Source organism: Candidatus Ozemobacteraceae bacterium, from assembly GCA_035373905.1.
In the GTDB taxonomy this organism is placed as follows: Bacteria; Muiribacteriota; Ozemobacteria; order Ozemobacterales; family Ozemobacteraceae; genus MWAR01.
The window spans coordinates 57,672-115,342 of record DAOSOK010000004.1 but is presented as its reverse complement, the minus strand read 5'-3'; the positions used below and the strand labels follow the sequence as shown (position 1 = coordinate 115,342).

Genomic DNA, 57,671 nt, shown 5'->3' with positions numbered 1-57,671 from the left:
GTCCACACGATGACGGCCACCGCCGGCGTCGTCACGATCGCCACAGCCCACACCCCCCTTGAACAGCCGGGCGCGGTCGGCTGCGGCGTGAAGTTCGGCCAGACCGCCCTTCGCTTTTTCCTGGTGGTGGAGGTGCTGGTCATCCTCATCGTCATCTTCATGAATCTCTCGAAATAAAGCCCATGACGACTCCGCCGGCCCCGCCCCGCAAGCCCGCACGGGCTCGGCATCCGACATGATCGGCCGGTTCGCGAAAGGAACCACGGCCGCGGAGCTGTGGCAGCTTGCCTGGCCGCTCGCCCTGCAGGCGATGGCGTTCTCGATGCTCGCCCTGCTCGACCGGGCGATGGTCGGCCAGCTGTCGGAAGCGGCGATCGCGGCCGTCGGGGTCGGCGGCCAGGTCCTGTTCTTCGCGCAGACGCTCGCCGGCGCCGTCGCATCGGCCGCGGCGATTCTCGCGGCTCAGCTCAGAGGCGCGAAAGATCCCGACGGGCTGACGGAGCTCACAGGCTCTGCGTTCACCCTGATGGGCCTGATCGGAGTCGCCGGAAGCGCGGCCATGATGCTCGTTGCCGGGCCGGCCTGCCTCTGGCTGACGAACGGAAGCGCCGCCATCGCGGTTCCGGCGGCGAGTTTCCTGCGCATCATCGCCTGGACCTTTCCGTTCGTTCTCGTGATGTTCGCCGTGACGGGCATCATGCGGGCGCTCGGCGACACGCGAACCCCGGTCGTGACCTCGGTCGCGGCGGTCGTGGTGAACACCCTGCTGAACATCCTGCTGATCAACGGCTACGCCGGCCTGCCCATGCTCGGCATCACGGGGGCGGCGATCGCGACCGCCGCGGCTCACGTCGCCGGCGCCTGGCTCGCCCTGCGGGCGTTCGGCCGCCTGGAGTTCGAGGGTCGCAGGTTCGACCTTCGCGATATCCGTTCGGCCGGCATCGGCATGGCCGGCCGGCTCGCGCGCCTGGCGGGCCCCATCGCCCTTGACGGCCTCTTCTGGCAGGCCGCATCGCTCATGTACACCCGCATCGTCGGGATGGTCGGCGCGGACGCGATGGCCGCCTACTTCATGTATCACGGCGTGCGGGGCCTGGGATATATCCCGCTCGGGGCCCTGGGAACCGCCGCTTCGATCGTCGTCGGCCGCCATCTCGGCGCCGGACACCCCGGCAGGGCGAGGATGGCGGTCGGCCGCTCGACGGCCCTGTCGCTGTTTTCGGCGCTGTGCATGGGGGTCCTCGGCCTCGTCGCGGCCGGCCCCTACCTGGCGCTGTTCGCCGTCAAGCCGCTGGTCGCGGCCGAGTCGTTGCGGCTGATCCGGTGGTTCACCCTGGTCCTGCCGTTCGAGGCCGTGATCGTCGTCTATTCCGGAACGCTACGGGCCGGCGGGGACGCGCTGTGCGTCAGCCTCATCACGCTCTCCACCTTCTGGTTCGCGGGCATCCCACTCGCCTGGCTCCTTGGCGTGAAACTCGGCATGGGCCTCATCGGCTGTTTCATCGGCATGGCGGCCGAATCTATCGTAAAAGCGATTTTATTTCACGTCCGGTACCGTTCGGGCACCTGGGCGAGAAAACTCCTGTAACCATCGTCCTGCCGCGACAGCAGCATCGCTCTTGCCGCTTGTGCTGAGCCTGTCGAAGCACGAACGCCTCGCACCCTTCGACAGGCTCCGGGTGACCGGTGATTCTGCCTTCTGCAGGACTCAGTCGAAGCCCACGGCAGCCGCGAGACCGAGTTTCTGCATCGCGGTCTTCATCTGGAGCAACTTCTTGGAGGCATACCAGTCGCCCTTCTGAAGGAGCTTGAAGGCGAGCATTTCGCGGATTTGGCTCAGCAGGGAAACGAAGGCGGGCAGGTCGGCCGTATCGAATGTCGACACGCGGGCGATCAGTTTGTCGAGGGTTTCGTAGCGGTTCTCGTCGAACTCGCGCTTCACCCGGCCAAGGATGAACTTCTCGCGGCTGGCGATCCGGCCGGCGGCAATCTGGTCGTCGGACCGTTCCTTCAGCCGCCGCCACTCCTTCCGGATCTGCCGCAGGCACACTTCCATGGGGCCTTCGACCGTGAGCTTGTAGGATATCGTATGCGCTATAGAAACCGTGATGCGACGCCCGATGAAGGCGCCGATCACGCTGCCGGCCCCGGGAGCGACGGCCGAGCCGGCCATGGCGCCGAGCGTCGCGCCGGCGAGACCGCCGGTCTGGTCGATACCGGCCCGGATGATGGCGACGCAGCAGAAGTCGGCGAAGCTCCCGTTCGTGACCGCCTCCCGGACGAGGTCTCTGATCCGGTGGGAGTCGTGCTGAACGGCGTTGGCGACGAACTCCGCCCCCATCGTCGACAACGACTCCTTGGAGAACGAGGCGAACGTTTTCGTCACGGCCTGGGCGACGAGCCGCGCATTGAACTCGGTCGCGAAGCCGCACAGCGTTTCGGCGGCCTTCATGAACGCAACGCCCCCGGCAATGTCGATGAACTCCTTGGCGAGGTCGTAGACGAGCCGGTCGAGAAACACCACGACGTCGCCCTGGAAACGGAAGCCGATCTTCCCGCCGCTGCGCTTCATCGAGAACAGGGTGAGGTCCCATGCGATATCGGAATCGCTGGTGAAGTACCGGTCCGAGAGGTCGTCGGGGAACGGCAGCTTCCCGGTGAAGGTGGCAGCCCCGTCGAACATGATGAACAGTCGCCGCAGGTTGCGGTCGTAAAACCCGTGGCTGATGTTGAGCCGCACGTGGGTTCCCGCGTTGAGGTGTTCGGCGAAGACCTTTGCGCGGTTCTGGATCACGACGGCCGCCTTCACGAGCAGCGCGTCGGCTTTTTCGGGCAGCTTCTGCAGAACGCCGCCCGCGCCCGCCCGGTCCGCCTGCGCAGCCGCAAGCGGGATGGCCCCGCTCGCGAACGCGACCAGAAGAACCAGCACCAGCAATGTCGTTCGCCGCAACGGATTCATCTGCCTTCCCCTCGTTGAAGTATCTTCATGGTAACACAGGAAAAGCCTTCAGGAAGGTTTTCGCACACCCCGGAAGACGAGAGCGGCCAGCCAGAGACAAAGCAGGGCCAGAACCATCGCCGGGCCGACGGGAAGATCCGTTTTCAGGGCGAGGCAGACGCCGCTGATCGCGCCGACCGCCCCGATCGTCATCGAAGCCAGGAACAGCGTTCCCACCCGCCGGCAGAGGGTCAGTGCGATCAGGGGCGGAAGCAGGAGAAAGCCGAAGCAAGCCATGGCGCCGGCTTCCGTCAGCGTCAGCATGATCGCCATTCCGAGAGCTGCGAATAATACTATTTCATATATTTCAACTCGTATGCCCATGGTGCCGGCCGTCTCGGGATCGAGCGAAACCAGGTAAAACCGGCGTCGGAAAAGATACAACAGCAGGACCAGCGGCACGCCGAACCACGACAGTATCTGCGTATCCCGGCAGGTGGCGGCAAGCATGCTTCCCTTGAGAAGCAACTCTGCGGCATGGCCCTCCGCCTTCGTCAGCGAGAGCAGCAGGACGATTCCCCCCATCGCCGCCGTATATCCGAGACCGATCATCGCCTCCAGCGTCATCCCGTCGAATTTCCGCAGGGGCTTGAACGCCGCGGCCACTGCAAAAAAGACAATCGTTACCGAAGATGCGATCCATTCCGGAATCGCAAGCACCGATGCGACGACGAAACCGAAACCGGCGAACTGCGGCAGCGCCGCACCGAGAAACAGGCTCCCGCGCAGGTGCAGGAACAGTCCGACGGGACCGAGAATGGCTCCGGTCAGGAGGGAAACGACGAGAGCGTCGTGAAAGAAACCGATGAGCTCGAAGAATCCCGGCTGATCAACCATGGATCACCTCCGGCGTTCCGCCCTGCAGGCGAATCTCCATTCCATAGATCCGAGAAAGGAGGTCATCCGACAGGGCCTTCGCCGGCCCGGAATAGGCAAGCCGGCCCTGGTGGAGAAGCAGAAGATACTCGCAATGCATCACGAGTTCGTGCAGGTTGTGCGAAACGATGATCAGGGAGAGACTCCGTTCCTTCCGAAACGACGCCAGAAGCTCGAAAAAGCCTTGGGTCTGCGCGAGATCCAGGCCGTAGGTCGGCTCGTCGAGAACCAGGATGCCCGGTTCGGAAACAAGCGCTCGAGCAAGCAGCGCACGCTGTTTCTGGCCGCCCGACAGGTCACGGAAGTGCTTGTCGGCGAACGCCGCCAAACCGAGGCGCTCGAGCGTCGCACGGACCATCTCGGCATGCGCTCCGTTCGGAACCGCCCAGGGCCGCATCTTTCCATACAACCCCATCTCGACGATCTCCTCGAGGGTAAAGGGGAACACCTCCGTTATCGTTCCGCGCTGGGGGACATACCCCGTCGCCCGGCGATAGGCCGGGTCTCTGGCGATACGGCCGCTCCTGACCGGCAGAAGACCCAGCATCGCTTTCAGGACCGTTGTCTTGCCGGCACCGTTCGGCCCGGCGAGGCCGACCGAAGAGCCGACGGGAAGGGCGAAACTCACCTCCTCGACAACGCTCTGGTGGCCGTAGCCGAGGTTGACCCGATCGAATTCCACCCAATTCATTGCAGTTCCTTCAATCCTTCGGCAACCCGACGGACGACGGCGTCGATCAGATCGGCGTATGTCCGGATCCCGGACTCGGCGCCGACAGAAGCCGGCAACACGAGGACCTTCCCGTCAGCCTTCCCGGCCGCCATGTTGGCGAAGCGGTCGGAATGATACTGCTCGCGGAGAATCAACCTGGCGCCGGAGGCTTTCATCGAGGAAACCAACATCGCGAGTTCGCGTCCAGTCGGCGGCACGCCCGGGCGGGGCTCGACATACCCGACGATCTTCAGGCCGAACGCATCGGTGAAATAGACCCAGGAGCTGTGGAAACATGCAACGGCGCGGTTCGCGAGACCGGCAAACGCCGCCCTCCATCCGGGAATACGCGTTTCGAGATCCGTCTTGAACGCCTCGAAGTTCTTCCTGTATTCATCCGCGCCGGCAGGGTCCGTCTCGGACAGTTTCTGGGCCACCAGAGCGCCGATCCTGACGCCGTTCTCCGGATCAAGCCAGTAATGGGGGTTGCCCAGGGGATGCACGTCTCCCATCGACGGATCGACGCGGACCTGCGGGATTTCCTTCACATCGACGGCTTGCGAACAGTCGACGTAGCCGGGATTTCCCGGCTGGATCGCCAGGTTGCGGGCCCCCTCGATGAGCGTCTTCAGCCAGATTTCGAGTTCCAGTCCGATGCAGAACAGCAGGCGAGCCCGGCTCAGCGTCATCAGAAAACTGGGCCGCGGTTCGACAAAATGCGGGTCTTCGTTTCCCTTCCCGATCGACACGACCCTGACGCGGTCGCCGCCGACGGCCTTGACGATCGCCTGAAGGTCCGTCGTCGTGGTGACGACCTCGACGGCGGCGCCGCCGGCCACTGCGGGCATGACGAAAAGACACAGCAGGGTAATAATCTTCATCGATATATTTATATTCATATTTCTATTCCTCCATCAGTGCTCTTCTTCCTGCGAAGAAGCGGATTCGACGGGTCGCGCCGGGCGTCAAAAGTTAGCCAGGTGGGGCTTGTGCGGCCCCATTCCCCAGATGACTTCGAACAGCAGCTCGTTCGCGACGGTCTGCTCAAACGGGTCGCGCACGTTGCGGAACTGGAGTTGAAGCCGGTCATTCTCCGTCAGCCAGTAGCCGAGAAAGGCCGACCGGGCGATTGCGTTGAACCGCGAGTCCCCGGGTTTCTCGGAGCAGTCATACTCGATGCCGACATGCCAGTTGTGGTCCTTCTTGAAGGTGTACATCGCGCCGAGGTAGTAGCCGGCGGCAGTGAGATCCCCGCGGCCAAGCTGCTCGCGACGGTTCCACATCCACTCGCCCCAGAGCAGGAACCGATCGTGCTGATTGAATCGACGGCGCAGCATGACGTCCGCCCCGACCAGCCGGGAATCGAGATCGCCCGCCGTGTTCCACGCGCCTTGGTGGAGGTTCAGCCCGAGGTTCATGTCGTCGCGGTCGTTCAGAGGCGTATTGCTCATGATTCGGCCGCCGACCACCCGTGTCTGGCCGTCGTTGAACAGCCCTTCGTTCGAACCATTCAGCACGTCGGCGGACGCCTTCACATACGTCTTGCTTCGGAGGTCTATCGGCATGCTGAGAGAGAGGCCGTTTTCCGCGAAGCCTTCGTCGCCGGTGAAATACCTCATCGAGAGCGGCCTTGCGACCATCGGCCAGTCGTGGGAATGGACGGTGTTCAGGAATCCGGCCGGCACAAGGAACTTTCCGATGCGAGCCTCGATCTTTTCCGGGAGCAGATGGACAACATCGATGTACCCTTCCTCCACCTCGCTGTGATCGCCGTGGAAACCCACGGTCAGATTCGCGCGGGAATAGGGCGAGACGCTTTTCGTCAGCACCAACTCCGATTCGTGAAGCCCGATCGTGTTCCGGTCCGGGTCGCGCTTGTCCGTCGACGCCTTCCCGATCGCAACCCCGGCAACGCTGATATCCGGATTCATGTTCTGAAAGCCGCCCGAACTCTGAACGGCGGGGCGGGTCTGCACGGGTTGGGATGTCGGCGCGGCAGCGGCGATTTCTCGTTCAAACGACGTCGCGTTCTCGAGCTGTTCGATCCGCGCGGAAAGCTTTTTTACCAGTTCCGTCAGACTTGCGACGTCGGCTTCCAGTCTCGCCGTTCTGTCTTCCTGCCCGCCGAAAGCGGCGGACGACAGGGTTATCAATATAATGAAAAATACTATTTTATGCTTGATCGGCATGCGCCGTTCCTCCAGTTTCCGTTCATCGCCGTGAAATGGCATACGACCAGCTTGACGCCGGCCGCAGCGAAAAAACAGGTGAATGAATCAGAAGACCGGAGGAGGCCTCGGGAACCCCGGAAAATAAACACATTCGGTTGAAACGAGTTCCGTTACCGGGGGCGTTCGCTGAGCGAGGTGGAACTCGCATTGGAGAATAATCTGGTCGGCTCCTGCGCTCCCAGGGATCTCCTGAAAGAGGCATTGCGGACAATCGCCGTCGCTGTCGGAAGCAACGGGCTCGACGATTCTCCCGTGACCGATGCAGGAGTGCTCATGGATGCAGGGGTAATATGCGATGAAAAGAAGAAGGGCAAACGCGGCGAACAATGCCTTCCGTGCCAGAAGATATCCCTTTTGCATCGTTTCACCGAAATAACACAAAGGCTCGTCCTTTTCAATCTTGCACCCGGATTTCCCGCTTCCCGGTTGCCTCTTGGCCCCAAATTCATCATACTTGCATGACGATGATCTAGAGACCGCATCCCTCAGAAACGTGTGGAGAGAAACAAGAGGCTCAAATGGCCGATTCCTGCGGACGTTTTCCACAACCTGCACGGAGAATCCTGTTGTTCATGCTGCTCCTGGCTGTCTCGAACAACTTCCTGGCCGCAGATGACACTGTCGGCGAGAGAACCGCACCGATGTCGCTGTCTCCTGCTGCTGGCTCGCACACAGAAAGCATCTCTGAAGACGCAAAGAGGAACGATCCGATGCCTCACCATATCATCAGACTGATATTCCTGTCGCACTGCAAGCGCGGTCCGGAAAACTGCCAGAAATGCCGCGCCATGGGCGGGCCCCGCATCTGCCTGCTCGACATCGCCCCGCCCGACCAGGGCATGGTTCAGCGCCGGGTGATCGAGCTGCAGATCGACGGCGAACGCGCCTGGCGCGAGTTCGACGTCATTCGCGTCTTCGCCGACGAGGCCGAGGCCCGCGCGTATGCAGCTGCGAACGGCATCGATGACATCGACATGGGCAGGCCGGCTGAATAACCGGCCGCCCGCGGGTTGCGTTTTTTCATTTTTTCAGTATATAAAACGCAGAGAGAAAATTCGGCGGGCAACAGAGACATCCCCCGCCCATTGGGAGATCTTGATGATTGACTTGGGAAAAGTGTATCCCAAATTCCGCTCCGACCTTCTGACACGCACGTCGCACGATGCCGAAAAGCAGGAATCCGCCTGCGAAGCTTCGGTGGTCGCCAGAGAAGTTCCGGCGCCCCGCTCCGACGGCATCAAACAGCAGGAATAATCCTCTGCCCCTGAAACAGCGAACCCGCCTTTCGGCGGGTTTGCGTGGCGTGCATCGTCAGGATTTCAGCCGGTAGACGTGGAAGCTCTCGTAGATGAATGAGCGGTCGATGGCGAAGAGGCGGCCGGCCAGGTCGGGCTCGGCGATGAGGCGGTCCGAGTTGGCGGCGTCGAGCTGGCGGGGGCGGGCCAGGGTGTAGCGCCAGCACAGGCGGGCGCCGGGGCGGCTCAGGTCGATGAGCTCACGGATGACGCCGTTGAAGAAATCGTGCTCCATCCACTCGAAGATGTTCGACATCTGGAGGGCGTCGAAGCTTGCGGGGCCGTATTTCTTCAGCACGTCGCCGCAGGTGCCCTGGAAGACCTCGAGGCGGCCGATGTTCGCCTTCATCTTCGGCCAGTTTGCTTCGAGAAGATACGGCGACATCGCCTGGCGCGACCAGTGGCCGCCCAGCAGCATCAGCGCCATAAAATAGTTATCGGGATTGAAAAAGTCGGTCATCCCCTTGTCGATCTTCCGGCTCAGGTTGCTCGCCAGGTCCGGGTCCTCGACCATCGCGAACGAGTGGGCGCCCTTGACGAGACTCAGCACGAACTTGTTCAGCAGCAGGCTGTTCAGGAACCGCCATTTCCGGCGTTTCATGCCGCGATACAGCTTCCGCTGCGCCGCGAGGTCGGAACATCGGAACAGGGCCTCCATGTCGGAAAAGTCGTAGAGCCAGCCCAGGATTTTCCGGTAGAGATCGAAGAACGCCTCGACCTTCCCGCACCAGAAGGCGCCTTTTTCGATGATCTGCGGGTTCTCGTCCCAGAACTCCGCCGCCGAGGCGGGAAGGTGCTTCCGAACCTTCCGGTACAGTTCGAGCCGCTGCGGCCCCGACAGACGCGGCGGCTTGCCGTAGAATGGGACGCCGATCGCCTCGAGAAAGTCCTCGTAGTCGAGTTCGATGATCGCCGCTCGCTTCAGTTCGAGCATCGCAAGCTGGGCCGGGTTCAGATCGATCGACACGACCCGCGACGGGTCCTCGAGCAGCAGGCACAACGAGTTGCACCCGCCCGACGTGATCGAAAGAACCGACTGCCCCGGCTTCACCTGCAACGCCTGCCGGTTCAATTCGGGATCTTCCCATACGTTACTATATACAACCGCCGGCTTGTTTCCCATATCGTTGATTTCCTTTCTTATCGTGTTCTGGCAGATAGGGGTTGGCGTCAGGGCGGGTTTCAAACCCGGCCCTACAAAAGCCTGACAAACGTCTGATCAACATCCATTCTACAGGGTTCGCGATCACTCATGTATTCCATGGCAGGGCGTCTTCTGCAACAACATCTTTCCTGCGCATGTTCTGACGATTTTCCTCATCCACATCCCATCGTTTGGGGTTCTTCATGATGTATGTCCTGATGGGATCGATGGATTCATCGTTTCGAATGATTGGACGATCCGCCCTTCATCGGAGGTCTTCAGCATTCCGTCGACGATCTCCCCGAATATATGCCTCTGGTCATAGGCGCGTATTGTGATGAAATACGCGCCCGGCCAGGAATAATCGTATTCATGGAGTCGAACAGATCGTCGCCGATGTGTCATCGCGAATTCCAGCCTGCATCAGTCATCTTCGTTCTCCATCTGCGTCATCTGCGGATTCGTTCTTTTATTCTTTTTGGCGGCCGCGGTCGAGGTGGGTGCGGAACATGCAGATGAGGGCGGGCATGATGGTGATTTCGCAGAGCATGCCGAAGACAATCGTCAGGGCCAGCAGGCCGCCGAACAGGATGACGGACTTGATGCTGGCGAAGATGAGGGCGGAAAAGCCGAGGGCGTATATGATAGAAGTCGCTATAACGGCAGGACCCGCCTCGATGAGAGATTCGCTGATCGACTCGACCGGGTCGAGGTTGCGCCGCGCCGGCTCGTAGAACAGGAACAACTCGTGGATCGTGTCGTCGACGGCGATGCCGAGCGCGATCGAGGCGATCGTGACGCTCGCGATGTCGAGACGGATGCCAAGCCACCCCATCATACCCATCGTCATGATGATGGGGAATACGTTGGGAATGATGCCGAGCCAGATCGCATCGAGCCGTTTCAGCAGGAGGGCCATCGCGAGGAAGATGAAGAACAGCGCGGTCCCGAAGCTCGTGATCTGGCTGGTCGTAATATAGTTGATGATACGGGCATACAGAGGAACGTAACCGCCGAACCGGATCGTCACGCCCGTGCCGTCGAAGATCCGCCCCAGAAGCTCCGCGGCCTTTCCCTCGAACTCGCGAAGGCCGGCCGCGCTCACCATCGGCAGGCGCACGGTGAGCCGCGCCTCGCTGTAGTTCGGCATGTCAGTCATGTGTTCGAGATCGTTGTCGGGATCGGACTCATACAGCATCAGCAACTGGCTCGCCGCGTTGAACGAGTCGGGCGGCCGGTAGGAAGCGGTCGCGCCGTCGCTCATCACCTGATTGAGCTTGCACAGCACGTCGAGAATCGACGCGGCTCGCTGAACCCGGGGAACGGCTTCAAGCTCGACATGCGCCTTTTGAAGCCTTGCGAGAAATTCCGGTTCCTTGATGCCGTCCGGTTTTCCCGTCATCAGCCGGATTTCGAGCGGCAGGTAGTTGCCGTAATCGCGTTCGACGGCATCGCTGTCGACGCGAACCGGATTCGTCGGATGGAGGAACCCCATCGAATACGTGTCCACTTCCAGGTGGGCGATACCCGCGAAGCCGAACACCGTCGCCACAGCGAGCAGGCCCATGATGAGCTTGTAGTGTTTCGGCATCAGCCTGACCCACGAGTCGACGACGCCCGAGAAAGGACGCCGCAGTTCCAGTTCCGTCCCGGGTTTCAACAGGCCGAGCACGAACGCGGCCGCGACCATCGACAGCACGTATTCAGCCATGCAGGCCATTCCGGCGAAGAAGCCGAAGCCCTTCAGCACGGCCATGGGGCTGGTCATGATCGACCAGAAGCCGAACGCATTGGTGATCGACGTGAACAGGCACGGGGAAAGGCACTCGCCGAACACCTGTTCGAGGCCCTTTTCCCGGTTCTCCTCGACCTTTGCCCTGTTGAACACGTAGTTGTTGTAGACGTAGGCAACGTCCGAGATCGACAGAATCATCATCAGGGTCGGCAGCACGATCGTGACCATGTTGAAATTCTGCCGGAAGATGCCGTAGAAGCCGATGAACCACCCGCCGCCGAGCATCATGACCAGAACGACGATGCCCAGGAACGGTTTCGACCGGTACAGAAGGAAGATGACGAAGGCGATGACGAAATTCGATATCAGCGAGAATACGATACCGTCCCTGATGCTGAGCCGGTTCAACTCGTCGTACATCACGCCCATTCCCGCCAGCCTGTAGGAGAATCCCTGCAGTTTTTCGCGCACCGCCGCGATCATCAGGGGGCGACGCACGTCCATTTCCTTCGTCGCCACCGGTTCGATCAGCAGCACGGCGTATCGCTGCGACATGTCGGTCAGCAGCTTCTTTTTCAGAGGGTCGCTCAGGAACTTCTCACGGATCGCCTCGGCATCGGCCGCCGAGGTGACATCGGCGGTGATCAGGTCCTCGACGATCAGCGTATCGCTGCCCTGGAGACCGATATACGGCGCCACCCCGATGCTGAGCACGCGCCGGAAGTTCGTCTCATCGGCTTCGATCGCTTTTGAGACCTTCCACAGTTCCTGGAGCCGTTGCGGTTCGAAGATTCTGCCTGGCCCGCCGCAATCCACGAGCGCCAGGATGACCTCGTCGTTCCCGTATTTTTCCTTGAATTCGCGGTATTCGACGAGGGTCCGATCGTCCTCGAGGAACCACATTTCGAGACTGTTGTCGATGCGAATCTGCGTCGCGAACGGCAACCCGGCGAGCACGCTGAGGACGGTCAGGACGAACAGGACGGTGCGATGCCGCACCAGCAGTCTGGCGCAGGCCGCGAAGAACGGGGAAGCTCTCTGCGCGTCCTCTTCGCTCATACTCCAGCCTCGTCAGCACGCTCGATGATTCGCACGATGCCGGTCGTTCCGTCCATCTCGACCAGATCGCCCGTCTTCACGCGTTTCGTGATGCCCGTTATACCCACGATCGCCGGCAGGCCGAGCTCGCGGGCGACGATGACCGAATGGGAAAGCATGCTTCCCCGCTCGATCAGCAGACCGGCCGCCGTGGCGAACAGGGGCACCCAGCCCGGGTCGGTGCGGGCGGCGACGAGAATCTCCCCATTCAGGTTCATGTCGTCGCTGGGGTTGAGGATGACCTTCACCCGCTTCCGCACGACGCCGGAACAGCCCCCGATGCCCTGCAGCACGTTCGGGTCGTCGCTCTGCTGCACCTTCAGCACGCTCCTGGTCAGATCGTTCGTGTAGACGATGCCCTTCGTTTCGATGCGGTCGGGCAACTCGTCCATCTGCCGGTAGACGTCGAACTCGGCTTTGCGGATCGCGGCGAGCTCGCGCAGTTTCTGGCTGGCCGCCGTTCCGACGACGAAGGACATGATTTCGTCCTTATGCAGATAGAACACGTCTTCATGATGGTCGATCACGCCGCGCTCGGCGAGACGCCGGCCGATGCCGATGTAGATGCGCCGGGCCAAGCCGTACATCTTGGTGCGGGCGAACCGCTGATATTCGCGCACCGCGACCGCCTTTTTGGCATACTCCGTGACGAATTTCATGATCGACAGCTTGGGAATGAAACCCCAGATCGTCTGATCGCGCAGAGCCTCCTCGACACGCTTCTCGGCGGCCTCACGTTTCTTCGCCTCCTGCATGCCCGTGTCCTCCTCGGGCGGAAGTGCGCCGGCCGAGTAATTCTTCAGCATGCTGAACAGGAACTCGGGCTTCTCGTTCAGCGAGGGCTCCTCGAGCTTCAGCTCGTTCATGGTGCGGAAGCCGAACTCGTCGAGATACGCCTTGATCTGCGCCGCAAGTTCGCGTTCCTCTGCGGACGCGCCCGGTTCCGAAGCAGGCCCGGCAATGAACCTGTTCTTCAGGGTCGCCGCATCGAGCGTCTGGAACAGACCCGCGAGGTGCGCGTGCGCCTTGATGAACCGGGCCATCTTCTGCATGGCCCGCATCGGCAGGGTGCTTTCGACGTTGCCCTGGCCCGCCACGAGGTCGTTCTGCAGCGAGTGCTCGGCGTTCGGGAGCCAGGCCCCGATCAGCGATTTGAGGACGCCATAGAAGATCATCGCCATGAAATCGTTGATGATCGGGGCTTTCCAGTTTCCCAGCACGGTGGTGACGAGCTCGTTGTAGATGTCGACGAGCCGGTGCGCAGGCTGATCGTCGAAGTCGAAATCCTTGTATTTGTTATACATTTTTGTGTATATATCCATGAATTTTTTGACTTCGGCGTCGATCGTCCAGAACTTCCAGGCCAGGTTCACCCCGACCCATCCCATGCGGGGGAGCTCGATGAACCAGCGGCGGAAGAAGCCCGCCTGCTTCCGTTCTTCGTGCGTCTCGGTCGAAAAGTCGAACGTCGCCTTGACCCCCATCATGCCTTCCATGAACCGGGAGTTGAACGAGTATCCCGGCAGCACGGAGACGAGGCGGTACCAGTTCTTCAGGTTGTAGTAGATCCTGCCGTTCAGCAGGCCGAGCATGTTCCCGAAGTTGAAATCGTATTTCCTGATGATCTCCTCGGGCACCCCGAGGACCTGGCAGAACTGGACGTAGACGTTATGATACGCATTGAGGGCGAACGAGAATGTCAGCGGCGTCGTGACGCCCGAATAGCTCTCGACGATGTTCGAGTTATCCCACAGCGTCACGTAGGGCCGTTCCGAGGGCCACGGTTTGTCGATGGTCGTGATCGGCCGGGCCTGGAGAATCTTGACGCGGCCGTCGCGGCCGACGGTCCACTCGATGTCCTGCGGCACGCCGCCGTATTCGCGTTCGATCCGCGCGCAGACGGCGGCTACGGACTTGATCTGCTGCTCCGTGAGGCAGGGTTTCGAGGCCTCTTCGGAGGGAATCTTTTCCTCGATCGTGCCGTAGCCCTGCTCCCGGTCGAAAACGACCCGTTCTTCCTTGTGCGCGATTTCGGACTGGTCGATCGGAAACTCATCCTTCTTGAGCACCACGAAGCGGTCGGCGTCGACGCCGCCCGACACCAGCCCCTCGCCCAGGCCCCAGACGGCGTTGATGAGGATCTCGTCTGCGTATTTCGTCTGCGGGTTGACGGTGAACGTCACACCCGATGCGACGCCGTCGACCATCTCCTGGACGATGACGGCCATCGAGATGCCGCTTTGGGAAATGCCGCGCATGAACCGGTAGGATACGGCCCGGTCGGAGTACATCGACGCCCAGCAGTTGACGACCGCGAGGGCGATCTCGCTCTCGGTGCGGCAGAACAGGTAGGTGTCGAGCATTCCCGCGTAGGAGAACTCTTTGGAATCTTCCCCCAGGGCGCTGGACCTGACGGCCACGAACGGGTCGGTTCCGATCTGGGCTCGGAGGGCCGAGTACATCTCATCGGCGATGTACTGCGGAAGAGGATGGGAGACGATACAGTCGCGAACGGCTTTCGAGGTTTCGGCGACCGTCATCGGGCTCGAGCCGTTGAGCCCCCGGACGACCTCATCGAACTCGGCGCGGAACTCCCGGATGAACGCATCGAAGCAGTTGCTCGAGACGATGACGAAGGGCGGCACCTCGGCCCCCGCCGCGACGAGGCGCAGGAGGTTCGCGCCTTTTCCGCCCGTGATGGGGGCGGCTTCGGCCGGCGTCATCGAGTTCGGGGTGATGATACGGTGTGTCATCGCAGAGTCTCCTTATCTGTTGAGCAGGTAGAAACCGGTGTTGAGGTAGGTCGCGAAGGTCACCCAGAGGAGGTAGGGAATCAGCAGGAGCGCCGAGACCGGGTGTTTTCGGCGGAAATGGGCGATCAAGGCTACCAGCGTGGCGACGAGGACAAGTATATCGACCAGGGCCGCCGCGGGATTCTGCCTCCCGAAAAACAGCGGCGTCCAGGCGAGATTCGTTGCAATATGGGTGCCTATCAATACGTTGATCCGCATCGGCACAGGTTCCTTCGCGTTGCGATAGAACAGAAACAGCGACGCGGCGATCATCAGATACAGGACGGTCCAGACGGGGCCGAACACCCAGTTCGGCGGGGTGAGCGGAGGCCGATTCAGCGTCGCATACCAGGCATTCATGCGGATTGGCCTCTCATCTTCACATGCCGCAGGGGCCGGGGGGCGCCCAGGCGCGGATGACGCCCGCGAGGATGGCGATGTGGTAGCCGAGCAGATAGAGGGTCACGATGCCGCGGTACAGCTTCGCCCCGGTCGCCGTCGGCGACGCCGCGTATCGGATGCCGGCGAGGATGACGAGGAGGACGAGCGCCCCCGCGCCGCCGAGCAGCATCTTCGGCCAGGCCGGGAAGATGAATGACGAGGCCGCGGCCAGCAGGCCGTACCCGATCAGCATGTTCACGACGAGCAGGACGACGGCCCCGGCCGGTTTCAGGCGCAGGGAGTAGGAGTCGACGCCGTCGCGCTCCTCTTCACGACCGAACGTCTTGCGTCCGAACTCGAACACGTTGAAGACGAACCAGTTGCCGAGGGCGAAGAGGGCGAAGCCCTCGCCGCATGCCACGAGCGGGCGGCCGGTCGCCATCGAGAACGAGAGAAAGCCGAGCATGGTCGCCGAGAACGTGTGCGTGATCGCGTAGATCTCGAGCTTCGGCCGCATCCAGTCGCCGACGAAGAATTCCATGCGCATCATCAGGGTGAAGCACAAGGTCATGACCATCGTCGTGAACGAAGACCAGCCCATATTTGCCGCTATAGAAAGTTCGACGAGAATCACCAGAAGGGTCACCGTGCCGAACTCGCCGAGCTCAATCAGGCCTCGCGCGAGGGGGCGTTCGGGGTTGTGTTCGCGATCGACGGCGTAATCCTTCACCTCGTCGAACAACCGCATGTGGAGAAACACCAGCCAGACGACCGCAAATCCCGCGGCGAGCCGAGCCGGGTTCCAGGCGAAGCCGGGATCCGATGGACGGCCCATCATCACGTTCGCGCCGTAGAAGGCCGCGACGGTGAGCGTGATGCCGAACGGGTCGTGCCGCTCCCGAAGGAACTGCCACCAGCGCCGGATGAACGCCGTCATTGCGCCACCGGGCCTTTCATCAGCGCCCCGCGAAGGACGTTGTCGCGAACGCCACCGCCGTCGAAGAACCCGATCGATGTGTCGTGCCGCTTTGCGTATTCCGTCAAGGTGCCTCTCTCCCTCCGGTGTTGCTGGCTGAGATCAGGTACAGTACCAGTTCAGGCTATCATGCCGGCCCCACGGAAACAACGTTCGTCCGTTTCCCGAAGCGGATGAGAATGACGAAGGGCTGGCAGGGTGTGATATGATCGTCTGAGAAGGACCGAAACCGCGAGAGGAGCAGGACATGATCCGGACAGCCCATTTCATTCTCTATGTCGCCGACCAGAAGAGGGCCGCCGCGTTCTATCGCACCGCCCTGGGCTTCGAGCCGCGTCTGGACGTCCCGGGCATGACCGAGTTCGGGCTTCCCGGCGGCGCCGTGCTTGGCCTGATGCCCGAACGCGGGATAAAGAAACTGCTCGGTCCCGCCCTCGCCGATCCCTCCTGGGCAGCTGGCGCCCCGCGGGCCGAGCTGTATCTGCTGGTCGACGATCCGGCCGGCGCCCATCAGCGCGCCATCGGCGCGGGAGCCGTCGAACTCAGTCCTCCCGAGCCGCGCGACTGGGGGCATACGGCCGCCTACAGCCTCGACCCGGACGGCCACGTCCTGGCCTTCGCGCGCCCGACCGGCCGGACGTAGACCCGGCGCCCCCGTTCACCCACGGCTACCGGCGCTCCCGAGAGCGCATTATTTCACGAACACAGGAATCGAATGATGAGTGAGAGCTCGCACAAAGAACCCCATCCCATTTTCCCGGCCCTGCAGGCCCCGACGGGCACGAGCGTTCCGCGCAGCAAGATCGTGTCGGCGGCCGAAGCCGTCTCGATCATCCGCGACGGCGACACGCTCGTCACCGGCGGTTTCGTGGGCATCGGCTTTCCCGAGGAACTGGCCATCGCGCTCGAGGCGCGGTTCCGCGACACGGCGGCGCCCCGCGGTCTCACCCTGATGTATGCCGCCGGCCAGGGCGACGGCGCCGAGCGCGGCCTGAACCATCTCGGCCATGAGGGCCTGGTGAAGCGCGTCGTCGGAGGCCACTGGGGCCTCGTGCCGAAACTCCAGAAGCTGGCGCTCGAGAACAAGATCGAGGCGTACAACCTCCCCCAGGGCGTCATTTCCCACATGTATCGAGACATCGCGGCCCACAAGCCGCGCACCATCACCTCCGTCGGGCTCGGCACCTTCGTCGACCCGCGGCTCGGCGGCGGCCGGATCAACGCCTGCACGAAGGAAGAGCTGGTCGAGGTGATGACGTTCGACGACCGCGAGTATCTCGCGTATCGCACGTTTCCGGTCAACGTCGCCCTGCTGCGCGGCACAACGGCCGACCCCGAAGGCAACGTCACGATGGAGCGGGAAGCCCTGACGCTCGAGGCGCTTTCCATCGCAATGGCGGCGAAGAATTCGGGCGGCTTCGTCATCGTGCAAGTCGAGCGGATCGCCGACAGCGGCACGCTCAACCCTCGCCAGGTCAAGATTCCCGGCATCCTCGTCGACTGCATCGTGATCGGCCGGCCGGAGAACCACGCCCAGACGTTCGCCACGCCGTACAACCCGGCCTACTCCGGGGAACTGCGCGTCCCGATGGGTTCGCTGCCGCCGATGCCGCTCTGCGACCGCAAGATCATCGCCCGGCGCGCCGCGTTCGAGCTCGAGCCCAACAGCGTCGTCAACCTCGGCATCGGCATGCCGGAAGGCGTGGCCGCGGTCGCGAACGAGGAGAAGATCGTCGAGTTCCTGACCATGACGGCCGAACCCGGCGTCGTCGGCGGCGTTCCCGCATCTGGCCTCGATTTCGGCGCCGGCACGAACACGCAGGCGATCATCGACCAGCCGTATCAGTTCGACTTCTACGACGGGGGCGGCCTCGACGTGGCGTTCCTGGGCCTCGCCCAGACCGACCGAGAGGGCAACCTGAACGTCAGCAAGTTCGGCCCGCGCCTCGCCGGCGCCGGCGGCTTCATCAATATCAGTCAGAATGCAAAGAAGGTCGTCTTCGTCGGAACGTTCACCGCGGGCAAGCTCGAGCTCGGAATCGTCGACGGCAAGCTGACCGTGAAGAGCGAAGGCAAGGCGAAGAAGTTCATCCAGCACGTCGAGCACGTCACGTTCAGCGGAAAACACGCCGTGCTGCGCCAGCAGCCGGTGTTGTACATCACCGAGCGCGCCGTGTTCCGCCTCACCCCCGAAGGCATGGAGCTGGTCGAGATCGCACCGGGCATCGATCTCGAGCGCGACATCCTCGCCCAGATGGAGTTCCAGCCCGTCATCAAGAGCCCGCCGAAGCTGATGGATCCGCGCATCTTCCAGGACGGCCCGATGGGCCTTCGCGACGCGCTGCTCACCGTGCCGCTCTCGGCCCGCCTGACGCTGAACGCGCAGCAGGGCGTGCTGTTCGTGAACTTCGAGGGCTACAACATCAAGTCCGAAACGCAGATCACCCAGATCGAGGAGGCTGTGGCCGCGCTCATCAAGCCGCTCGGCAAAAAGGTCGGCGCGATCGTCAACTACGACCATTTCACGATCTCGCCCGATCTCGTGGACAGCTACACGTCCATGGTCGAGCGGCTCGTCAAGACGTATTACAGCGGCGTCACGCGATACACGACCAGCGCCTTCCTGCGGGTGAAACTCGGCGAGGCGCTGAGCGAGCGGGGCGTTTCGCCCTACATCTACGAGAGCCGCGAGGAGGCCGAACGGGCCCTCACGCACATCAAGGGCTCCTGACGGAATCCGGATGACACGACCGGCCCCGAAAGCATCTCCCGGGGCCGGTCATCGTATATATACATTCTCCTCCTTGTCTCAAAAGGAACACGACAACCACATGCACTTTCGGTACCGTTCGCGCTGAGCCTGTCGAAGCACGAATGCTCTCGCCCTTCGACAAGCTCAGGGCGAACGGATGTATCATGTCGGTCCGGACGCACTCATTTCACTCATGATACCCGTCGTCTAACATATGAGACGAGCAGTAATACGTTCTGGGCGTTCAGTCCCCGATCCCGTTCGTGGTGAGCCCGTCGAACCACGAACGGAATCTCGCCCCCTTCGGCAGGCTCAGGGCGAACGGAAGTGCCCGGCCCGTTACGGCATGCTGGCGACGGGGAAAAAGCCTTCGGCGGTCTCGGCGTTTCCCGTCTTCGTCGTCGAAGGATGGATGGGCAGGGACCGTTCGATCACGATGGGAGGCGACCCCGGCATGCTGATGCCCATTTTGACGGACTTGTTCTTCTTCGCGCCGCTGTTCAGTTCGAGCGTCTCGCATTTCATCGGCGCGCCGGTCCAGAACCGGAATACCTCGGTCCCGGCTTTCGACCCGCGCTCGACCTCGCTTCGGGACGGATATGTATCATACGTTATCGTTCCCTCGGGCCGGACGACGATCAGCGACATTTCGCCGCCGAGGTGAAAGTCTGTGCGCCAGTCGAGACAACCGGCGAGGTCTTTCTCGAGCCGGTTTCCGAGCGCCAGGAAGACGGTCTGGACGTGCGCTTGCTGCGATCCCGTATGGCTCTGGCGGCCGAGTTTCGAGAAGATTCCCATGACGAGGGTCAGCAGGATCGCCGCTCCGAAGATGTAGGCCAGGAGTTCGGTCATGGTGAAGCCGCCCCTGGAACGGGGTTCAGTTCGGCGGCGCATAGGCGAACCCCTTGATGCTCATCTTGCGTTTCGGCGCATTGGCGGGAGCCCCGGGCATGCGAAACTGCGTCTCGACGTCGATGAGCCTGTAACGCGGGTCGGCCCCGGCGCTCACGTTGACCGACATGTGATACGTCACGCTGCCGACCGTCCGGTCGCCGTCCCAGCGCTGGAACACCCTCGTGAACGTCGCGTTCGTGGCGTTCGCAATCTCATCGAACCTCATCGCCTGGAAGTCGGCGAGGCAGGAGAGGAGCTGCGAGTTCGCCACGACGGCGTCGCGCGCCGCGATCGAGACGCGTCGCGTGCTGACGAAGTGCCTGACGAGGGGCAGCAGCAGCACCGCCAGCACGATCATCGCGACGACGAGCTCCACGAGCGTGAAGCCGCGGCCGCGGATGCCCCGGCCGTTTCGTCCCCTTCGGCAATAGCTGTCTTCGAATATTATATATTTCACGTTATACACACTACAGTTTAACGATGTCGACGCGTCTGTTCAGGGCCTGCTGGGCCTCGGAGTCGCCGGCCTCGCCGCGCTGTCCCTTTCCCACGTAATCGATCCGGGTCGATTCGATGCCTCGCTCGACGAGCCACCGCTTGACGGCATACGCCCGCTGCACGGACAGTTCGAAATTGTAATCGACCGGACCCCGGTAGTCCGTATACCCTTCAACCCGGATTCTCTGCTCCGGGTTGTTTTTCAGCATGCAGCGAATCGCGTTGAGCGCCGGAACGGATTCGGCCTTGATCGTCGCCTGATCGAAATCGAACAGGATGTCGACGGACACCTTTCCCGCCGCGTCGAGCTTCTGCGCGAACGCTTCTCCGGAGACCCCGTCGATGCTGACGTCGAACCCGTCCTCCTTGTATTCCGACACCGACTGGGATTTGAGGGGAACCGGCATTTCAGCGGGTTTCGGAGGGAGGGCGCCGGTCGGTCGTTTCACGGGGGCGCCGACGATCGCCGTCACGGCAGTGTCCCCCGGATACGGCATGGGGCTCGTGGCGATCCCGGAGCGGGCCGGCACCACCTGCATCTCGACCTCGTTTCCCTGCTGGCCGAACACAACCCCATATCGGTGGGGCTGGGCGCCGGCAGAGGCGGCAACGATCATGAACACGGCCGTGCCGAGCGAGACGAACGCCGTCCGGCACCACACGTCATCAGCCATCTTCCGCATCCTTTCCCTCCCGTATGCCACCCGGCGACGGATCCGCCGTTCCGCGCCTGAGGACTCATTCGGACAGTTTCACGATATCGACGCGCCGGTTCAGCTTCTGCTGCGCCTCGGAATCGCCCTCTGCGCCTCGCATCCCTTTTCCGACGCAGGATATTCTGAGCGAGGAGATTCCGTTGTCGACAAGCCATTTTTTCACGGCATAGGCACGGGCTTCCGATGTGGCCTGGCCAAAGTCGGGCGCCTTGCCCAGCGCATGCCATTCCATGGTGCCCGTATAATCGACATATCCCTCGATGAGAATCTTGAGGGTCGCCCGGCATTTCATCATCTTCAGGATGCTGTTGAGGGTTTTCATCGTCTTCGCATCCGACAGGTCGACCTCATGGGAATCGTTGTTGAACAGGATCGCGAGTGAAAGTTTGCCGGAGGCGTCCAGGTCATTCGCGACGGCCTCGCCCGCCACATCATCGACGCTGACGTCGAATCCGTCCTCCTTGTAGTCCGCAACCGACTCGGATTTCAATTCGACGGGAGTTGCCGGAGCGCTCGTGGAAAGGGGCGCCGTCGGCCGTTTCGAAGGGGCAGCGACGATGCCCTGCACCGACGGGTCGGCCGGGGCCGGCATCGCGTTCGAGGCGACCCCCAGGCGGGCGGGAACGACCTGCATCTCGACTTCGTTCCCTTCCTGTCCGAAGGTGACGCCATACCGCGGCTTCGGCTCTGCGGCGACCGCCAGCGCGGCGCCAGCCAGCCAGAACGCCAGGGCAAGGGCACACGCGCCTCGGAACACGACATTGTCGAAAGACCGATTCACGGCAACGACCTCCTTGTTGGATGGTTCACGGGCCAATCTCGCTTTCACGCACGGTCAGGGAGCCAATTCCCGGACACGGAAGAGCACCTTCGCATTTTCGCGCAACGGCTTCCCGAACGTGTACACTTTCGTCTTGCCGCTCATGAGTCGCTCGATGCCGTTGTCTCGCAGGGTGTACGTCACCTGCTGGAGGCCGCCGGACGTCATGACTTCCATGATGCAGCCGTCCGTTGTCGGCTCGATCCTGCGGGCCATTCTGGTGTCGCTGTAGAACACGTCCATGAACGATGCCGCCGCCATGTAATACGCGGCGACATCCTGGTCGCTCGCCGAGAGACGCCCCTGCTGGCGCCAGACGTAGAAATACGCCCCGGCGACCAACGTCAGAACCAGCACCACGACCACGAGTTCGATCATCGTGAAACCACGCCCCCCCTTCGGGATCGGCGTGCGGATGTCTGGAATGCGGTTACTTGCCGGGTTCGACGACATATTCCTCCTCTTCGGACACCCTGTACCGATAGGGGGAGCCGACCGACATGGCCGAGGAAACGGCGTACGGATCGAACCTGGAGTCCCAGTTGATCTGCTTCTTCTGAGAGTTGACCATATTGGTCAGATCGATCTCTCCCGCCGCGACGCCGCCTCTGATCGTGAAGGCGTTACGGGGCGTGAATTTTCCGCGCAGGCAGATCAACTGCGCTTCGACCGGCTCGGATGTATCTATCGTTATATTTTCAGTGCTGACCAGCGTCAGGGGCTCTGCGGACCGGATGCCGGCCCGAATGTCGATGTTTCCGCCGACGACGAGCACGCCGCCTGCCGTCACGTTCCACTTCCTGTCGATGAGCAGGTCTTCAGGCCCGAGATACACGACCCCGGCCACCGCAATGTTGCCGGACTGGTCGAGATGCCTGTCGAGATACGCCTTCGGCGCGGCATACATGGCGGTGATCTTCGGTCCGAATTCCCGTATCCCCTCGATCTCGCCCAGCCCCCCTTCGAACAGGGGTTTTCCGGAAGCGCCGAAGATGCCTTCCGCCTTTCGAAGCCCTTCCGACCCTCCCGCCCAGAGGTCGAGGCCGGTGACGACGTCGGGTGGCGGGTCGGTGTATGCCTTCGACACGGGGTTTTGCACCGTCCCGGTTTCCCGTTCGGCGACAGCCAGATAGTTCAGCCCCTCGATGAACGGCTCCGACACCAGCGTCGTCTGGGAACTCCGCCACTTGTTCCAGCCGGCGGCGAGACCCGGCGCGTCGGCGATCATGTTCCATAATTGTGCGTATAGAACAAAATCGTCGGCGTAGTCCCGCGGCGAGGTCGGGGGGTGAAGGAAGGCCTGCTTGAAGCTCGACTCGTCGGGGAAACCGGGAACGCCGACTTCCTTGAACGTCTTGTCCACTCCGGAAATGTTGATCTTGCAATCCACCGACCGCACCCGAAGATACCGCCTGAGAACGGGCCCGAACAGCAGGGTCGGCGACAGGTCGCCGTTCGTACCGAACGGCCGGATGATGCTGGCCTTGGGCAGGGACGGGAACAGATGCCGAACGCTCAGGAAGTCGGATGCGACGACGACGGAGCCGCCCTTGCTGATCGTGTAATCGCGTTTCAGGCCCTGGAACTTCTCGTTGACCTGCGTCACCGTCGTCCCGCCGGCCTGCGGGGGGGTGTTGACCGCCGTCAGCAGAGCATCGTTGCTGTAGGCCCCGAACCGGAGCATCGACCGGTCGTCGTAATCGGTGTCATTGGCGGAACCTGCGAGGTTCAGCGTCCAAGGAGCGGTGTCGGAATTGAGGAACACCCACCCGGATGATTTGGACAGTTCGTTGAGGTCCGGAAGAGCACCAAGGTCGAGAGCCGGAGTCACCACGTTGAATCCGTTGCCGGCGCCGCGATTGTTCAGCACCAGCGGGGTGCCGTTCGTGAAGCCGGCGCCGTTCGTCGTGCGTTCGAGGGCGTTCACCAGATCGTCGGAAGCGGGCTTCTTCCGGATGAAGCAGGTGAACTTCCCGATCACCGGATGCACCGCGAGATACACCTTGACCCCGCGGCTCATGCGGACCTTCCGGCGGGCGTTTCCCACCTCGGCGACGGCCTCCACGTCGATGCGGCCCATCTTCTCGACCGGATCGTTCTTGAAGCCCGGCGCTCCCGCGACGAGCGGCTGCCACCGGGAAAGCCGCACCCGAAGCGACAGATCGCCGCCCAGTTTGTTGATATACTGCTTCAACTCGTCGCACGGCTCGACGTCGCCCTCGTAGTCGGTTCCGCCATCGCTGAACATGGCGTCGTAGAAAGCGCGACGGACGAACGGCGGCGACTCGGTGTACGATCCGCTGGCAAGGGCGGCGATCGCCCACCCCGCCCCCGCTTCGGCAAGCCCGAGCGCCCGACTGGCGTCGATAAAATATGCGGCACTATGCACCTGGCCTCTCGTCATGTAGCTGAGGGCGCCGAACATCAGGGCTAGTACGAGCGCGATGAGAACGATGGCCGGCAGGAGAAAGCCGCGACGCGCGGCGAGGGCCGCCGGTCGCTGCGTATTCCACGTGGGGCCGGTCATCGGTTCTGGCATCGAATCTCCGTCAAATTTGCGAGGGACCGGCAGAAGAAGAGCCGGTCCCCCCTCATGATACCACGGCGATACCGGGAATGTATCACGCCTGCGCCGCAGTGATTCATCCGCGGAGGCGCAGAAACGCAGAGACAACCCAAAGACGAGACAGAATCAAGAAAAGATATCTCGGCGTTCCCGCGACGAAGTCTTCTTTTGTCAGTTGCCGCCGAAGCCGTCGCCGCCGTCGCCGGTCATCGTGTCGGGCTGCTGGAAGACGGATTCGGGCTTGTTTTCGAAGGGGCTCTTCGGCTCCGTCGTCTGCTTGCCGGTTTCGGGCTTCGGCTTGTCGGCAGGCTTATCGGCAGGCTTGTCAGGCTGAGGCTGTGTGTCGGGTTCGACGACAGGCGTTGCTTCTTCCTTCGCGGGAATGACCTTGTCGATCTTTCCGGCGGCCAGGGCGAGCGTCTGGCCCACCCGCCACTCGAACTCGGCCATGCCCTGCTGCTCGGGCTGGACGGCGACCTGGCCTTCGACCAGGGTGACGGAGCCGATGCCGTCATTCAGGTTGAAACCGATCGTCGTTCCCCGGACGCCGAGCACCGCGCCCGGAACGCGCACCGAGAAGCCTTTCCTGCCGCGTTTGAAAGCGGCGGTGAACGCGGCATTCTTCGTCTCGAACCCGTCGGAACGGCTCTGGATGACGCCTTTGCCCGTCACGTCGATCGTGCCGCCGCCGTCGTAGGCAAGCCGAACGGCGGACGAAGCGTCGGTGAGTTCGACGATGCCGCCGGAGGGAACGATCGTCGCCTCGGCGGTGATCTGCCGTTTCGAACCGTCGGGCAGACCGATCGCCCCGCCCTGGCCGGAAACGGCTGCCCAAGCCACGGCGACCGGAGCCGGCACGGGCGCGGAAGCGAGAGCCTGCGACGCGGCAGGGGCGGCGACGCCCGCCTGCGGGGTTGAAGCCGGCGGAGCCTCCTTGCCACATCCCGGCATGAATACCACGGACAGGGTCAACGCAAGACAAACGATCGCAGTCGAGAGTTGAAACTTCCGCCACGACCGTATTCCCGACATCCCTCTCAATTCGATCATGTTTTCATCCATCCTTTCATCGTTTTCAAGGCCCATGAATTTCCAGACGCTGCCCGGTATTGGTTCCTGCATACCAGTACAATAGCCAATGTGTCGTTCCCGTTCGTGCCGAGCCTGTCGAAGCACGAGAGGCTCTCGCCCTTCGACAGGCTCAGGGCGAACGGAGGGTTTCCCCTTTGCGGGATTCACAAAGACCTGCTTCTGGCGATCTTCCCAGATATTACCTCGAGAGTTTCATAAAGTTTTCACAATCGCACGAATCGTTGAGCGCCAGCCATCACGCCGATCGTCCGGAGATGCGGTCGGCGACGAGCGACGCGTGGGTCCAGGGGAGGGCGTGGCCACCGCCGTCGACGACCGTGGAAAGAACGCCCGGAATCGCCTTTCTGATCGCTTCGGCGCTGGCGGTTCCCGAAACGGCATCTTCCGCGCCGGTGATCATCAGCACGGGGCAGGTGAGCGTCGCCGTGCCTTCCAGAACCTTTTTGTATGTATCGAGAAACAGATTTTTATCCCTGAGCGTCGCCTCGAGCGAAGCGAACGTGGAGAATCTGCCGGCAAGCTCGTCCACGAGAGCCGGATCGGCGGCAGCCGGTTTGAACGTCGTTTCGAGGTGCCGGCGGATTTTCCCTCCGCCAAGCATGGGAAGGAGCAACCCGAGGACCGCTCTCAGCAGAGGGATGTCAAGCAGTCCCGGGAGGCCGGACGGCTGCTCGTTCTCGTCGCGCGGCATCAGATAGGGTGCGACAAGACAAACCCCGGAAACGAGGTCCCGATGCCGCTGCGCGAGATCGAGTGCAACGTGCGCCCCCATCGAGTACCCCGCGACGATCGCCTTGCCGCCCGCGTTCGAACGGAGAAGCGCCGCACAGGCGTCGGCTGCCTGGCCAGGCTCGGCGGGCAGGGGGCTGCTCAGGCCGTGCCCCGGCCGGTCGACGGCCAGGCACCGGAACCCGCGCTCGGCGAGAAGTTTCGCCGGCCCGGCCCAGTCGTCCCGGTCGCCGGGATTCCCGTGAAGCATCAGTACCGGCGTGCCTTTTCCGCATTCGCCGAACGCGAGAACCTCCCGCCCCGGAAGCCTGATGCTTCCCTCGCTGAAAACACCCATGTTGCCCTCCCCTTCCGTCAGAGGCTCAATCCCTTCCGTCGAAGCATGCCGATCTGCGCCGGCGTTGGATTCCGCCTGTAATCGACGGCGTCGGTGCGGTTGGGTATGCCGACCCACCGTCCTTCGCGCCGGATCCTGCCGAGCACGTCGAGCAGCGCCTGCGCCTCGACCCGGCTCGAGGCCTGGGGAATGTCGAGGTAGCAGCGCAACCCCTTCACATCGACCTCGCGCCGGACGAGGATGTCGCCGTCGTCGATTTTCGCGTTCATCCAGTGGATGGTGAAGCCGACGGGGCGTCCCTCGGCCCAGGCCCACAGATCGCACATCGTCCCGCGGTTTTCGGGAAGTATACCGTGATGTATATTTATGCACCCGATCGTCGGCAGGCCAAGAACGATATCTTTATATATATTTCTAGTACGCATGTTCACGATCAGGTCTGGCCGGCGACCGCGAAGCCACTCCACCGCTTCGGGCCGGTTCACGCTGTCGCACCGGAAAACGGGAACGCCCGCCCGTTCGGCGGCCTCGGGGCGGGGGTCCCGCAGGGAGGCCCGCATCAGGTTGCGGGCGAGCGTGAAGGCGAACTGCGGCGCCCCGACGAGCGGCAGCCCGAGGATGTTCTTCAGGAGCACGGCCCTGCTGACGTGCAGCAGCACCAGGCCGACCGGCTCGACGCCTTCGGGCAGAGCGTTCCTGTCGCAGACGCGCCGGACGAGGGAATGGTAGTTGTCCCGGACGTAGGTGACATCCGAGGTGACGAACACCACCCGCATGGGCTCAGCCATGGCCGCCGCTCCGCCCGTACCGGGCATGGGCGCCGGCGAACTCGTCGGCGGCCATCGCCGCGATCAGCGAGATCTCGCCGGCCAGCACCGCGGCCGCCACGATCTCGGCGAGCTTGCGCGCGCGGCGCGGGCCGTCGCATTCGAGGATCTGCAGGCAGGCCTGCTGGGTCGGAAGCCGCGTGCCGCCGCCGACGGTGCCGACCATCAGGCCCGGCAGCGTGACCGAGACGGCAAGCCGGTCGCGGCGCAGTTCGAGGCTCGTGACGCCTGTCGCCGACTCGGCCACGCAGGCGGGGTCCTGGCCGGCCGCGATGAACATAGCGGCCAGGATGTTCGCGTAGTGCGCCTGGGAGCCGAACGCGTGGGCGTGCAGCGAGGTCATCATCGAGAGCTGGCCCAGCCGCACCATGCGATCGGCCGAGGTATGGAGATGCTTCTCGACGATCGCCAGGGGAATCTCGGCCTCGGCGATCACGCGCTTCCCGCGATTGCGCGTGAAGTTGACGCCGTTGATCTTCTTGTCGCCCGACAGATTCGACTCGAGGAACCAGTCGGTCATCGGCCCCCGGTAATGGGCGGCGATCCATTTGATGGCCGCGTGGGTCGCGATCGTGGTCATGTTCTGGCCCGACGCGTCGCCCGTCGAATACACGAACCGAAGGCAGAGGGTCGACCCCATCGGGAACGGCTCGATCGCTTCCAGCCGGCCGTGCCGCGTGGTCGACTCGGCCGCGGCCTTCAGATCGTCGTAATGGTTCTCGATCCACTGGTTGAAGGACATCATGTCGAACAGCGTCTCGAAGACGAAGATCGGCGCCCGGACGAGGCTGTCGGCGATGACCTTGACGCGCGCGCCGCCCGAGAGGGTGATGACCTGCGCCCCGCGCGCGACGGACGAGACGAGCGCGCCCTCGGTCGTCGCCAGCGGGATGTAGAAATCGCCGCGGGCGTGATCGCCCGCCACTTTGAGGGGGCCGATCAGCCCCAGCGGAATCTCGCCGAAGCCGATGAAGCCCTCGACGTTACCGCTCAGGAAGCGCGCGTCCTCGGGGCGCGGAATGCACTTCACGTTCGCCCCCGTGCGCTTCTGCAGGAACCGCTGGCGCGCCTTCACGGCGTCGGGGCTGTAATCGAGAAGCGGCGGCAGACGTCCTTCGAGCTCGGCCTCGTCGAACACCGCTTCTCCGGCCGCGACGCCGCCGCCGGCGATCAGCAGGTCGAACAGTCCGCCGAAATCCTGCACCGTCTCGATCTGGAGCTCGCGCATCGGGATCCGGAACTCTTCGCAGAGTTGCGAAACGAGCGCCACCATGCCGAGCGAATCGAGCTGCAGGAACTCCGCAAACCGCTTCCCGCGTGTGATGGCCTCGGGTGCGACGTTGAGAAACCGACCCGTGATTTTCCGGAAAATCTCGAACTGCCGGTCAGCTTCGACGCCGCACGAAACGGGCGCCTTCTTCCGAGGCTGCTCCGCTGCGGCAGGAGCCGCGCCGCCCCCCAGGGTTTCGAGAAGCCGGTTCCGCTGCACCTTCTGGCTCGCGGAGCGGGGCAGCGGCGCGGAAACGACGTGAATCCTGCGGAACCGCTCCCATTCCGGCCAGTCGGCGGTGATGCGTCGGATCTCCTCTTCGATGAAGGCGGCGGCTTCAGCCGGCGGTTTCGTCTGCAGGATCGCCTTCGACGGCTTGACGACCAGCGCCGGATACTCGCTTCCGTTTTCGGAAAAGCCCAGCGCGGCGTATTCCTCGGCGAAGGGCAGCGCCCCGAGCCGCATTTCGAGTTCGTCGGGGTAGACGTTCACGCCGCCGGGCGGGATGATGACGTCCTTTTCCCTGCCGCGCACGTATATATAGCCATCGCTATCTATCTCACACAGGTCGCCGGTCCGCAGAAACGCTCCCGAAAACAGCGCGTTCGTGTCCTCGGCGCTGCCGAAGATGCCGCTGCACAGGGTCGGCGAGGAAACCAGCAGCTCGCCGACGCCGTTCTTCGCATTCTCGAGCTTGAACTCGACGCCCTCGGGCGCCCTTCCGACGGAACTGACCGGACCATCCATCGACGCGACGATGCCGCCCGACGTCTCGGTCATGCCGTAGCCCTGGAACGCCCTGACGCCGCACGCCCGGAGCGCTTCGATGACCTTCGGCGCGACCGAGGCGCCGCCGATGATCATCGTCATGCTCGGGATCGGCATGGGCTGGGCCATCTGCCGGAGCGCCATCACGAAGATTTCAGCGAGACGCGGAACGACGAGCAGGAAACTGACGCGGAACCGCACGATCGCCTGCAGGATCTCGATCGGATTGTAGGAAGCCGTCATGACGATCTTCGACCCGACCATCAGCGGGCAGAGGCCGGTGTTCACGAGGCCGTACACGTGCGTGAACGGAAGAAGAGCCAGCATCACGTCGGTCTGCCGATAATTTCCGAGAGACAGACCCATCGCTGCGGCCGCGACGAGAGCACGATGGCTCAGGATCGTTCCCTTCGGACGGCCGGTTGTTCCCGACGTGTAGATGATCGCGGCGGTGTCTTCAGGCTCGATCGTCGCCGGAGCGAGGCGTGCCGTTTCCTTTTCGCCATGAACCCGCACCAGGTCGAAGTGGAAATTGACGACACCACATGTTGCACCGAGCTGATCGACCAGGGCGGCCGTCTTGTCCTGGAACTTTTTCGACGTGATGATGACCCGGGGGTTGCAGTTCTCGATGATGCCGAGCAGGCGCTTGTCCGCGAGCATCCCGTCGACCGGCACGGCGACGGCGCCGTATCCCGTGATGCCGAGGAACACCGGCAGCCACTTGTAGTGATTCTCGCCGACGAGGAGAATGCGCTCGCCCTTTCTGACGCCGCTCTCGCCGAGAATGCGGCCCACCTCGCCCACGATCTCGACGAGCTCCCCGTAGGTCATGTCGACCCAACGGCCCTCGCCGACATCGCAGGAAACGGCAATGCGGCCGGCATCGAACGGCAGTTGTTCAATCCTCAGGATCTTCTCGAAAAGCAAGGGGGACCTCCTGGCGGGAATCGCTGGTCAAAACGGTATGCATCCAAGTCTACGCGAACGAAGATGCCCCGGCAACAGGAATCAACGAGCATTCCGAGGCCAGAACGAAACTGCGGAGGTTCGATATTCATTTGATTTCTGCATTGCAAAAGCCAGCTCCGCGTTGCCGCCCGTTCGGAGTCTGTCGAAACACTTGCCTCTCGCCAATCTCAGGGCGAACGGGTACCTTTCATCGTGTCAGGATGCAGATACGTCAGGGACGGGAAGCTGGAAATGCGCACAGGAACTTGTCAGATCAGGGCACATCGTGCGAATCAGAATTCGTAGCCGGCTCTGAGAGCGATGTCCTTTTCGAGATCCGAGTCAGCGCCGCCGGAAATCAGCGCGAACCTGAGTTCGTAAAATCCCCAGTCGACGCGCCGATGGAGCCGGCTTTCCATGTTCTGCACGTTCGTTTTGCCCTGATCGAAACGGGTTTCGGCGAGCGTCAGGCCGATCCGGGTGCGTTTCGTGACGACGCGCTCGACCGTGCCGGAAATCGTGCGGCTCACCGAAGCCACCCCCGACTCGACCGTGTAACCAAGCCCCGCGGTGCTTTCGCCGAGTCGCGTGTTTCCCCAGGTGACGTTCCCCTCGTAAAACGTGCTGTCCGGAATTTTCTCCTTCTCGAAGAAGAATCGACCTCCAACCGAGCTTTCGAAATACATCTGGCCCGATTCGAACCCGGCGGTCGCACGGCCGACCCCCGAGTTGGTGGCATCGTTGTAGTTGAGCCGGTAATCGGCGGTCAGATCGACGCACTTCCCGTCGTAATACTGCATGCCCATGCGCCACGTGTCGGTCGCTCCGCTCGAGCGGTATTCCCCGATCAGCCGGAGCGCGTCGATCACGTATCCCAGCTGCGCGGCGCTATACCGGTCGTGCCATTCCTGTTCCGAGAGGATCGCGAACGTCGTCTGCTCGTTGAACCGGTAGTTGAGGCGGCCTTCGAAATATCCCGGCTTGTTCGTGTCGTCCTTGAGATCGTGCGTCGCGAGCCGGCCGGCTTCGAGGGTCGTACTCAGCCGCCTGCCCCACGGATACGTCCAGGAGCCGCCGTCGACCGGCCGGAACAGGGCGTTACCGCTCCAGATGCGCCCCACCTTGAAGCTCATGGGGGAGTTCATGTTTCTGCCGGAAAACGACGCCTGCGTGAGGAAGTCGCGGCCTGTCCTGGTGCCCCACTCATGCTTGAAGATCGCGTGCCGGAACTGGAATTCGCTCGAGAGATACGGCGTGAAATGGCCGTAGGTAATTCGTTGTTCCGACCGTTCGCGCCAGGGTCCGAACGGGGTGGTGACGTTCCGCTCGGTTCGTTCGAGCGAGCAGGGGGGCGCCAGTTGCATCGGCACAGGAAGCCCGAAGAGGGATGTACCGCATGCCAAAATACCGATGAGCAGCGCGATTGCCGCCCACCGGGCGTGGGGTGTTCCGTTTACTCTCCGATGCGACTTCACATGTCTTCTCTTCTCTATCGGCGCAACCGGCTTGAAATCTGAATCTGCCCACTCCTCAGGTACACCGAGTATAATAGTGAAAAAGGGATCAAACGATGAGCAGGTATTACGACAGAATCGATTTGAGCGACATCCGCTGGTTTCTCGCCGGTTGTCTCCTTCTGCTCATTCCGGTGGTGTATATCCTCGTCACCATCGAGAAATCGACGGAAGAGCAGTCGTTCTCGTCGCACACGCTCGAGAGTCGCGCATCGGCCTTCGACATCCTGCAAACCCGGCCTTCGGGCTCGGGCGGCGGCTCGTCGGCCGGTGGCGGAGGGGTCATGGCCCAGATCGAAAGCGGGCAGAGCCATGTCGAAAAAGAACTCGACAAGGCCTGGGAAAAAATCCAGTCCGCCCCGCGCAGTCAAGCGTATCCGCAGGGCATGTCCCCTGAAGGCGTCAGCATGTCGGAGGTCGCCGACAACCCCGACATGATCGAAGGCAACGCCTGCCTCGACCGAGGCGATCTCAAGGCGGCCGAGGTATTCTACAAGAATGCCGTTTCCCAGGCGCGTGACAATGCGTTTCTCGAAGTCGAGGCCTACGGCGGTCTGATGGAGGTTTACAAGCGCGCCGGCAATATCGACGAGTTCGTGAAGGCGTTCAAAAACTACGCCCTCGCGGCGCAGAAGCTCAAGCACGTCTACGGGCCGGTGGCCGACAATATCGCCAGGGCGTCGGAGATGTTCGCCCAGCTCGCGAAGGTCGACCCGGGCCGCCTGCGCGAGGAACTGGTCAAAGGCAATCTCGCAATGGGAACAAACGTCGACGTGACGACATTCATGAAGGCGATCGAAGAGGCCCGCAAGCTCCACCCGACCGACCTTCCGGACAGCGAATCCATCTATCCGAAAAATCCGGGCGGCTGATGGCGACATCACGCTCCAAGGCGAAACAGGGAGAAACGCATATGCGAAACAGGCAAGCATTCGCTCGGCAAGGGAATATCCTTTCCGTCGTCATCGTCTTCCTGTCGCTGATTTTCCTCGTGTCGATGCATCTGGCGAACTCGACCGTCGAACGGGGCAGGCAGACGCGCCGCTCCGTCACGGGAGACCAGGCAGCCTGTCTCGCGGAGGCCGGGCTCAACCGCGCCGTCCACATGCTCAGCAAGTCGATGAACAATCCCGACATGTTCAAGTCCGACGCGAAGATCCAGAACTTCGCGATCCTGCTGCGCTACCCGCTCAAGGCCGCCGCGAACAATCCCTACACCTTCGGCGGAGACCTCGGAACCGACGAACTACTCGATGTGAAGGGGTTCGACAACACGCCGTTCAAGAACAAGATCGAGCTCAAGACCGCCGACCTGCGCCTCAAGCCGCAGGGAGAAGACACGATGGACAAGCTCGTCGACTACATGGGCGACGGCAGGGCGAAGGACTTCGAGGTCACGGTCACCGTCGAGATCGACAAAGCGTTCCGCATCGCCCCGAAGAAGCCCGCCGAGGGAGAATATAAAGTTCCTGGTATAGATATCGAGTTTTCGACGCGTCAGGACATCCTCGACTTCCTCGAAAACAAGGGCAGAATGGCATTCCTGCTGTATTTTCCTGACTGGCTGAAGCTGTTCAACTTCGCCATTCCCATCAAGGTGTGGATCCCCCTGATCAACAAGGAGATCACGCTCGCGACGATCGACCCGACGCCGGTGATCGACCTCGCGGTCAAGCCCCTCACCAAGGGCAGCGAGTTCGCGTCGAACTGCAACCGCCCCGACGGCCTCGGCGTCAATGATTATTTCACGCTCGACGTGATCGCGCGCATGATCGCCCAGGCGTTCGGCAAGCCGAACATCTACCCCTTCAAGTGGCTGTATGACGAGAACTTCTTTCCCAAGATCGCGGATCTCTGGCCCGCTGGAATAGGCGAGATCCCGACCGGGTTCGAGTATCACGTCGAGAAATACGGCGAAATCAAGCTGCTGTCGGTCGCTCGCATCAATTTCAAGGACGGCACCTTCTCGGAACGCCGCATCGAGGCGACGAAGGAATTCAAAGTATCCGATATCCAGCCGATGGCGCCCTTGTACAGCTTCTTCGCGGCGAACCTCAGCAACGACAAGATGAATTTCAACGACTACGGCGGCAGCTTCTACGTCAACAACAGCGGCGGCCGGATCCAGGACAAGGAAACCCGCGAGAAGAACAAGGAAGTCGGCGGCCAGATCCGCATCAACTACATGCCCGACGATTACAAGAGCGACGAGGAGCCCGGCACGCCCCTGCTGGTCAACTGCTCCATGATGGGCGACTGGAAGGGGCCGCAGTTCGCCCAGAACGCGGTCGGGAACACCTTTTTGAATCTCTCCGGCGGCATCGACGGCCTGATGATGCTCGGCCGGGACAAGGACATGGTCGTGTCCAAGGCGGACTATAACGTCGATTTGACCTTCTACACGAAATCGAAAAAGCTCGACGCCGAAAAATACGGTATTCCGAGCATCAAGAGCCTGAAATTCGAGAAGCTGAACCGCGGCTTCGCCTTTTCATCGGATATCTCCGGGAAAGCGAAATTCCTCAACAAGGATCCGGTATACAAGGAGAACCGCGAAAAATGGCGTTCCAGCATCAAGCGGGTGAACGCAGGCAAATGGTGGGCCCCCGAACCGCCGGCGGAATCTCCCGACAAAGACAAGCCGGACGGGATCAACTTCATTCCCGACATATCAAAGGTCAGCAGCACCATCATTCATTTTGGCATATCCCTCGCCCTCCGGGGGCTCGGCAAGTCCCTCCCGAACGCCACGATCTCGTTCGGCGACCCCATGATGGAGGACGATGCGTTCATCGATTTCGAGCTCCCCTGGATGGGCACGCGCAACAGCATCTATACCCTTCCGACACTGGGATGGGGCCAGAACAAGACCCACTTCTTCGGCACGAACAGCCAGTATCCGACGCTGTCCCGCGACATCGAAGGCATGGTGGCGAAGCGCTACCGCCAGTGGCATGTCACGATCATCGGCCTGTCGCAGGCCGACCGGCTCCCGCTGCTGCCGTTCCCGCCGCCGTGGTGTTTCGTCCCGCCGGTTCCGATCCCTGTATGGTTCTGCGACGAAGTCATCAATAAATATGACTATAATTTGTGGTTCCTCAAGCCGTTCGACGTCGAGACGAACGCCGCCGACACGGCTCTGACGGCGTATGACCCGGCCAAGATGATCAACTGTCCCGCCAATTTCTACGCGATCGAGCAGTTCGCGAAGAAGGCAACCTACTATTACCCCACCTACGAAGCGTTCCTGAAGGACCTGCCCAACCGCATGGTCGACACCCCCAAGGGCAAGGCGTTCATGCTGAACGGCGTCAACTTCATCGCAGGCTCGCTCGGCTCGGATGAAAAGCCCTTCGCCCCGGCCGAGGGAGACACCTTCAACGTCGTCGGGAAGGGCATGATCGTCTGCTCCGGCAACGCCTATCTCGGCTGCAACGTCGCGTGCATCGACGACGCGGCCGCAGCAGAAAACCCCGACAAGCGAACGGTGTTCAGCCTGATCGTGCGCAACGGCGGCCTGATCGCCACCAAGCCCGGAAATCTGACGTTCGAAGGCTCCCTGTACACCAACGTCGGCCTCTACGTCTCCCCGAGCACGTCGCTGAACATCCAGGGGAACTGGGTGACGAACCGCGTCGACAAGATGCGCATGCAAGGCCACGTGATGATCGACTACATCGCCTCGCGCGTCCGTGCCTCTCTCGGCAGCCTCCATCCGAAAACCGGCAAGTTCGACCCGCGCCGGTATCACCTCGTTCTGTCGCCGAAATGGTCGACCTGGAAGGTGGACTGACATGACGGCTTGTCGTGACCGGCGCCGGAGCGGCATCACCATGATCGAGATCATGGTCGCGGTCGCCATCATCGCCCTCGCGCTCCTGCCGCTCCTGCGTTTGATAACCGGCAACTACACCGCCACGGCGCGAACCAGCAATCAGTCGCAGGCTGCCGCCATCCTCAATCGGCTGATCGAAGAGGTCAAGCACGTTCCCTTTGCGACGTATGTGAAGGAATGTCCCGACGTACTGCAGGAAAAGAAGTTCGCGATTCCCGAAAAGTATTATCCCGAGACGGTCGCCGCGCTCGACGAACAGAAGAAGACGGGCGACCGGGAGTTCTGGGTGGAGACCTCGATGACGGGCACGAAAAACGAGTCGAACCAGCTCGTCGAGATTTACTTCGAGGCCGAGATCCGATGGCGCGACAAGGGCGGAAAGACCGCCGTCAATCAGCCCGAACGCAGACTCAGAGCCACGGCCCTGGTGTTCAATCCCGAAACGAAGTTCCTGTGAAACCGGATCGACCGTTCCGGCCGAAGAATCGAGGTATGGCGATGAAAACTGGACGCAGACGGGGATTCACCATGACGGAAGTCATGGTGAGCATCGCCCTCTTCGCGCTCGTCCTCGGCGTCACGATGAATCTCTGGAGCCAGGCGCAGCGAAGCATGGCCATCACGAGCACGCGTCAGATCCTCCAGCACGACAGCCGCCTGATCGTCCAGATGCTGACGGCCGACTTGAAGGCCGTCAAGGCGAACACCTTCAAAACGACGGCCGATCCCCTCTCGATGGAGTTTGAACGGTTCGCCGTCGACGAGAAATCGAAGGGTGAGGAAAAGCTTTCGACGGACAAAACCCTCGCCGTGAAATACACATTCCTCAAGCCGCTTCTGAGGCGCGAGTTGAGCGGGAAGGGGCCGCGCACGCTCTCGGGTCACGTCGACGTCGTGACCGTCGCGAAGAAAACTCTTTCCCCCGAAGAGGCCGAAGCCAATCCCCAGCAGTCGGCGCGGGTGGACGTCGCCGTCACCCTCAAGATGCGGGTTCCCGGCTCGAAGAAGGAAATCCGGCATACCGAGCGCACGTCAGTGATCATGCGCGACGATTATTACCAGCTGGCGAACAAAAGCTATGCGAGCAATCTCCAGACGGCATCGGCGATCAAGGAGAAGATCGACGAAGCAGACAAGAGCACCTGGTTCGACAAGGAGCTGTCCGCCGACTCTCTCAAGAACCTGACGAAAGAGCAGCTCGACGACATGAGCAAGGTCCAGGAAGACACGATCACCCAGGCAAAAGACGATCTGAAGGAGCTCAACAAGCAGATCGAGGACATCGATACGGGCAAGAAGTGGTATGACTGGATCGTCGGCACCGACCCGGACGTCGCGTTCGCCACCGACATGAGAAACAAGCTTGCGGACATCAAATGTCCCGACGGCAATCTTCCCGAAAAAGGCGAGCGCCCCTCCGACAAGGCGGACAAGATTCTGAAGCAGGTAGATGCAAAAATCCAGGAGGACGAGAAGGAGTTTTTCAGGAAATCATTCGCATCGATATACAATGAGAAAGACGCGTCCCAGAAAGAGATGGCCGATGCCCAGAAGAAAGCCTACGAGATGAAGCTGGCCGACCGGCAGATCGAGAAGGCGATAGAGAAACTGAGCGAGGAAGACAAGAAAAACCCCGAAAAAATGAAGCAGTTCACCCGGCTCATCGATCAGTATCCGGCGACGACCGACGAGCTTCGGACCAACATGGCGAAGGAACTTCGCCTGAGCGAGAAAACCGGCACCGACAAGGCCGCCATCGAGGCGATGATCGAGAAGAAGTGCGCCGAGATGGAGAAGGTGAAGTCCGAATATGCGAAGTGCAACCTCGCCTGGATGAACGAAGGCACCAACGAAAAGAAGGTCAAGGCCTACGAAGCAAACAAGCAGGTCTTCAATTTCGGGAAAAGCAAGGCCGAGACCCTCCGCACGAAGGAAATGGCGATCGACAACCTGAACGTCATCGAAGAAGCGAAAGCCAACCTCGCCACCACGAAGTAAGCGGGCGATATGTTGCCGCCCACAACGACACCGCAGGACAGGGAGAACAATCCGCAAATTTCGCAGATGACGCAGATTTTTTGGTTATTGAGTCCTGCATATCAAAAACCAGCTTCGTGTCTCCGTTCGTGCTGAGCTTGCCGAAGCACGGACAGCCACTTGCCGATGATTCCTCATTTTGCCCTTCGACAGACTCAAGGCAAACGGGTGGCTTTCATTCTGCAGAAATCAATAGATTTCCCTGCCAATCCGCGCCATCTGCGTCATCTGCGGATCGTCTTCTCTAAGGATCAATGCGTGTGACACAGCCGTCGGGGTCGGCGGCAGTGACGGTCGCTGGGGTGATGACGTTGTGCAGGTCGGCTTCGGTGGCGGTGCGGCAGGGGACGTATTCGCGGCTGAGACCATGCCAGAAGCCGTTTTCCCGGGTTTCCCACAGGACATCGACGGAGCGGCCGACGAAGCGGCCGTGAAACGAGGCGGCCGAAGATTTCCAGAGGCGTTCGACGGCTTTCGCGCGGGTCTGTTTGACCGCGTTCGGCACCTGGCCGGGCATCGTCGCGGCGGGCGTACCGTCGCGCGTAGAATAGCGAAAGATATGTATCCGCGAAAAACTCTGGCGTTCGACGAAGGCGAGCGTCGCGGCGAACCGCTCGTCCGTCTCGCCGGGAAAACCGACGATCAGGTCGGTACTGATGCCGATGTCCGGCATGCGAGCGCGCAACCTCCCCACGAGAGCGGCGAAGGTCGCCGTGTCGTAGGGGCGGCGCATCGCGCGTAGCGTCTCGTCGCACCCCGACTGAAGGGGAAGATGCAGATGCGCGCAGGCTTTCGGATCGGTCGCGAGCCACTCGACGAGGTCGCTCTCGACCTCGACCGGCTCGATCGAGCTCAGCCGGATTCGGTCGAGACCGGCAATGGCCGACAGTTCACGCAGCAGGGCGACGAGACCATGCGCGTACCGGCCGACGTGGATGCCGGTCACGACGATCTCGCGACGGCCCGTCGCGACGATCCGACGCGCCTCGTCGACGAGTTCGGCTCGCCCGCGGGAGGTCTCGGGGCCGCGCAGGTGGGGAACGATACAGTAGGCGCAGAACTGCGAGCAGCCGTCCTGGATTTTCAGAAACGCCCTGGTCCGTTCGCTGCCGATCAACTCTTCGGGAACGTGGGCCTCGTCGCCGGCATCGGGAATATCGGGACGGAGAAGGTCGAGATGTTCGAGCAGCTCGCGAACGGCGGGCGGCGTCGCGTACGGAAGCGCCCCGTCGATCTCCACGGCAGGCTCATCCCCCTCCTCCGGTGCGCGCTTTTCGGCGAGCCGCGCCTCGCATCCGGCCAGAACGAGCTTCACGCTGGGCCAGCGCCGACGTATGGCCCGTAACGCCTGGCGTACCTTCTGGGAAGCCCTGCCGGTGACGGCGCAACCGTTCAGGATATAGAGATCGGGCGTTTCGCCTTCGCCCGCCTGCCGCAGGCCACAGCCGCTCAGATACTCCGCGATGCGGATGCCGTCATACTGACTGACCTTGCACCCCAGCGATTTGAGTAAAAATGTATATTTCATACTACACCATAAAAGGCGTATCTTTTTGCCTATCCCGGTGCGCCATCCGGGCGGGTTTCAAATCCGCCGGTCACTCGGCCGATATGGATGTTTTCAATGAGAAAGCAACCGCGCAAGCGCGACGACGGGGGCCGTGTCGGTCTTGAACAGGCGTTTTCCGAGCCAGACGGCGCGCCAGCCTGCCTCGAGGAAGGCCTTCACCTCGTTCGGATCGAACCCGCCCTCGGGACCGGAAGCGAGCCAGAGAGCCGGTCGTTCGGCGCGGGGCAGCTCGTGAAGCGAGACGGCCATCGGAATCTCGTGAAGCAGCACCGGCAGCACGCGTTCGTCCGGTTTGGGCAGATGCTTGAACGGCAGAGGCTCCGTGACGTCCGGAATTCTGCAACCGCCGCACTGGAGCATGGCGGTGACGGCGATCTTGCGCCATCGCTCGATCTTCGCAGGCCCGGGAACCGGCGCGACGACGCGCGAGCTCAGCAGCGGCACGATACGCCGCACGCCCATTTCCACGGCTTTCTCGATCAGCCACTCGAATCGGTCTCCCTTGGAGACGGCGCAGAAGATCGTCGTCTCGAACGCGGGTTCGCGGCCGGGGTCGCTCCATTCCTGAAGCCGGTATGCCCCCTTTTCCCCGAGAACCGCGACGGCTTCACGGCCGGAGCCGTCGGTGAGGGTGAACGCCTCGTCGGGGCGCAGCCTGAGGACACGTTCGAGATAATGCCGGTTTTCGTCGCTCAGCACCCCGTCCGCCGCAGGTTCGAGGACCCGCGCGTGGGGAACGAGCACCTGGTCACTCATGACTCGACGGGAATCCTCGCCGCATCACCCCACAGGTCGTCGAGGGCGTAGAAACGGCGCGCATCGGGCTGGAACAGGTGGACGACAAAGTCCCCGCCGTCGATCAGGACCCAGGAGGCCTGGGAATCGCCCTCGACGCGGGCGCCCTTCACGCCGGGCACCTTGAGCAGCCTGGCGACCGCGTCGGCCATGGCCTGCACGTGGGGCGTGTTGTTGCCGGTGCCGAGGACGAAGTAGTCGGCGTATGAAACCAGTCCTTCGACATCGAGCAGGACCGGGTCGACGACCTTCTTGTCGGAAAGCGCCTTCAGTACGTTCCGGAGAAGTTCGGGAAGGTGATGGGACGAAGCTTTGCGAGGCGTGCTGAGGCGCTCTTCGCTGCGGGACTTCGGAGCGACTTTCCGGCGCGGGGGCTTGATGGCGGCCACACCTTTCGCAACGGCAGCGCTTCGTGTGCGTTTGACGGGCCCTGTCGAACCGGCCGTTGAAGCGGCTTTTTTCGAAGCGGCAGGCTTTTTCGCGACCGCCGGGTTCTTCGTTCCGGCCGTTTTGGCCGTTGTCTTCGCCGTGCCCGTCTTCCTGGTGTTTTTTTTCGTGGTTTCCGTCATGGTGTCCTTCGCCTTTTGAATGTCAGGAGACGCTTGCACAGCCTCCGTGAAAAGAAAACGGTTCCGCCCGGAGGCTGGCCGGCCGCCAGTCCGACGCGGAACCGCGCGTGATCGTCAAGCGTTGCTGCCGATTCCCCTGAAGACCGAGTAGACGTACCGGCCGAACATGTATTTCTTCTCGGTCACGAACTGGTAGCCGCGTTCGAGGGCCTTGAGGTTCGTGTCGATCAGCTCTTTCTTGGCCTTCGGCGTGATCTTGGGGAGGTTCTCGGCCATCGTCTCGTAGGAGATGAGCTTGCTGAACTTCGCGTAGGCGCCCGCCATCACGAGGTTGGCGACGCGCGGGTTGCCCAACTCTTCGGCGATCTCGCTGGCCGGCACTTCGACCAGGCGAATGTCGTCGCGGAACTCCTGCCGCTCAATCAGCGACGAGTTGTACATCAGCATGCCGCCGGCCTTGATGCGAAGGTTGAACTTCGACACCGACGGGCGGTTCATCGCGATGACCGTGTCGGGCACCGTGACGAGCGGGGAAGCGATCGCGTGCTCCGAGAGGATCACCGTGCAGTTCGCGGTGCCGCCGCGCATTTCGGGGCCGTACGAGGGCAGCCAGGAAACGTGTTTGCCGTTGCGCATGCCGACCTCGGCGAGAACTTTCCCCAGAAACAGAATGCCCTGGCCGCCAAACCCGGCCAGGATGATCCGTTCAACCTCTGCAGACATGCATGAGCCTCCTCGGAGATATGGTCATTCCCCGTGATTTTACATCACATTCCATGGAAATTCCACAAGTACGCTCATGATTTCTCCATTCGCGCCCCGCCCGCCGTCCGTTCGAACCGCCATCGGGCCGTCGCGAGGGCGTCGAGGAAGCGGGTGTCGTGGCTGACGAGGATCAGAGCGCCGGGAAAGTCGCGCAGGGCACGCTCCAGCAACTCGATGGCGGGAAGATCGAGATGGTTGGTCGGCTCGTCCATGACGATCAGGTGGGGCCGCCGGGCGATGCCGAGCGCGAGCAGGATCTTCCGGATCTCGCCGGGACTGGGCAGGTCGCCGCGCAGGAGGCGCTCGGGCCGGGTGCCGAGGCAGCTCACGAAGGCCAGGACGCGGCCGAGTTCGTCCGCGCTCAGGCTTCGCACTTCGCGGATCAGCCGCTCGCCCTCGTCTACCGGGATTTCCTGGGGAAGATACACCACCCGCTCCGGCGGCAGAATCAGCCGGCCGAGCAAATGCCTGACGAAGCTGCTCTTGCCCGTGCCGTTCGGCCCGCTGAGACCGATCCTGTCTGAAGGCCCGACGACGAGGCCCGGAAACGCGAGGGTTTCCGTCGGCCCGAGGGGAAGAACGCCTTGGCCGAGGCGCAGCAGCACATCCCGGTGCGATCGCTCGCCGTCGATGTGATAGGCGAGATCGTATTCTTTCTTGAAGCCGATCGAATCGAGCTTCTCTTCCGTCCTCACGACCCTGTTGCGGAGCTGCCGGGCGAAATTGCCGGCGATCGCGTCCTTGCCGGTCAGACGCGCCAGATCGAGCTTTCCCCGGCCGTCCGAGTCATTGCGGTGCAGGTGGCGCTTCGACAGGCGATGGACCGACCTTGCCGCCTCCGCCTGCCTTCGGGCCGCTTCCCGCCGGAGTTTCGAGAGTTCGTCCTTTGCGGCGCTCCGCTGGCGCCGCTGATGCTCTTCGCCAAGCGCCTTCTGTTCGGCCGCATCGGAGTAGTTGCCGGGAATCACAAGCACGCCCGGAGGCTCGATGAATACAATATTCACACATATATCATCGAGGAGCCGCCGATCATGGCTGACGAGAATGCCGATGCCCCTGAAGGATGCGAGCGCCTCGCGGACCATCGTCCCGCTCTCCCCGTCCAGGTGGTTCGTCGGTTCATCGACGAGCAGTATCTCAGGCTCTTCCCACAGAGCGACGGCGATCTGCGCCCGCTTCCGTTCTCCGTGGCTCAGCGTCTCCCACCGATCCCACCAGTTCGGCCGGATACCGAGCACGCCCTTGAGCAGCGCCGCATCGGCATCAACCGCGGCACTGAACGTCTCCCAGCCGTCGGGGCGGAAGTCCGTCCGCTGCCTGCAGAACGCCGCCCTGCCCTTCCGCAAAACGTGGCCCGCGTCCGGCTCCAACTCGCCGGCTGCAAGCCTCAGCAGCGTCGTCTTCCCCGAACCGTTCGTGCCCACGAGGCCCGTCCAGCCCGCGTCGAACTGGAGGCTGACATTCTCGAACAGCGGCTCACCCGCGTCCGAATGTGTGAAACACACATCAACGAATCTGATCATTGACCCCTCATCTTCCTGGCAGGCCGAGCGGTCCGTATCGCTGTCAGGACATCAGGGGAACTTCCATCGAATTCCAGCTGATGTGAAGGGGCAAGAACGAAGGTGGGGCTTCACTTCGAGCGTCTCACCCACGACGGAACGCGCCAACGAGCCTGAAAAAAGCCCGCTTCCAATCGTTTTCAGCGCTTCCGTCTCAGTTCTTCAACCCCAGCCCCTCCTCCGAAACCGGCACATTCGCCAGTGATCGTCTCGAGTATACCCATCTGGTGCGAAGAGAGCAACAGGCGCATCGTTCCGTCAGGGCCATCCCCACCGCGCCGTGGAAATCACGGGCGGTGGGGCCGGCATGTCACTGATGCGTGTATTCGTAGCCTTTCGTGAAGGCGGTCTTGTTGAGGTCGAGCAGGTCTTTCTTCTTCGCGGGGGTCAGGTGTTCGATCTGCTTCAGGGCCTGCTCGAGGGTCATGACGGGGCAGGCGCGCAGGAAGGCGCCGGCCATGACGACGTTGGCGACGCGCTCGCTGCCGAGATCGCCGGCGATTTTGCTGGCGGGCACGGGGATGACCGTCACGTCGTCGCGGTATGTCTCGGCGGGGATCAGGCTCGAGTTGTAGATCATGACGCCGCCCTTCTTGACCTTCGGCAGGAACTTCGTGACGGAGGGACGGTTCATGGCGATCAGCATGTCGGGCTCGTTCACGATCGGAGACGCGATCGGCTCCTCGGAGATGACGACCGAGCAGTTGGCGGTGCCGCCGCGCATCTCGGGGCCGTAGGAGGGCAGCCACGAGACGTTCTTCCCGGCCGCCATGCCGACCTCGGCGACGACCTTGCCCAGAAACAGCACGCCCTGGCCGCCGAACCCGGCCATGATGACCTCTTCCTTTCCCTGCATGGCTTTCATATATTCTCCTGTTAATATTTTATATTCTATATTTGCCGGAGAGCGGTCGCATCGCGATGCGCCCCTGCGAACAACGCGGGATGCACCGCGGAATGGCGTGCGGTTTTCCGGCCTGATGAGAACGGGCGACCCTTGCGGGTCGCCCATGTCTCTCGATGACGGGATGCGATGCCGTGAGGCATGCGCGGCCGGCCGCGGAACTCAGGCCTCGATCTTGTGCTTGTCCTTGAAGGTGCCCAGCGGGAAGACCGGAATCATGTTCTCGGCCAGCCACTTGTGCGCCTCGACGGGCGGCTTGCCCCAGTTGGTGGGGCAGATGCACAGCACTTCGACGAACGAGAAGCCCTTGCCGTCCTTCTGGAGCTGGAAGGCGTTCTTGATCGCCTTTTTCGCCTTCATCAGGTTGGCCGGGGTGTTGATCGTCACCCGCGTTACATAGGCCGGCGCGTCGAGAACGGCGATCATCTCGGACATCTTGATCGGATTGCCGGAGAGGGACGCATCGCGGCCGTACGGCGAGGTGGCAGTCTTCATGCCGATCAGGGTGGTCGGGGCCATCTGGCCGCCGGTCATTCCATAGATGGCATTATTGATAAACACGACCGAGATGTTCTCGCCGCGGTTGGCGGCGTGAATGATCTCGGCGGTGCCGATCGCGGCAAGGTCGCCGTCGCCCTGGTAGGTGAAGACGATCGAGTCGGGCCGGCAGCGCTTGATGCCGGTTGCGACGGCCGGGGCCCGGCCGTGCGCGGCGGAGATGAAATCGAGGTTGAAGTATTCGTAGGCGAACACCGAGCAACCGACCGGCGCGACGCCGATCGTGCGTTCGGCCAGGCCGAGTTCGTCGACGGATTCGGCCACGAGACGATGGACGACGCCGTGGTCGCAGCCGGGACAGTAATGGGTCGGATTCGCGCTCAGGCTCTGCGGCCGCGAGAAAACTTTCTGCATATGCTTCGCTCCTTCTCTTGCGCGGCGCCGTCAGTCGGGGCGCACGATCTTGTCGACTTCGGTGAGAATCTCGAAGTCTGACGGGATGGTTCCGCCGGTTCGGCCGAAGAAGTAGACGGGCTTCTTTCCGTCGACCGCCAGTTTGACGTCCTCGACCATCTGGCCGCACGACATCTCGACGACGAGGAACTGCTTCGTCTTCTTCGCGAGTTCGGCCACGCGGCCGCTCGGGAAGGGCCACAGCGACTTGGGTCGCAGCAGGCCTGCCTTGATGCCCCGCTTGCGGCACTTCTCGACGACGGTTTTGAGGATGCGGCTGATGATGCCGTAGCCGACGAGGATGATGTCGGCGTCTTCACACTCGTGCTCTTCGACCGACAGATCTTTCCAGGAGCCTTTCTCGAACTCGTCGCGGATGTACTGATATTTCTGGTACAAGTGCCAGTTGTGTTCCTCGAGGTTCTCGACGCTCATGAAGATCGTCGTGACGAGGTTGCGTTCCTTCTTGTCGGCGCCGCGGTAGCCGAGCGCCCATTTTTTGCTGTTGATGTCGTAATCGGTCGGCTCCGGCAGCACGACCGGCTCCATCATCTGGCCGAGAACGCCGTCGCTGAGGATCATGACGGGGTTCTTGAAGATGTCGGCGGCCTCGAACGCCTTGACGGTCATGTCGGCCATTTCCTGGACCGAGTTGGGCGACAGGACGATCAGGTGGTAATCGCCGTGGCCGCCGCCCTTGGTGGCCTGGAAGTAGTCGGACTGGGCCGGCGAGATGTTGCCGAGGCCCGGGCCGCCGCGCATCACGTTGACGATGACGCAGGGAAGCTCGGCCGCGGCGATGTAGGAAATCCCTTCCTGCTTCAGGCTGATGCCGGGGCTGCTGCTGCTCGTCATGACGCGGGCGCCGGCGCTGGCGCCGCCGTAGACCATGTTGATGGCCGCGATTTCGCTCTCGGCCTGAAGGAACACGCCTTCGACCTCGGGAAGCCGCTTCGCGAGATACTCGGGAAGCTCGCTCTGCGGGGTGATGGGGTATCCGAAATAGTGTCGGCAACCGGCCAGGACGGCGGCCTCGGCGAGCGCCTCGTTGCCTTTCATCAGGATCTTTTCAGCCATTGTTCTCTCCGTTTCTGGATGATTCAGGCTTTGAAAACTTCGATAGCCACGTCGGGACAGCTTCGGCCGCACAGCGCGCACGAAGTGCACTTCTCTTCGTTCAGCATTTTCGTCGGGTGGTATCCCTTCGCAGACAGGTTGTCGGAAACGCCGAGCACCTTCTGCGGACAGCGGGCGATGCAGATCCCGCAACCCTTGCACAGGTCTTCATTGATTACCCATTTGGGCATGTTGCTACCTCCTGTTCCTTTCCTATGATCCAGGGTGTTTCCCAGTAACGGTCCAGCACGAGGAGCGGCTGTCCGTCATACTCTACCAGATTCGTGGGTGCTTCGTCGGACGGCTGCGCCGCCGTGTGCGGCAACTGTCTGAGGAGCGCCGGCGCCGCGACGGAAAACGCGATCGGCAGGTTCATGCCCGATGCGAAATTCCGGACCTTCTCGAGACCTGCGGCGAAGAGGTCGGGGGTTGTCTCATTGATCAGATGCGGGTTTGCGACGATATGCGTCACCTGCAGGGCCGAGAGTTCGGTGAGAATCTCGAAGCTGCGGCGCATCGTGTCGAGGTTCGTGAAACCGGGCCTGAAGGGGTTGATGACGAAATACGTCCGCGCCTTTCTCGCCGCCGCCTGCTGGGCGAGCCGGCCGAGGACGCGCAGTCCGAGTTCCCCCCCGCCCACGTCGCACACGACGGCCGTGTCGGGGCTCTGGAGAACGCCGAACGCCGCGCCGGGAATCGCCGGCATGTCGTTCGCGGTCACCTGCGCGTCAGGCGCGATCAGCTTGACGCCCTCGCGGGTCAGGGCGTCGCGCAGGTGCCGGACGCGGAAGAAGGGGTTGACGATGTCGAGATCGAGCAGATAGGAACGGCCGGAACCGAGCCTGCGCGCCCGCCGGATGGCGAGGTTCAGCGCGAGCTCGGTCTTTCCGGCTCCCAGTCCGCCGATAAGGAAAATGACGGCGGCATCGTCGATCGGCATCGTCATGTCCGAATGCCGTCAGCGGCCGATGTTGCTCAGCAGCTCCTGGAACTTGTCGAACTGCGGCACGTCGACGCGCTCGATCATTTCGTGCATCACGAGTTCCATCGTCGTCACGATGGCGCCGGCGCGGCGCATCTTCTCGAGCGACACTTTCCAGTCGACCTTGCGGCGCGAGCTGGACGCGTCGAGCACGACGTGAACGCGGAAGCCGCGGGTCAGCGCATCGAGCACGGTCTGGCAGACCGACACGTGGGTCTCCATGCCGACCACGACGAGGGTATTGGTGTTCATCGCCTCGAGTCGCAGGGTCAGATCTTCGCTGCCGAAGGCGCTGTAGCGGCTGCGTTTGATCGGCTCGAGACGCGGAATCAGCTTCTTGATCTCTTCGATCGTTCCGCCGAACGTCTGGGGAGCCAGTTCGGTGAGGAGGATGGGCAGGCCGATCATGCCGGCGTAGGAAACGAGGGTCTTGATATTGTTGATCATCGGTTCCTTGCGGTAGATGGGCTTGATGCACTTCTTCTGTACATCGGTGATGAGAAGGACGGCGCCTTCGCGGGTAAGAATGTCGGGGTGTCTCATGGGTGACGGTCTCCTCGCCGATTAGATGGTCAGAGAGTAATCTTTACCGAAATTGTTGTCCCACAGCAGGTCCTGGCCGTCGGGGCGGTGCCGCACGAGCTGGAAGCAAAAGCGGACCTCGGCGCCCTTCGGGGCCCAGATCAGGCCGTGAAACCTTCGCGGAACGGGCAGACGGCGCATCACGAGGGTGCGGCCATTCTGATACAGACGGTCTTTGGCGCGATAGGGCGCGCTGCTGACGGAAAATTCGCTTCCCCACTCGATGCCGTCTACCTCGAGTTCGGTGTCCTGCGCGTATGCCCAGTCGCCGACGCTCCAGTGGAGACGAACGTTGACGAGCTCGCCTCCGTAATCGATATACTCGATCTCGCGCGGCTGGATCAACTGGGCGAACATGCTGCTGACGCGCTCCTCACCGTTCGCATAGTAGGTCTGAAAAAAATAGTGGAAAAGATATTGTTCGTGCCCTTCGAGATGCGTCGGCAGTCTCACGATCCAGGTGCGGCGGAGGGGGGACGTGCCCCATTCCGGCATCATGACGAACGTCTGGGTGCGGCTCCAGTCGGCGGGAAGATTGACCGGCCCGAGCGTCATGTTGAAAGTGACCTTCTCGATCCCGTCTTCCTGGTCGACCCATTCCTTGCGGATGTAGGTGTACCCTTCGAAGGGGCGGGTCACCGGCACCTCGACGGCGACGCCGTTTTCACCGGCATCGAGGTCAGGGGAAATTTCCTGGCCGCGATTGTGTTTCGTTGTCACACCCATCTCGACTCTCTCCTTGTGGCAAACGCGGAAAGTATATCACAAATCCCCGACCGCAACCGATCTTTTTGGCCTTTGCATGATACAACGAACCGCTGTGCCGCAAAACCGAAGAGTTCGAAAGAATTTCCTTCCCACGAATACATCGCGGGATGTCCCCGGGATAAACGTCTGTGGCCGTTTCCCTGGGGGGCGTTCTGAATCTTCGGGGTTCAGCGTTTGAGGGTGTTTTTGGCGGCGGTGATGTCGCGAACCATGGCTTCGGCGTCTTTCGCGAGTTTTTCGCCGGGCGGGGCGAGGCGCAGAACGCGGTTGAACGACTCGATCGCCCGGTCAAATGCGTCGTATTGCCCCCCGAGTCCCTTGTCCGTGAGGGCGAGGCCGAGGTGGTAGTGGTAATTCGGTTCGTTCGGGTTGCGGCTGATGGCGGTATTGAACCTCTCGATCGCGGCATCGACCTGGCCCTTCTTGTACAGTTCGTAGCCTTCGGCGTGAAGGGCGTCAGCAGGGTTCGAGGCGGAGGCGACGGTTCCGGCGGGAGCGCTTCCTGCGGCGGCGGCGATCGCGGCGGACGCGGCGGCGGCCTGTTCGGCGGCGGCGATGCGGGCGGCTTCGCGGGCCTCCTCCTCGCGCCTGAGGGCTTCGCGGCGGGCTTCCTCCTCGCGTCTCCGTTTGTCGATCTCATTCCAGACGACCTGGAGCCGGTCGCCGTAGGGCGTCTCGTTGTCACGCAGGGGCTCGAGGAGTTTGAACGCTTCTTCGACCGCCCCGTTGTAGAACTGGATCATGCCGTAATAGAAAACGGCCTCGGTGTCGCTGGCATTCGCGCGGAGTTTCGGCTCGTAGAACGCGATTCCCTCGGTGAGCAAGCCCTTGTCATCCTGTTCGACGAGGGTTTTGTCCTTCCCGACGATCTCAAAATAGACGTCGAGCGCCTTCGCCAGTCCCTCGACCGTCCGCGCCTCGAACACGGGGGCGAGCGGTCCCTCCTCCTTCGCGAACGCGTCGATACCGGCAGGAGCGTTCGCCGGGGCCGTTCCGAGCGAGGGTTCGATCGCAATTTCCACGTCCTCGAACGCGGCCATCGTCGAGGACTGGACGCCGGCGGCCCGGACCTTCCGCTCGGGCACGACGAGGCCGTATGGCCGCAGGTTCGTTCCCGAACCGAGCAGGGTCAGCGCCTCGTGCATCACCAGGTCGGTTTCCTTTTTCGAGACCCGAGGCTTGTCGGCACCGAACAGTTTCTCGAGCGCGATCACGCGGGCGTGCGTCGGCATGATCCGTTTCGCCTGCTGGAGCATCTGCCGGGCCTTGAACATGTTCTTCTGGTCGGCATAGATCTGGGCCAGCCAGATCGACGCCTCGAAATTCGCCGGATCGAGGAGGAGCACGTTCTCGAACTCGAGCGCGGCACCCGCCAGGTCGCGTTTCTGGTAGCAAACCTGCCCCTTGGTCAGGAACTCGCGGACGTCATCCTCTTCCTGGGCGCATGCGCCCCCGGCGCACACCGAAGCCGCGCAGAGCGCCGCCAGGAAAGCCCTGCGCCAAGCGGGAAAGGGGACGAACCGCATCAGAAGGATACCTCGCTGCCGAGAATCGCCAGCCGGATCTGCACGCGGGCGCCGGTCGGGAAGACGTGAAGCTGATCGTCGGTGTAGTTGATGCCGCCCGCGGCGATCATCTCGAGATACCCGTCGTCGTCGAGATCGGCAAAGGTCAGCGGGGCGATGGATTTCCCGATGTATTTCGGATACCCGCGGAGCGGGGTCCCGTCACGACCCAGCGCCATCACGTATCCCGCCTGTTTGCCCACGCCTTCGGGGTTCCAGGCCGTGAACACCACGTCGAGCCGGCCGTCGCCGTCGACGTCGATCACCTGCGGCGTGTGATAGATCGAATGTCTGGTCTTGAATGGCCACCCGGGAAGCGGTTTGCCGTCGCGATCACACACCATCACCACCCCGTCCGCCTGGCCGATGACGAACTCGTCGCGGCCGTCCCCGTTCAGGTCCGCGAGGCGGGGAGCCGAGTGGGACGCGTCGGAAAGGCCGAACTGCGTCCGGAGGCTGCCGTCCCTGTTCCATATCAGAAACTTTTTTTCCGGAGTCGTCGTGAAGATCTCCTTGATGCCGTCGCCGTTGATGTCGCCCGCACCGACCTCGAAGGGCCAGGTCAGGTTCGGGACCGTCGACTGGGGCCAGCCGCTCTCCGCGGAACCGCGCATGTTCAGGACCGTGACCTTCCCGTTGTCGTCCTTCGCGACCAGCTCCTTGGTGCCGTCGCCGTTGATGTCGGCGGCGACGACGCGCGACGAGACGGAGGTCGACATCGGGACCTCCCAGATCAGCCGCCCGTCCTTGTCGATCCGGCTCACGGTGCCCGCTTTCGATCCGATAAAGACGGACATGTTCCCCGTCCCGTCGACGTCGGCGACCTCGGGGGACGAGAGGCGGATCGTGCCGCGGGTGTTGACTTCCCATTTCTGCACGCCCCGGCGGTCCATGCAGTAGACCTTTCCGTTCAGCGAGCTGACGATGATCTCGGAGCTCCCGTCGTTGTCGAGGTCGGCGACCGACACATCGGAAAGGATCGGGGCTCCCGTCTGTTTCGGCCAGTTCGGCGGCCTGATGATCTCCTTGCCGCTCGACGAGTAGATATGCACCTTGCCGTCCGTGGCGCCGAAGATCAGGTCCTGCTTTCCGTCCCCGTCCATGTCCTCGATGACCCGCGGCTGGCCGTAGATGTCGCCGGAAACCTTGGCGGAAAACCCGCTGAACCGGGGCCCGTCGTCCGCCGCCCCCGCTCCCGCGACGGAAGCGAGTAGGAAGCCTCCGAGAAACGCGGCACGGGCAGCGCCCCGAAACGCATTTTTATATGTAGCCATATATTTTCCTCCCGCGACTTCGCCCGTCAGTATCGGGCATACTGCCTGATGATCTTGACGAGCGTCTCGACCCGCGCCTGTGCGCCTTCCGGCACTTCGCCGACGACGACGATCTTCCAGATGTCGTAGGTCCCAATGGCCGTCTGGCGCTGGTAATACGGCACCTGCGTCATGACCTTGCTGCTTCCCGGCGCCGTGTAGGGCTGGACCGATTCGACCCGGTACGAACCGTCCCCGAACTCGACGTTGTATTCCTTGTCGGTGCGGTCCCGGCTGAATTTGCCGGGGTATGCGAGGTTGCGGTTGCCCAGGCGATACTGGTTGACGATGTTGATCATCACCTTCTCGACGCCCGCCTGGGCGAGGCATCTCGCGCGAATGCGGCCGGCCTCCTGGACGATGCCGCTCGTCGAGAGTCGCGAGACGGCCCAGTAGGAAATGCCGAAAATGCCCAGGATGAGCAGCAGGATGAACGAGTAGAACGCGATGAATCCTCGCTTCGAGACGCGTCTGGCGATCATGAGCCGTCCCTCGCTTTCACGCATACGAGATCGGTGTCGAGGCGGACGGCGAAGACGAGGTCCTCGGTGAGCTTCGGGTTCATGTCATCCGCGATCGTCATCGAAACGGAAATCTCGTTGATGTCGGCCGTGTTGCGCACGAAATGCAGGTTCGAAACCTTGTCGGAGATCACGACGCGGGAGCGGGTCCCGTTCTGGTCCGTCGTCTCGCGCATGAGGGCCCCCTGCTCGAGGAACAGCCGCACCTGCGTCCGCTCGCCGGGCTTGCGATAGGTCGTATGCTGGAAGATCAGCTCCTCGCCTCCGTTTTCCGGCTGTTTGTCGGTGTCGACGACTTCGATGACGTTGGGAAACAGGTCGCCGATGCGCTCCCCCTTGAACCAGAGATTCCCTTGGGTGTCGGTGAGGACGACGGGATTGATGCGCTTGATGTCGGTGAATACCTGCTTCATGGCGAGCTGAATCTTCTGGTTGAACTCCATGCGTTCCTGGCCCCATTTCCAGGTGGCGAGGTTGCTTCGGAAGACGGCCACGAGCACGAGACCGATCAGCGATACGATAACGGCGGATATTGCAAGTTCGACGAGCGTAAAACCGCTTGCCGGGCGCGCCATCACCGAGATGCGTTTCACTCGTTCCTCGCGGTTCATCAGAATTTCGCGGACGTCTTCAGGTCGAAGCAGTTCGTGTTCGCACGGTACGTCACGAGCCTGGTCGACCGCGCGGTCTTGTTTTCGATCCAGCGAATGATGACGCTGACCTGGACCAGGTTCGTCTCCTTCTCGCCGGTGCCGATGACGGTGTGGCCGGGAGCCTCCTCGATGATCAGCGTCCCGGACGCGCTGTATTTCTTCGCGAAGAAGGCGGGCAGCGTGAACTGCGGATGATCGGGATCGGGAAAATCCAGGGTGAGCGGGACGTTGCCCCAGAGAAACGCGTCGCTCTTCGCGCGGTCGAGAACGTTCTGGGCCGCGATGGTGGCCGACAGCAGCAACCCGCCCTTCTCGACGGTGCGGGAACCGGTCAGAAACAGCGACAGCACCGGCACGACGCCGGCACCGATGATGAGCATCGCCAGGAGCACTTCGATGATCGAGAAACCGTGTCGCCGTTCGAACGCCTGTTTCATGCCATTTTGCCCTTTTCGCCGCACGGGTCCATCATCGGCCCGCTCCCCGGCGCTTCCGATCCTCCACGTCCGGGGAAACGTAATCGGCCTCGTGCTTGTGGAAATTCTCGAGGTACTCGATGCCGGCCTTCGCATTGTCGGCGGCCGGCGTGCCGGGATACTTCTCGACGATTTCCTTGAACAGTTCGAGAGCCCGGGCATTCGACTTGTTCCGGAAGCAGATCTCGGCGAGACAGTAGGCGGCAACGCTCGCATCCTGCGGATCGGAGCTTTCGGTGAGGAGTTGTTCGAAAATGCGGGAAGCTTCGCCGTATTCCTGCTTTTCGAGGAGTTCGATGCCTTTGTCGTAGCGGCGCTCGAACTCGCGCCTGACGGCGGGAGTCATGGGCGCCTTCTGGGCCTCGCCGCGGCCCGGCAGGAGCGCGCCGCCCGATGAGATGGCGCCGTTTCCGGCACCTGCCGGCGAGACCGTATCGGAAGCCCGGCCGGTGACGGCGACGGAATCCGGCGATTTCTTCCCGGGATCATTCTGGCCGGGGTTCTGGGGTTTGCGGCCGCACCCGGGCGCAAGCAGCAGGGCGGCGGCAAAGAAAACGGCGAACCGCCTCGAAAGGGGCTTCATCGTTCCGTTTTCTCGCATCGCCCGCACCGCTTCCCGTCAGCAGAGATGATTCGAGATCGCCTTCGCGATCCCGTCGACGAGGTGGCGAATCTCGCGTTCGTCAGGCCCCTCGGCCATCACGCGCACGAGGTTCTCGGTGCCGGACGGGCGGACCAGCACGCGACCACGGCCGGCGAGTTTCTTTTCGGAAAGGCGGATTTCCTCCTGGATCTGGGGGACCGCATCGAAGTTCTTGTTCTTGACCCGGATGTTCACGAGCACCTGGGGCAGCTTCATCATCACCTCGCTGAGTTCCTTCAGCGAAGCGCCGGTGTCGCGGATGATCTTGAGAATGAAGCAGGCCGTCAGCAGGCCGTCTCCGGTGGTGGCGTAGTCGGAAAGGATGATGTGACCCGACTGTTCGCCGCCGACGATCGTCTGGGTGCGCTTCATCTCCTCGAGAACGAACCTGTCCCCGACCTTCGTCTTGAGCACCTTGATGTCGAGGCCCTTCATGGCGAGGTCGAGGCCGAGATTGCTCATGACGGTCGTGACGAGCGAGTTGCCCGGCAGCTTGTCCTGCTGCTTGAGGTATTTTGCTGTAATGGCCAATATATAATCGCCGTCAATGATGTCGCCCTGGCTCGTCACGGCGATGACCCGGTCGGCGTCGCCGTCGAACGCGAAGCCGACGTCGAAATGCTCGCGCCCCATCATCTCGACGAGATGCTGAACGTGGGTGGATCCGCAGTTCGCGTTGATGTTGCGCCCGTCGGGCGAGTTGCCGATGGCGTCGACGCTGAACCCGAGATCGGTGAAGAACTTCACGGCCCAGGGGGCCAGGGCGCCGTTCGCCAGGTCCAGGCCGACCTTGAGGCGTTTCGCCCCGTGAGAGTCGCCGAGGATCTTCGCGAGATGGGCCAGCCAGAACTGCACCGAGGCCGTATCAGCCGTCACGCGGCCAAGGTTTTCCCCGGTCGGAAGGATGAACGAAGCGGTGCCGGTCACGTCCTTCTCGATGGCGTCTTCTGTAGCATCCGATATTTTATATCCGTCGGCGGCGAAGATCTTGATGCCGTTGTCCTGGAAGGGGTTGTGCGAAGCGCTGATGACGATCCCTCCGAGGCCCTGCATTTCGCGCGTGATGAAGGCGACGGCGGGGGTCGGAACCACGCCGAGCAGTCGGGCTTCGGCGCCCATCGAGGCGATGCCGGCCGCCACGGCGTGCTCGAGCATGTCGCCGGACAGGCGGGTGTCCTTGCCGACGAAGATCGGCCGATCGTGTTTCTTGTGGTTGAGGAGCAGGTGGCGGGTGCCGGCCTGGGCGATCCGGAACGCCATGTCGGCCGTCAGGGGATACTGGTTGGCCACACCTCGAACACCATCGGTACCGAACAGTCGTGCCATGGAAAAACCTCCGGGGACGTGATGAATGAAATGAGTATATCACACCTTCCGATTGAATTTTCCCGATCGGGGGGGTATAATGTTGAGGTCCGAGGGAAACCCTGTTGCGTTCGCCCCGATGTCCGAAACCGGGTCGGGGGTGGGGCGGGTTTTCCCTTTTTGTGTTACACGCAAAAGAAGCAACCGCACGATCACGGCATCCGGCGAAGGCCGGCATCGAGAAAGGATCAGGATCCGAACATGCTCCGCTGGCTGCTGCAAACCTCCCACGACACGGCCGTCGGCCTGCTGTCCCGCCTGATCGACTGGTTGAGCTTCAACAACGAGATCGAGTCGCTGGTCGATGCCGTCAACCACAAGCTCGACGAGCCTCCGACCCGACTGAACGTCCGGCACCTCTCCCACCCCGGCGGATTCGTCCGCGACTTCGGCAAACGGCGTCTCAGCATCGCGGGCGCCTATATCAAGATCGCGCGCGACCTTTCCCCGAACTCCGCCGAGGAGCGGCTTGCGGCCCTCTCAATGCTGGTCGACCAGTCCCTGCACGCGAAGACGATCAACATGCCGCTGAACACGGCGCGCATCCAGATCGACCTGATGAAAGAGGTCGTCAAGTCCCGCAGCAACCGCCGACGCCAGATGGAAGCCATGGCCGACTTCGGTCTGGTCTCGTTCGGACAGGAAGCGGTCGTCCGCCGGTTCCTCAACAAGCTCCACCTGGTCGAGGTGCCCGAAGAGGAGAAACCGCTCCGCGAGCTCGACATGGGCTGGGACGACCACGTTCACGACTTCCTGTCGGAAGGCCGCAAAACTCCGACGCAGGTGCTGCTGGATGCTTTTGTGAAGGGCATCTCACGCCTCACCATCGTGTATTCGAACCTCGACGAGCGGCGCATGATCCACGAGGCGATCACCGCCGGGAACCTGCTCGGCATCAAGGTCAACATCGGCATCGAGTTCAGCGTCGGACACAGCGGCGCACGTCGGCACTACATGTATGTGCCTCCCGAGACCGCGGACAGCAAGGAGTTCTTCGCGTTCTTCGACGAACGTCGGATGATTTTCACGCCGTTTCTAAGCGGCCTCCGCACGAACGCGGCGAGCCGCCACAAGACGATGGTCGCGGCCGTCGAGCGATTCAACACGCTCCAGCGGCCCCGGCTCAATTCCGGCTGGGAGCCCGACAGCCCCTGCTGGTTCCCCCCCCTCACCCTCGAGGAACTGGACCGTATCGTCGCCTGCGGCCAGATTTCCCGGGTTCATATCGGCGAACTCCTGTTCCAGAAGTTTCGCGACATCCTTCAGCGCCGCGTCCTCCAGCTGAAGGCACAGGTCTTGGCCGCCGAAGACCGGCTCGCGCGGGGCATCTACAGTGAGTGGGAGTTCAAGAACATCTCGTCGCAATACGAGGCCGTCCGCGAGCAGTATGAGACGATGACGCCCGAAAGCCTGCGCGCCGCTTACATGGAGGGCCGGGACGTCGTCGATTACGACAGCGAGTTCGCCGAAGAAGAGCCGATTCTCGACACGCTGATCGGCCAAGGCGGCCGGATCGTGATGATTCACCCCCTCGAAATCGGCCTCAAGGACTCGATGCAGCACCTGCTCAAGCATATCGCCCGCATCTCGCACATCGAGACCCTGAACCTGCGCGACAGTTCGTCGCGCAACCCGAACGACCTGATCATCTTCAACAAGTTCGTCTACCTGCTCAACAACGGCACCGATGACGACATCGTGAACTTCCTCGAGCAGCACGGCATCACGGGCGGAACCCGCGAGCAGGTCAGAAAAGCCCGGGAACTCATCGCACGCCGGCCGCTGGTTCCCGTCTGCGGCAGCGATTCGACCGGCCGCGACCCGACGATCCCGGGCATGGGCTTCATCAAGGTCGGCAACATTCCCGAGTCGGTGCGCCCCGAATTCCTCGAATCGCATTATAAGGTGCCCCGGCCGATCGCCGACCTCGTCATCCACGGCGGAAAGAAGAACGACAGCCCCGATGCGCCGATTGGAAGCGCGTCGGATGTCGTCTGCATGGGAAAGATCGGGAAGCCCTTCCGGAATCTGGTCGGAGACGAGGAAGCGCTCGCCCTCGTCCCGCCCGGAGAGTTCTGGGCGTATGTGAACCCCGGCCTCAAGAGCCTCTGGCGCATCACCATCGGATTCATCGTGGCGTTCTCGTTCATGAATTACCAGTTCGGCCAGCTGGCCGGGGTGATGTTTGCGACGATCTGGTTCCTGATCACCGGCACCCGGAACATGCTGGTCGACCTGCTCGCAAGCTCCGGGATCCTCATCCGGAACTGGAGCCTCCGCAACGTCAACTTCGATAATATATCTCAGTCCTTATTCTGGACCGGCTTCAGCGTCCCGATCCTGGGCATCGTGAAAATCGCGTTCGACGAAAACTGGCCGCTCGAGAAGTCGGGCTTCTTGTTCGAGGGCGCCAAGTTCTTCTTCCTCTGCATGGCGAACGGAATCTACATCAGCACCCATAACCGGTTGCGCAACTTCGACCGCCGGGTCATCCGGGCGAACTTCTTCCGCACGGTGCTCGCCTGGCCGTTCGCGACGACCTTCGCGCCGATCGGCAACCTGATCGGCATTCCGAGCATCGTTCAGGCGAAACTCTGGTCCGACGTCGTGGGCGGCTTCATCGAGGGCTTCGGGAAATACAGCCAGCGCATCGTCATCCGCAAGCGCGACCTCAGCGAGCTGCTCCCGCGCCTGAGCTCGCACGATCGCGACGTGCGGCTCACCGCG

At 62.2% G+C, this 57,671-nt stretch carries 51 protein-coding genes (2 of these 51 cut by a window edge); 11 read left to right on the top strand and 40 right to left on the bottom strand.

What is annotated here, in order from left to right; translation table 11 throughout:
• Both PLU72_02955 and PLU72_02950 read left to right on the top strand, forming a co-directional pair.
• On the top strand, positions 1-177 hold the 3' end of the coding sequence (locus PLU72_02955; protein ID HOT27121.1) for a hypothetical protein. 555 nt of this gene lie to the left of the window's left edge; 177 of the gene's 732 nt are visible here — the last part of the coding sequence; the start codon falls outside the window, past its left edge; it ends in the stop codon at positions 175-177.
• 58 nt (positions 178-235) lie between these two features.
• The gene (locus PLU72_02950) at positions 236-1,588 is read left to right on the top strand and encodes an MATE family efflux transporter (protein HOT27120.1); all 1,353 of its coding nucleotides are present in this window, start codon (positions 236-238) and stop codon (positions 1,586-1,588) included.
• Positions 1,589-1,708: 120 nt separating this feature from the next.
• On the opposite strand, the gene PLU72_02945 is transcribed toward PLU72_02950, so the two are convergent.
• The 5 genes from PLU72_02945 to PLU72_02925 all read right to left on the bottom strand — a co-directional run bounded on the left by PLU72_02945 (position 1,709) and on the right by PLU72_02925 (position 6,775).
• Positions 1,709-2,959, bottom strand: a complete 1,251-nt coding sequence (locus tag PLU72_02945; protein HOT27119.1) for a hypothetical protein — start codon at positions 2,957-2,959, stop codon at positions 1,709-1,711.
• A gap of 48 nt (positions 2,960-3,007) precedes the next feature.
• Entirely contained in the window at positions 3,008-3,835 is an 828-nt protein-coding gene (locus tag PLU72_02940) for an iron chelate uptake ABC transporter family permease subunit (protein HOT27118.1), read from the bottom strand.
• Entirely contained in the window at positions 3,828-4,565 is a 738-nt protein-coding gene (locus PLU72_02935; GenBank protein HOT27117.1) for a metal ABC transporter ATP-binding protein, read from the bottom strand. The genes PLU72_02940 and PLU72_02935 overlap by 8 nt, the downstream gene beginning before the upstream one ends.
• Positions 4,562-5,485 (bottom strand): metal ABC transporter substrate-binding protein, encoded by a 924-nt coding sequence (locus tag PLU72_02930; GenBank protein HOT27116.1) that lies wholly within the window; start codon positions 5,483-5,485, stop codon positions 4,562-4,564. Before PLU72_02930 ends, PLU72_02935 begins: the two co-directional genes overlap by 4 nt.
• A 66-nt stretch (positions 5,486-5,551) precedes the next feature.
• Positions 5,552-6,775 (bottom strand): hypothetical protein, encoded by a 1,224-nt coding sequence (locus tag PLU72_02925; protein ID HOT27115.1) that lies wholly within the window; start codon positions 6,773-6,775, stop codon positions 5,552-5,554.
• Between the two features lie 752 nt (positions 6,776-7,527).
• Here PLU72_02925 and PLU72_02920 point away from each other — a divergent pair.
• Together PLU72_02920 and PLU72_02915 are read left to right on the top strand one after the other, a co-directional pair.
• Entirely contained in the window at positions 7,528-7,812 is a 285-nt protein-coding gene (locus PLU72_02920) for a hypothetical protein (GenBank protein HOT27114.1), read from the top strand.
• Between the two features lie 103 nt (positions 7,813-7,915).
• Entirely contained in the window at positions 7,916-8,071 is a 156-nt protein-coding gene (locus tag PLU72_02915; protein HOT27113.1) for a hypothetical protein, read from the top strand.
• Positions 8,072-8,128: 57 nt separating this feature from the next.
• Here PLU72_02915 and PLU72_02910 read toward each other — a convergent pair whose 3' ends face one another.
• The 5 genes from PLU72_02910 to PLU72_02890 form a co-directional block, all read right to left on the bottom strand.
• Positions 8,129-9,235, bottom strand: a complete 1,107-nt coding sequence (locus PLU72_02910; GenBank protein ID HOT27112.1) for a DUF3419 family protein — start codon at positions 9,233-9,235, stop codon at positions 8,129-8,131.
• Positions 9,236-9,725: 490 nt separating this feature from the next.
• Positions 9,726-12,050 (bottom strand): MMPL family transporter, encoded by a 2,325-nt coding sequence (locus PLU72_02905; GenBank protein ID HOT27111.1) that lies wholly within the window; start codon positions 12,048-12,050, stop codon positions 9,726-9,728.
• Positions 12,047-14,842: a PEP/pyruvate-binding domain-containing protein gene (locus PLU72_02900; protein HOT27110.1), complete on the bottom strand. Its 2,796-nt coding sequence runs from the start codon at positions 14,840-14,842 to the stop codon at positions 12,047-12,049. Before PLU72_02900 ends, PLU72_02905 begins: the two co-directional genes overlap by 4 nt.
• 12 nt (positions 14,843-14,854) lie before the next feature.
• Positions 14,855-15,241 (bottom strand): tryptophan-rich sensory protein, encoded by a 387-nt coding sequence (locus tag PLU72_02895; GenBank protein ID HOT27109.1) that lies wholly within the window; start codon positions 15,239-15,241, stop codon positions 14,855-14,857.
• A gap of 19 nt (positions 15,242-15,260) precedes the next feature.
• A complete protein-coding gene (locus tag PLU72_02890; protein ID HOT27108.1) occupies positions 15,261-16,199 on the bottom strand; it encodes a hypothetical protein in 939 nt (312 codons plus the stop codon).
• Between the two features lie 286 nt (positions 16,200-16,485).
• On the opposite strand from PLU72_02890, the gene PLU72_02885 reads away from it, so the two are divergent.
• The gene (locus PLU72_02885; GenBank protein HOT27107.1) at positions 16,486-16,881 is read left to right on the top strand and encodes a VOC family protein; all 396 of its coding nucleotides are present in this window, start codon (positions 16,486-16,488) and stop codon (positions 16,879-16,881) included.
• Between the two features lie 75 nt (positions 16,882-16,956).
• Positions 16,957-18,969, top strand: a complete 2,013-nt coding sequence (locus PLU72_02880) for an acyl CoA:acetate/3-ketoacid CoA transferase (GenBank protein ID HOT27106.1) — start codon at positions 16,957-16,959, stop codon at positions 18,967-18,969.
• A gap of 360 nt (positions 18,970-19,329) precedes the next feature.
• Here PLU72_02880 and PLU72_02875 read toward each other — a convergent pair whose 3' ends face one another.
• The 11 genes from PLU72_02875 to PLU72_02825 form a co-directional block, all read right to left on the bottom strand.
• Positions 19,330-19,884 (bottom strand): hypothetical protein, encoded by a 555-nt coding sequence (locus PLU72_02875; protein ID HOT27105.1) that lies wholly within the window; start codon positions 19,882-19,884, stop codon positions 19,330-19,332.
• A complete protein-coding gene (locus tag PLU72_02870) occupies positions 19,868-20,341 on the bottom strand; it encodes a prepilin-type N-terminal cleavage/methylation domain-containing protein (GenBank protein ID HOT27104.1) in 474 nt (157 codons plus the stop codon). Before PLU72_02870 ends, PLU72_02875 begins: the two co-directional genes overlap by 17 nt.
• Positions 20,342-20,351: 10 nt before the next feature.
• The gene (locus PLU72_02865; protein HOT27103.1) at positions 20,352-21,056 is read right to left on the bottom strand and encodes an OmpA family protein; all 705 of its coding nucleotides are present in this window, start codon (positions 21,054-21,056) and stop codon (positions 20,352-20,354) included.
• A 64-nt stretch (positions 21,057-21,120) separates the two neighbouring features.
• Complete coding sequence (locus tag PLU72_02860) at positions 21,121-21,879, bottom strand: OmpA family protein (GenBank protein ID HOT27102.1); 759 nt, start codon at positions 21,877-21,879, stop codon at positions 21,121-21,123.
• A 54-nt stretch (positions 21,880-21,933) separates the two neighbouring features.
• On the bottom strand, positions 21,934-22,371 hold the full coding sequence (locus PLU72_02855) for a prepilin-type N-terminal cleavage/methylation domain-containing protein (GenBank protein ID HOT27101.1): 438 nt from the start codon (positions 22,369-22,371) through the stop codon (positions 21,934-21,936).
• Entirely contained in the window at positions 22,349-24,457 is a 2,109-nt protein-coding gene (locus PLU72_02850; GenBank protein ID HOT27100.1) for a hypothetical protein, read from the bottom strand. Before PLU72_02850 ends, PLU72_02855 begins: the two co-directional genes overlap by 23 nt.
• A gap of 198 nt (positions 24,458-24,655) precedes the next feature.
• Complete coding sequence (locus PLU72_02845; protein ID HOT27099.1) at positions 24,656-25,534, bottom strand: hypothetical protein; 879 nt, start codon at positions 25,532-25,534, stop codon at positions 24,656-24,658.
• Between the two features lie 277 nt (positions 25,535-25,811).
• Positions 25,812-26,642, bottom strand: a complete 831-nt coding sequence (locus tag PLU72_02840; protein HOT27098.1) for an alpha/beta hydrolase — start codon at positions 26,640-26,642, stop codon at positions 25,812-25,814.
• Positions 26,643-26,659: 17 nt separating this feature from the next.
• Positions 26,660-27,430 carry a formyltransferase family protein gene (locus tag PLU72_02835; protein ID HOT27097.1) on the bottom strand — a complete coding sequence of 257 codons (771 nt, stop codon included), beginning with the start codon at positions 27,428-27,430 and terminating at the stop codon, positions 26,660-26,662.
• Positions 27,423-30,437, bottom strand: coding sequence for an AMP-binding protein (locus PLU72_02830; protein ID HOT27096.1), 3,015 nt, complete (start codon positions 30,435-30,437; stop codon positions 27,423-27,425). Before PLU72_02830 ends, PLU72_02835 begins: the two co-directional genes overlap by 8 nt.
• Positions 30,438-30,751: 314 nt before the next feature.
• Positions 30,752-31,822 carry a hypothetical protein gene (locus tag PLU72_02825; GenBank protein ID HOT27095.1) on the bottom strand — a complete coding sequence of 357 codons (1,071 nt, stop codon included), beginning with the start codon at positions 31,820-31,822 and terminating at the stop codon, positions 30,752-30,754.
• A gap of 206 nt (positions 31,823-32,028) precedes the next feature.
• On the opposite strand from PLU72_02825, the gene PLU72_02820 reads away from it, so the two are divergent.
• Genes PLU72_02820 through PLU72_02805 form a run of 4 tightly spaced genes read left to right on the top strand, consistent with a single transcriptional unit; the run spans position 32,029 to position 37,805 of the window.
• Positions 32,029-32,844 carry a hypothetical protein gene (locus PLU72_02820; GenBank protein ID HOT27094.1) on the top strand — a complete coding sequence of 272 codons (816 nt, stop codon included), beginning with the start codon at positions 32,029-32,031 and terminating at the stop codon, positions 32,842-32,844.
• Between the two features lie 41 nt (positions 32,845-32,885).
• Complete coding sequence (locus PLU72_02815) at positions 32,886-35,765, top strand: hypothetical protein (GenBank protein HOT27093.1); 2,880 nt, start codon at positions 32,886-32,888, stop codon at positions 35,763-35,765.
• A 1-nt stretch (position 35,766) separates the two neighbouring features.
• The gene (locus PLU72_02810) at positions 35,767-36,264 is read left to right on the top strand and encodes a prepilin-type N-terminal cleavage/methylation domain-containing protein (protein HOT27092.1); all 498 of its coding nucleotides are present in this window, start codon (positions 35,767-35,769) and stop codon (positions 36,262-36,264) included.
• A gap of 41 nt (positions 36,265-36,305) precedes the next feature.
• Positions 36,306-37,805 (top strand): prepilin-type N-terminal cleavage/methylation domain-containing protein, encoded by a 1,500-nt coding sequence (locus tag PLU72_02805; protein HOT27091.1) that lies wholly within the window; start codon positions 36,306-36,308, stop codon positions 37,803-37,805.
• Positions 37,806-38,088: 283 nt separating this feature from the next.
• Here PLU72_02805 and PLU72_02800 read toward each other — a convergent pair whose 3' ends face one another.
• The 19 genes from PLU72_02800 to glmM all read right to left on the bottom strand — a co-directional run bounded on the left by PLU72_02800 (position 38,089) and on the right by glmM (position 54,905).
• Positions 38,089-39,372, bottom strand: a complete 1,284-nt coding sequence (locus PLU72_02800; protein ID HOT27090.1) for a MiaB/RimO family radical SAM methylthiotransferase — start codon at positions 39,370-39,372, stop codon at positions 38,089-38,091.
• 93 nt (positions 39,373-39,465) lie between these two features.
• Positions 39,466-40,170 (bottom strand): 16S rRNA (uracil(1498)-N(3))-methyltransferase, encoded by a 705-nt coding sequence (locus PLU72_02795; GenBank protein HOT27089.1) that lies wholly within the window; start codon positions 40,168-40,170, stop codon positions 39,466-39,468.
• On the bottom strand, positions 40,167-40,778 hold the full coding sequence (rsfS, locus tag PLU72_02790) for a ribosome silencing factor (protein ID HOT27088.1): 612 nt from the start codon (positions 40,776-40,778) through the stop codon (positions 40,167-40,169). Before rsfS ends, PLU72_02795 begins: the two co-directional genes overlap by 4 nt.
• Positions 40,779-40,892: 114 nt before the next feature.
• Positions 40,893-41,501 carry a 2-oxoacid:acceptor oxidoreductase family protein gene (locus tag PLU72_02785; GenBank protein HOT27087.1) on the bottom strand — a complete coding sequence of 203 codons (609 nt, stop codon included), beginning with the start codon at positions 41,499-41,501 and terminating at the stop codon, positions 40,893-40,895.
• Positions 41,502-41,575: 74 nt separating this feature from the next.
• On the bottom strand, positions 41,576-43,066 hold the full coding sequence (locus PLU72_02780; GenBank protein ID HOT27086.1) for an ATP-binding cassette domain-containing protein: 1,491 nt from the start codon (positions 43,064-43,066) through the stop codon (positions 41,576-41,578).
• 349 nt (positions 43,067-43,415) lie between these two features.
• Positions 43,416-43,970 carry a 2-oxoacid:acceptor oxidoreductase family protein gene (locus tag PLU72_02775; GenBank protein ID HOT27085.1) on the bottom strand — a complete coding sequence of 185 codons (555 nt, stop codon included), beginning with the start codon at positions 43,968-43,970 and terminating at the stop codon, positions 43,416-43,418.
• A gap of 201 nt (positions 43,971-44,171) precedes the next feature.
• Positions 44,172-44,921, bottom strand: coding sequence for a thiamine pyrophosphate-dependent enzyme (locus PLU72_02770; GenBank protein HOT27084.1), 750 nt, complete (start codon positions 44,919-44,921; stop codon positions 44,172-44,174).
• 30 nt (positions 44,922-44,951) lie between these two features.
• The gene (locus tag PLU72_02765) at positions 44,952-46,037 is read right to left on the bottom strand and encodes a 3-methyl-2-oxobutanoate dehydrogenase subunit VorB (protein ID HOT27083.1); all 1,086 of its coding nucleotides are present in this window, start codon (positions 46,035-46,037) and stop codon (positions 44,952-44,954) included.
• 23 nt (positions 46,038-46,060) lie between these two features.
• Positions 46,061-46,267, bottom strand: coding sequence for a 4Fe-4S binding protein (locus PLU72_02760; protein ID HOT27082.1), 207 nt, complete (start codon positions 46,265-46,267; stop codon positions 46,061-46,063).
• Positions 46,252-47,016: a hypothetical protein gene (locus PLU72_02755; GenBank protein ID HOT27081.1), complete on the bottom strand. Its 765-nt coding sequence runs from the start codon at positions 47,014-47,016 to the stop codon at positions 46,252-46,254. The genes PLU72_02760 and PLU72_02755 overlap by 16 nt, the downstream gene beginning before the upstream one ends.
• An 18-nt stretch (positions 47,017-47,034) precedes the next feature.
• Complete coding sequence (locus PLU72_02750; GenBank protein HOT27080.1) at positions 47,035-47,601, bottom strand: isochorismatase family protein; 567 nt, start codon at positions 47,599-47,601, stop codon at positions 47,035-47,037.
• A 21-nt stretch (positions 47,602-47,622) separates the two neighbouring features.
• Positions 47,623-48,366: a hypothetical protein gene (locus PLU72_02745; protein HOT27079.1), complete on the bottom strand. Its 744-nt coding sequence runs from the start codon at positions 48,364-48,366 to the stop codon at positions 47,623-47,625.
• Positions 48,367-48,575: 209 nt separating this feature from the next.
• Positions 48,576-49,934: a tetratricopeptide repeat protein gene (locus tag PLU72_02740; GenBank protein HOT27078.1), complete on the bottom strand. Its 1,359-nt coding sequence runs from the start codon at positions 49,932-49,934 to the stop codon at positions 48,576-48,578.
• Positions 49,934-51,247 (bottom strand): FG-GAP-like repeat-containing protein, encoded by a 1,314-nt coding sequence (locus PLU72_02735; GenBank protein HOT27077.1) that lies wholly within the window; start codon positions 51,245-51,247, stop codon positions 49,934-49,936. The genes PLU72_02740 and PLU72_02735 overlap by 1 nt, the downstream gene beginning before the upstream one ends.
• A 26-nt stretch (positions 51,248-51,273) precedes the next feature.
• The gene (locus PLU72_02730; GenBank protein HOT27076.1) at positions 51,274-51,768 is read right to left on the bottom strand and encodes a hypothetical protein; all 495 of its coding nucleotides are present in this window, start codon (positions 51,766-51,768) and stop codon (positions 51,274-51,276) included.
• Complete coding sequence (locus tag PLU72_02725) at positions 51,765-52,400, bottom strand: type II secretion system protein (protein ID HOT27075.1); 636 nt, start codon at positions 52,398-52,400, stop codon at positions 51,765-51,767. The genes PLU72_02730 and PLU72_02725 overlap by 4 nt, the downstream gene beginning before the upstream one ends.
• 17 nt (positions 52,401-52,417) lie before the next feature.
• Positions 52,418-52,897, bottom strand: a complete 480-nt coding sequence (locus tag PLU72_02720; protein ID HOT27074.1) for a prepilin-type N-terminal cleavage/methylation domain-containing protein — start codon at positions 52,895-52,897, stop codon at positions 52,418-52,420.
• Between the two features lie 31 nt (positions 52,898-52,928).
• Positions 52,929-53,537, bottom strand: a complete 609-nt coding sequence (locus PLU72_02715) for a tetratricopeptide repeat protein (protein HOT27073.1) — start codon at positions 53,535-53,537, stop codon at positions 52,929-52,931.
• Positions 53,538-53,555: 18 nt separating this feature from the next.
• Entirely contained in the window at positions 53,556-54,905 is a 1,350-nt protein-coding gene (gene glmM / locus PLU72_02710) for a phosphoglucosamine mutase (GenBank protein ID HOT27072.1), read from the bottom strand.
• A gap of 240 nt (positions 54,906-55,145) precedes the next feature.
• On the opposite strand from glmM, the gene PLU72_02705 reads away from it, so the two are divergent.
• Positions 55,146-57,671, top strand: partial view of a hypothetical protein gene (locus PLU72_02705; GenBank protein ID HOT27071.1) — the 5' portion only. 333 nt of this gene lie beyond the right edge of the window; the window shows 2,526 of its 2,859 coding nt (coding positions 1-2,526); its start codon is at positions 55,146-55,148; its stop codon lies beyond the right edge, outside the window.

Coding starts and splice junctions, on each gene's coding strand:
- PLU72_02950 (HOT27120.1), top strand. CDS start 236: ATGATCGGCCGGTTCGCGAAAGGAACCACGGCCGCGGAGCTGTGGCAG.
- PLU72_02945 (HOT27119.1), bottom strand. CDS start 2,959: ATGAATCCGTTGCGGCGAACGACATTGCTGGTGCTGGTTCTTCTGGTC.
- PLU72_02940 (HOT27118.1), bottom strand. CDS start 3,835: ATGGTTGATCAGCCGGGATTCTTCGAGCTCATCGGTTTCTTTCACGAC.
- PLU72_02935 (HOT27117.1), bottom strand. CDS start 4,565: ATGAATTGGGTGGAATTCGATCGGGTCAACCTCGGCTACGGCCACCAG.
- PLU72_02930 (HOT27116.1), bottom strand. CDS start 5,485: ATGAATATAAATATATCGATGAAGATTATTACCCTGCTGTGTCTTTTC.
- PLU72_02925 (HOT27115.1), bottom strand. CDS start 6,775: ATGCCGATCAAGCATAAAATAGTATTTTTCATTATATTGATAACCCTG.
- PLU72_02920 (HOT27114.1), top strand. CDS start 7,528: ATGCCTCACCATATCATCAGACTGATATTCCTGTCGCACTGCAAGCGC.
- PLU72_02915 (HOT27113.1), top strand. CDS start 7,916: ATGATTGACTTGGGAAAAGTGTATCCCAAATTCCGCTCCGACCTTCTG.
- PLU72_02910 (HOT27112.1), bottom strand. CDS start 9,235: ATGGGAAACAAGCCGGCGGTTGTATATAGTAACGTATGGGAAGATCCC.
- PLU72_02905 (HOT27111.1), bottom strand. CDS start 12,050: ATGAGCGAAGAGGACGCGCAGAGAGCTTCCCCGTTCTTCGCGGCCTGC.
- PLU72_02900 (HOT27110.1), bottom strand. CDS start 14,842: ATGACACACCGTATCATCACCCCGAACTCGATGACGCCGGCCGAAGCC.
- PLU72_02895 (HOT27109.1), bottom strand. CDS start 15,241: ATGAATGCCTGGTATGCGACGCTGAATCGGCCTCCGCTCACCCCGCCG.
- PLU72_02890 (HOT27108.1), bottom strand. CDS start 16,199: ATGACGGCGTTCATCCGGCGCTGGTGGCAGTTCCTTCGGGAGCGGCAC.
- PLU72_02885 (HOT27107.1), top strand. CDS start 16,486: ATGATCCGGACAGCCCATTTCATTCTCTATGTCGCCGACCAGAAGAGG.
- PLU72_02880 (HOT27106.1), top strand. CDS start 16,957: ATGAGTGAGAGCTCGCACAAAGAACCCCATCCCATTTTCCCGGCCCTG.
- PLU72_02875 (HOT27105.1), bottom strand. CDS start 19,884: ATGCGCCGCCGAACTGAACCCCGTTCCAGGGGCGGCTTCACCATGACC.
- PLU72_02865 (HOT27103.1), bottom strand. CDS start 21,056: ATGGCTGATGACGTGTGGTGCCGGACGGCGTTCGTCTCGCTCGGCACG.
- PLU72_02855 (HOT27101.1), bottom strand. CDS start 22,371: ATGTCGTCGAACCCGGCAAGTAACCGCATTCCAGACATCCGCACGCCG.
- PLU72_02850 (HOT27100.1), bottom strand. CDS start 24,457: ATGCCAGAACCGATGACCGGCCCCACGTGGAATACGCAGCGACCGGCG.
- PLU72_02845 (HOT27099.1), bottom strand. CDS start 25,534: ATGATCGAATTGAGAGGGATGTCGGGAATACGGTCGTGGCGGAAGTTT.
- PLU72_02840 (HOT27098.1), bottom strand. CDS start 26,642: ATGGGTGTTTTCAGCGAGGGAAGCATCAGGCTTCCGGGGCGGGAGGTT.
- PLU72_02835 (HOT27097.1), bottom strand. CDS start 27,430: ATGGCTGAGCCCATGCGGGTGGTGTTCGTCACCTCGGATGTCACCTAC.
- PLU72_02825 (HOT27095.1), bottom strand. CDS start 31,822: ATGCAACTGGCGCCCCCCTGCTCGCTCGAACGAACCGAGCGGAACGTC.
- PLU72_02820 (HOT27094.1), top strand. CDS start 32,029: ATGAGCAGGTATTACGACAGAATCGATTTGAGCGACATCCGCTGGTTT.
- PLU72_02815 (HOT27093.1), top strand. CDS start 32,886: ATGCGAAACAGGCAAGCATTCGCTCGGCAAGGGAATATCCTTTCCGTC.
- PLU72_02810 (HOT27092.1), top strand. CDS start 35,767: ATGACGGCTTGTCGTGACCGGCGCCGGAGCGGCATCACCATGATCGAG.
- PLU72_02805 (HOT27091.1), top strand. CDS start 36,306: ATGAAAACTGGACGCAGACGGGGATTCACCATGACGGAAGTCATGGTG.
- PLU72_02800 (HOT27090.1), bottom strand. CDS start 39,372: ATGAAATATACATTTTTACTCAAATCGCTGGGGTGCAAGGTCAGTCAG.
- PLU72_02795 (HOT27089.1), bottom strand. CDS start 40,170: ATGAGTGACCAGGTGCTCGTTCCCCACGCGCGGGTCCTCGAACCTGCG.
- rsfS (HOT27088.1), bottom strand. CDS start 40,778: ATGACGGAAACCACGAAAAAAAACACCAGGAAGACGGGCACGGCGAAG.
- PLU72_02785 (HOT27087.1), bottom strand. CDS start 41,501: ATGTCTGCAGAGGTTGAACGGATCATCCTGGCCGGGTTTGGCGGCCAG.
- PLU72_02780 (HOT27086.1), bottom strand. CDS start 43,066: ATGATCAGATTCGTTGATGTGTGTTTCACACATTCGGACGCGGGTGAG.
- PLU72_02775 (HOT27085.1), bottom strand. CDS start 43,970: ATGAAAGCCATGCAGGGAAAGGAAGAGGTCATCATGGCCGGGTTCGGC.
- PLU72_02770 (HOT27084.1), bottom strand. CDS start 44,921: ATGCAGAAAGTTTTCTCGCGGCCGCAGAGCCTGAGCGCGAATCCGACC.
- PLU72_02765 (HOT27083.1), bottom strand. CDS start 46,037: ATGGCTGAAAAGATCCTGATGAAAGGCAACGAGGCGCTCGCCGAGGCC.
- PLU72_02760 (HOT27082.1), bottom strand. CDS start 46,267: ATGCCCAAATGGGTAATCAATGAAGACCTGTGCAAGGGTTGCGGGATC.
- PLU72_02755 (HOT27081.1), bottom strand. CDS start 47,016: ATGCCGATCGACGATGCCGCCGTCATTTTCCTTATCGGCGGACTGGGA.
- PLU72_02750 (HOT27080.1), bottom strand. CDS start 47,601: ATGAGACACCCCGACATTCTTACCCGCGAAGGCGCCGTCCTTCTCATC.
- PLU72_02745 (HOT27079.1), bottom strand. CDS start 48,366: ATGGGTGTGACAACGAAACACAATCGCGGCCAGGAAATTTCCCCTGAC.
- PLU72_02740 (HOT27078.1), bottom strand. CDS start 49,934: ATGCGGTTCGTCCCCTTTCCCGCTTGGCGCAGGGCTTTCCTGGCGGCG.
- PLU72_02735 (HOT27077.1), bottom strand. CDS start 51,247: ATGGCTACATATAAAAATGCGTTTCGGGGCGCTGCCCGTGCCGCGTTT.
- PLU72_02730 (HOT27076.1), bottom strand. CDS start 51,768: ATGATCGCCAGACGCGTCTCGAAGCGAGGATTCATCGCGTTCTACTCG.
- PLU72_02720 (HOT27074.1), bottom strand. CDS start 52,897: ATGAAACAGGCGTTCGAACGGCGACACGGTTTCTCGATCATCGAAGTG.
- PLU72_02715 (HOT27073.1), bottom strand. CDS start 53,537: ATGCGAGAAAACGGAACGATGAAGCCCCTTTCGAGGCGGTTCGCCGTT.
- glmM (HOT27072.1), bottom strand. CDS start 54,905: ATGGCACGACTGTTCGGTACCGATGGTGTTCGAGGTGTGGCCAACCAG.